Origin of the sequence: Vibrio sp. 1F263 (assembly GCF_041439035.1) — a bacterium.
In the GTDB taxonomy this organism is placed as follows: domain Bacteria; phylum Pseudomonadota; class Gammaproteobacteria; order Enterobacterales; family Vibrionaceae; genus Vibrio; species Vibrio tasmaniensis_A.
The window spans coordinates 1-57671 of sequence record NZ_JBGONI010000016.1 but is presented as its reverse complement, the minus strand read 5'-3'; the positions used below and the strand labels follow the sequence as shown (position 1 = coordinate 57671).

The following is a 57671-nucleotide window of genomic DNA, read 5'->3' as shown; positions in this document are numbered from 1 at the left end:
CCCAAGCGCACTACTCTACTGTGCCATCGCTTGTCTTATCGGCAATTTCATCGCAAATCTTATACCGGGGAAAGCAACCAACGAATATGCCAACGAGGCAATATTCAATCAAATCTTAGAAGCCGTGAAGAAAGAAAAATCTGCCGCGGTCGCCATTTTCAAACAAACGACCGAAACCAACATCAACAACATTGCTGCAATGATGAGCGGCCAATCCTCGAATGGCGAGGCCAACACGCCAAGCCAAGCAACCCAAACCCCACCAGCTCCCAAACCAAAAAGCGTTGCAGATATGATGCGCGAAGAACTCAACATTAAAGGGTAGATACAATGGAAAAATTCACATTCACCTTCGAAAAGAAAACCATCGAATTGTTCTATGAATCAGGGATCGTTAAATCAGACTCAATTCAAACATCAGAGAGCACGAGTATCGTCAATAACGAATTGGTCACCAACACCTCGACGAGTGGCGAACTGTTCATTATGAATTTCAACAATGAAGTCGTTAGCATCCCCGTAAATACCGACAATAACATTGGCATTGGAAGCATCGCTTCAATCATTTACGTATCACCAGATAGCGGTAAAACATTACGACCATTCTGCATATACGATCATGAACGCGACGTGGTAAGAGTGTTCGATAAAGACGGACACATGAAGCACTACCGCACGATGATTGGACAAACAGGCTTCTCAAGCTTAATTTGGTCAAAACTTACAACAGTACTAAACTACGCTCTTACCATCATAATCGGCGGACTCTTAACAACAGTGTTAGGTTTAGCCGTAGGAGGAGGACCAGGCGCCATCTTGGGTGTACTGGCCGCATTCCCTATCCTCTACCTAGTAGGAAAATTCGTGGTGGCACCAATATTTAAACGAATCCCAGGCTCATCACTCAAACTGCTCATGTTTTCGGATGGCTTAGAAAAGGAAATCCGCAAAGGCCTGTTCGAGATAAACCAGAAAGCCAAAAAGGTTAGAGCTGCGCTAGCTTAAACCATTTACGATATAGCCTATGAGCTCTCCGAATTGGAGAGTTTTTTGATCTAATACCCTACCGATTTATATCGGAAACACCATCAAACCCAACCCGATAGGTAAATCACCCATATGGGCGTTTGCACCTTACCTGCATTTTTAGGCGTTACCCTGGGTTAAAAGTCGATCTCAGGCTATCAGATTCGATGGTGGATGTTGTTGAGGGTGGCTTTGATATCGCGATTCGTATCTCGGAGCTGAAAGACTCGACACTGATTGCCCGAAAACTTGCGACAGACAAACGTATTGTGTGTGCATCGCCTGATTCCTTAATCAAATATGGTAAGCCAGCTACACCTCGAGATCTTAATGATCATCAGTGTATTAGCTTAATTGGTTTAGAAAACTGGACCTTCAATACTGAAAGCGGGCCTAAGACGATTAAGGCATCTGGGTCGTTCAGGGCAGATAACGGAGAAGCACTGCGTGACGCAGCTTCAGGTGGTATGGGTATCACGGTGACGTCGAATTGGTGCGCCTATGAGCAACTGAAAAGCGGTCAGCTGGTTCAAATATTAGAAGATTACCCATTAACCTCAGAACCTGCGATTTGGGCTGTGTACCCAAGCACAAGGTTACTTGCGCCAAAGGTGAGAGTCTTCATTGACTACTTCTCTGAGTATTATGGCAACCCGCCGTATTGGGAACAAACGTAGAGACAAACGTTGTACGAAAAAGCCCTACGTGACTAAGTTATGCGTTCGTCACGTAGGGCTTTTTCTTGGAATCAGAAAATCACTTGAGCATAGCTGTCATTAAGAAAGCGTTGCTTTGATGATCTCTTCAATTTTAGCGACAACTTGCTGTGATTTATCACCGTATATCGCATCTGGGTGTGGGTTCGCAAACGTGTTGTTGTCGTTATCAAAGTATTGACCACCTGCTTGTGCGAACTCATCAGACAATGATGCGCGAACTAGAATATCAGAACCGATGCTTAGGTCGCCGCCTGCAATGCCGTAAGCGTCTTTCACCATTTTACTGCCTAGTAACGAAGCTGGGTTGACCGCAACCACCATTGGCCCTGTAGAACCTAACTCTTTTGCCATTTCACGAGTCCACATAGTGATCGCAAGCTTGCTTTGTGCGTAAGCGTCACCATCAGACATTGGCTTCTTGCCTTCTAGCGCTTCGATGTTCACTGCTGCTTGCGCCGCTGAAGATAGGTTAACCACTCGGCTAGATGCACCGAGTACAGGTAGCAGACGTTTAGTCAGACGGTATGGTGAAATGGTATTCACAACAAAACGAACATCTAAACCGTCTTTAGTGATTGGGTTCGGGGTGTTGAACACACCTGCGTTGTTAATCAGTACATCAATCTTATCGTGCTCAGCAATTATTTCGTCCGCCAACGCATCCACATCAGCCAGAACAGACAAGTCTGCCACGTAACTTTGAATTTTCGCTTCAGCAGAGATAGCCACAAGTTGCTGCTCTACGTTTTTGAGTTTGCTTGGGTTACGTCCATGCAATAAAACGTGGTGACCTTGTTGAACAAGTACTTTTGCCGTTTCGAAGCCGATACCATCGGTAGAGCCTGTGATCAGAATAACTTTTTGCATGGAATAGATTCCTTATTAAAGCGCTGACATAGTGAGCGTTTTTAAATGTGTCGTTTCGTTGAGATAAAGAATAGCAACCTTTTATGAAGTTGATAATCGACCGGATTAATAAAACACTATTTAGTTTTTGTTGAAAATGGGGGAGTGAACAAAGCCTCAGTCCGTGCGAAGGAGACGATCAATCGAGAGATTTATCTGATCGAGTTCTTAGGCCGGAATAGCAGGCAATAAAAAAGCTTAGCGCGGGGGACGCTAAGCTTCATTGTTAAGTATGTTCTTGAACCATGTTTAGGCTGGTGAGGTTAGCCTACCTGAGAAAAGCTCACTACCTTGCTTTGTAGCTTCTCTTTCAGGTAATCCGTCACCGCTTGCTGCTCGGATTCGCTCATGTACAGGCCAAGTTTGGTTCTGCGCCACAAGATGTCTTCGTCAGTCATCGCCATCTCTTCATTGATCAAGTAATCGATTTCAACTTGATAAACGCCATACGCCTTGCTTGAGAACTGGATGCCAAGGTCAGCTTCGCTATTTGCGCCTTCCAGTAGCTTCCAAGTGTAAGTACCGAATTGAGTCACGTAGCGAAGCAATAGCGCGTCAGATGCCCAAGGGTATTTAGTGTGGATCATCTTCGCAAGCTGCTCTCTGCTGCAACTAAAGTTACCGCCTGGAAGCGTGTCGTTCGCTGTCCATGGTGCGCCCATGTTGGTTAGGTGTGGCTCAAGCTTCTTAAGTGCCGCTTCGCCGAGCTTACGATAAGTGGTCAACTTGCCACCGAAGATCGAAAGCAGTGGTGCTTGATCGAGCTCTGCGTCCAATTCCAATGTGTAGTCTCGAGTGATCGCTTGTGGTGAATCTGATTCGTCGTCACAAAGCGGTCTTACGCCACTGTATGTCCAAACCACGTCTTCACGGCCAAGCTGTTTAACAAAGTGCTGGTTAACGATATCAATCAAGTAATCCACTTCGACATCATCAATTGCGACGTTACGCGGGTCGCCTTTGTATTCAAGGTCGGTGGTACCGATGATCGAGAACTTATCTAGGTAAGGGATCATGAACACAATACGATTGTCTTTGTTTTGCAGAATGTACGCTTGTGGTTCGTCATGAATGCGTGGCACAACAATGTGCGAGCCTTTGATCAGACGAATATTACGAGGCGAAGCCTGCTCTAATCCATCATCAAAGAATTGCTTAACCCAAGGACCGGCTGCGTTAACCAGCGCTTTCGCTTTACGTTCAAAACGTTGGTTTGTCATCACATCAAGGATCGTCACATGCCAAATACCACCTTCACGGTGCGCTTTTTCAACACGGCAGTAGTTACGTACTTCTGCGTTGTTCTCTTTTGCTGCCAACACGTTAAGCAATACCATACGCGCATCATCAACCCAGCAATCTGAGTATTCGAAGCCCGTCTTCATTTCTGGTTTCAGTAGGCCTGATTTCGCTAGGTTGACTGTCTTACTTCCCGGAAGAGTGGTGCGCTTACCCAAGTTATCGTAAAGGAATAGGCCACAGCGGATCATCCAAGCCGGGCGTAAAAATGGTCGATGAGGTAAACGGAAACGCATTGGTTGAGCAACATGAGGCGCTTTTCTTAACAAGACTTCACGTTCCGCGAGTGCTTCCGAAACCAAACGAAATTCGTAATGTTCAAGATAGCGTAGGCCACCGTGGATAAGCTTTGAGCTGGCAGAAGACGTTGCGGATGCGAAATCATTTGCTTCGTATAAGCCAACGTTTAGACCACGACCTGATGCGTCTGCCGCGATGCCTGCACCGTTGATGCCGCCGCCAATCACGATCAAGTCTAAAGTGGAAGATGTACTGTTGTTTGAATTATTTTGTTGAGCACTCATGGTTTTGACCTCTTTCTGAGCGAACGAGCATTTTAGAACATAATTGAATCCTATATGAACTTTCGTTTGCGGTCATTTATTATTTTCGTTTATGCGCGTTTTATGTGATTTGGGCATAAAAAAACCTCTGCTTATGAAAGCAGAGGTTCAAATAAGACTAATTCGAGCATAGAAGCGACAGTGACAGCGAGCAAGTTTTACTTTATTAACTTTTCTATAAAGAATCGTGAATCATTTAAGAAAGTGGCGTCACTGAGCTCTTATGTTTAGTTATTCGCTCATAGGACGAGCGGTATCGATCACTTCTAATGGTATTGCGGAATCTTTAAGGATGTTGAGAATCTCTTCTGGTGGCTGCTTATTAGTAAACACCATGTGGGCTTGAGAGATATTACCGAGCTTAACCATCGCGTTACGGCCAAACTTAGTGTGGTCGACGGCTAAGAAGATGCTGCGACTGTTTTCGATGATGGCTTGTTTTACACGAACTTCGTGGTAATCAAAGTCGAGCAGTGAGCCATCAAAGTCGATGCCGCTGATACCTAAGATGCCGAAATCGAGGCGGAACTGCTTTACAAAATCGAGTGTCGCTTCGCCAACAATACCGCCATCACGGTTTCGTACTTCGCCACCGGCCAAGATAACCTTGATCTCTGGGTTAGGCAGAAGGATGCTGGCAACATTGATGTTGTTGGTGACGACTCTTAGTTGTTTGTGGTTTTTGTTGAGGGCGCGTGCTACCGATTCTGGCGTGGTACCGATATCAACGAATAGGGTTGCACCATCTGGGATGTGCTTAACTAGTTCGTCGGCGATCACGTCTTTTTCGTTGAAGTTAAGCGCTTTACGCGTGTTATACGAGGTATTTTCCGAGCTTAAAGGAATGGTTGCACCACCATGATAGCGACGAATTTTGTTGCTATCGGCAAGTTCATTGAGGTCTCGTCTGATGGTTTGTGGGCTGACATCGAACTTTTCAACGAGCTCTTCGGTACTCACATATCCTTGTGTTTTTACCAGATCTACAATCTGCTGGTGTCTTGGTATCTGCTTCACTTAACTTACCACTCCCTGCGCGCAAAGGGCTCTAGCGCGTCAAAATCGAAAATATAAACTCACGCTATTGTGCTCGAATTGATGAAAAGAGAGAAGTAATGATGGTAAGGAATCATGTCTAAACCGCAAAAACGCTGCGCAAAACGCGGAATTTGAGCCTGAAACGCAAAAAAGAGCACAAAATAGTGCTCTTTTTAGTTTCGTTTGCTGAGGTTCGAACAATCTAGTCGATTAGATTACTCGAGTTCCTAGAGCAGCGGCTAATGATTAACGATTAGCTGAGTACTTCAGTATCACTCGTTGTCATCGTCATCGTGTAGCTCAGACCAAACCTGTGCACACTTGATAGCACGTTTCCAACCTTTGTAACGGCGGTTACGCTTCTCTTCGTCGTGGTGCGGCATGAAGGTGCGGTCAAGAACGGCTTTGTCTTGAAGCTCATCAATACTGTCCCAGAAACCAACCGCTAGGCCAGCAAGGTAAGCGGCACCCAGAGCGGTTACTTCCGTTACTTCAGGGCGGTGAACTTCAGTATCCAGCACGTCTGATTGGAATTGCATTAGGAAGTTATTCGCTACTGCGCCGCCATCAACACGTAGTTTCGCTAGCTTGATGCCTGAGTCAGCTTGCATCGCGTCTAGTACGTCACGCGTTTGGTAAGCAATACCTTCCAACGTTGCACGGATGATGTGGTTAGAGTTAACACCACGAGTCAGGCCAACAATCGTACCGCGAGCGTAAGCATCCCAGTATGGTGCGCCTAAACCAGTAAACGCAGGGACTACGTAAACGCCGTTTGAAGAATCCACTTTCGTTGCGAAGTACTCAGAGTCTTCTGCGCCAGCCAATAGCTTCATTTCATCACGTAGCCATTGGATTGATGCGCCACCCATGAATACTGCACCTTCAAGTGCGTATGCAGGTTCGCCTTTAGGGCCACATGCTAGCGTTGTTAGTAGACCATTCTTCGATGTTACTTTCTCTTGGCCTGTGTTCATTAGAAGGAAACAACCCGTGCCGTAAGTATTCTTAGCTTGGCCTGCTTCTACACACATTTGACCGTAAAGTGCAGCTTGTTGGTCACCTGCAATACCCGCGATTGGGATACGAGTACCGCCTTTACCACCAAGGTTCGTTTGACCGTAAACCTCAGAAGAGCGCTTCACTTCAGGCATCATGATTGCGGGAATGCCCATTTCATCAAGTAGCTTCTGATCCCAGCATAGGTCGTTGATGTTGAACAACATAGTACGTGACGCGTTGGTGTAATCCGTAACGTGTACACGTCCTTGAGTCATTTTCCAAACCAACCAAGTATCAACGGTACCGAACAGTAATTTGCCAGCTTCAGCGTCTTCGCGAGCGCCTTCAACGTTGTCTAGAATCCATTTTACTTTGGTACCTGAGAAATACGGGTCAAGGACTAAGCCTGTATTGTCACGTACGTAGTCTTCTAGTCCACGAGCTTTTAGGTCTTCACAGATGTCTGCAGTACGGCGACACTGCCATACGATTGCGTTATAAACAGGCTTGCCTGTCTCTTTGTTCCAAACAATGGTGGTTTCACGTTGGTTCGTGATACCAATGCCCGCTAGCTCATCGCTGCGGATGCCTGCTTTAGCAAGAGCTTCAACCAATGTAGAGCTTTGAGTCGCCCAGATTTCCATTGGATCATGCTCAACCCAACCCGCTTTCGGGTAAATCTGAGTGAATTCTCGTTGAGAAGAACTAACGATGTTTGCATCGTGGTCGAGGATTACAGCGCGAGAACTTGTGGTGCCTTGGTCTAGGGCAACAATGTATTTTTGCTCGGTCATGGTAAGAATCCTTTTTCTTTCGTTATTTATATTTTAGTAAATGTAAGGTCGCTTAGGGATTAAGCTTGAGCTTGTTCAGCTTCTTCTTCTGTTTCACATTGGTTTGGAATTGTGCAGCCTTGGCCTTCTACTGGTAGGTAAGCACCGATAACACGTGGGTACAACCAACCACCAAAACACGCACCAGCAATTGGAGCAAGAATTGGAACGATGAAGTAAGGAATATCACGTGCACCGCTTAGTGCGAAATCCCAACCTGCAAAGTAAGCGAACAGTTTTGGTCCGAAGTCACGAGCAGGGTTCATTGCAAAGCCCGTCAGTGGACCTAAAGAACCACCGATAACCGCGATAAGAATACCGATCAGTAGAGGGTTCATTGCACCGCGAGATGCGCCGTTGTTCTCATCACCTAACGCTAAAATGGCAAACATCAACACTGCAGTAATCACGAATTCCACAGCAAAAGCGCCGAAGAAAGAAAGTGAAGCATGTGGGTAAGTCGAGAAGATACCAGCAGTTGATAGTGCGTCTTGGCTGCTACGAACAAAGTTATGTGCGATTTCGTAGTCAGTAAATAGGTTGCTGTACAGGCTGTAAACCAATGCTGCAGAGCAGAAAGCGCCAAGCAGTTGCGAAATGATGTAAGGCACCACTTTCGCTTTATCAAAACCATGGAACATGGCCAGTGCAATCGTTACGGCTGGGTTGATGTGTGCGCCTGAAACGCCGGCAGTACAGTAAATTGCAATCGCAACACCGAAGCCCCAGATGATGCTGATTTCCCATTGTCCGAATGTCGCACCAGTTAATACCAGAGCGGCCACACAGCCAACGCCGAAGAATATGAGTAATCCTGTACCGATAAATTCAGCCAAGCATTGCCCAAATAAAGAAGGGTGTTTGTTTGTTGTCATGTTCGAGTCCTTTTTAGTTTTGCTTATCTAGCACGTGTATTGTGCATATATTTGCGAACTCGAAAATAAACGAACATCAAAATTGAGCGTTTGAGCATCAAATTGTTAATTAAAGTCACTTGAAATGTTAATCCGAACACTTTTGCTCGAAAAAGATACTCGCATGAACGTCATTGCTCGAATGGATGTGTTTCGTGGTCGCTCAAACTACCTGTATGTAAATGAATGCACAACTGGTACGAGGAGTTTGTGTTTGGATTTGTGATGCTACTTCGTGAGTGGCGGATTATTAGACGTAGCTTGATGATATTTAACACACTTTACCTTGTGTACTGAACAGAATGTTCTAAATGTGATGTGGTACTGTGCTTTGTTTTATTATTGTTACTTTTGTTATTGAAATTGCCATCATACTTGAGAACAATCGTCTTCTTTGTGCGGGGGATAAGATGCGAATATTGGTAGTTGAAGATGATCGCTTGATCAGTGAAGCAATAGAACAGCACTTTATCGACCTAGGTCATGGTGTTGATTGTGCCTACGATGGGGCTGTCGCGTTCGCCATGATCAGCCACACCGATTTTGATTTAGTGATTCTCGATCTAAACCTACCCAATAAATCGGGTGAGCAGATCATCAAACGTATTCGCCAATCGTCTGATACCCCTGTTCTCATTCTTACCGCGCGCAGTGAAGTGTTTGACCGAATTCAGCTTTTGGATCTAGGCGCTGATGATTATCTCACTAAGCCTTTTGACTTTGGTGAGTTGGAAGCCCGCTGTCGCGCGATCGTTCGACGTCGTCAAGGCAGCGATCAGAACACAGTGACGTTTGGTGACATTGAGTTCGACAGTGCCGGGTGCATTGTGAAAGTGAAGGGCGAGGTCATTGAGCTTAAGCAGCGTGAATATCGCTTATTAGAAATCTTCCTGAACCACCTCAACCGTGTGATGAGCAAAGAAGAGATCATCGATCACTTATATAACTTCGACAATCCACCCAACACGAATGCGATTGAAACCTACGTTGGTCGTTTGAGGAAGGCGCTAGCCAATAGCAATGTCGAGATCAAAACCCTGCGTGGCCTTGGTTACGTGCTCAATAAAGTCGAAGACTGAGCTTAGGAGTTTTAGGTGACGGCACTAACCCAATCTGTCCGCTTTCGTTTTCGAACAAAATCGCTGAGATTTCAATTATTGTTCTCTGCGACCTGTCTGTTGTGCCTGATTAGTTTGCTGACTTTGGTTGCGGTAAAGCGCTATGCCTATCAAACCACTCAGATGTTTTACGATCGCCAGTTGAATAACGCCGCCCTGCAGATCATAGAGCAGGTTCGTTTTAATGGTTTAACATTCAGTGTCGACATCCCCACCGCGGCCTTCAAATCGCTGGCTGATTCCCCTAGAGATAAGGTTTTCTATCTGGTTGCTAGTTCTCCGAATTCATCGGAGTCGGGTTACATCACGGGTTATAAAGAATTGCTTGATGATCAATTAGTGCGTGACCAAATCGAGCAATATCAGATAAAACTCGAACCAGAGGCAGCTTATTTTTACTTAACCTTTAAAGATGAATGGGTGCGTTTGTCTTTGGTCAGTCGCATCATGAATACCCGTGAAGGGCCTCAGAATATCTACGTGCTAGTCGGGCAAACCACACAAGCGAGGCAAGTATGGGAGAAGCAGCTCTCGGACCACGCGGTTAAGCTACTGCTCGCGGTGATGCTAAGTGCACTATTGGTCATCTTTGTGTTGATTGTAAAGGTGCTCAAGCCGGTCAATGAGATCAACAATAAGATGGAAAGGCGTTCCAATCTCGACTTGACCCCTATTAATCTCGATGCGCCGGAAGAGGTCGAGCATTTGGTCGACACCATCAATGTGTTTATGTCTCAACTCGATAAGAACTTAACCAACCTTAAGAATTTTACCGGCGAAGCAGCGCATCAATTAAAGACGCCAATCGCTGGCATTAAAGCTCAAATCGAACTGGCCAAAAGCAAAGCCAATGACAGCCACACACTCGATTACTTAGATAAAGTCACTGGCGCGTGTGAAGTGCTTGAGCGTACGGTAGAGCAGCTGTTGAACCACGCGACGATTCGCCATCGCTACCAAAGTATTGAGCCCACAGAGATTGATTTTAACGAGTTGGTGAAGCAAACCAGCCGTGGTTTAGCGATGAATGCATTGAGCAAAGACATCGAACTGAGCTACATCGAATCACTCAAGTTTCATATCCGAGGCGACAGCTTCGCCTTAACTCAGATGCTGACTAATCTCATCGAAAATGCCATCAAGTATTCACCGAAAGGCAGCACGATCGAAGTTGAGTTGGTGCAACAAGGAAGTAAAGCTGTGCTGTACGTTCGTGATTTTGGGCCGGGTATTGATGAGCAAGATAAACCCCACGTTTTCGAGATGTTTTATCGTAGCCCAAATGCACTAAGCCAAGGCACAGGTTTAGGGATGAGTATTGCTTTGGATGTTGCCCAAAAATCTAATGCGATTCTGAGCTTAGAAGACACGAACCCAAATGAAGCGGATAACGGTGGCCTTACGGTGAAAATCCAGTTCCCCCATACTTATTGGTGGGAGGTTTTATGATCAAGTTCGTTCTAACTTGGGTAACAGGACTGAGCTCGGCTGTGTTGTTAGCAAGCGCTTTGTTTGTTACGGGTGCCACCGCATTAGCCAATCAAGCTACTGGTCAACAAGACCCTGTCCATCAAAAACCTGCTCATCAAAACTCTGTCCACCAAGACAATAGCAACCAAGGTGATAGCAACGAAGATGTGCTGGTAATCTATGGGGCGGCTTACTTGTCAGAAATGAAGCCACTGCTCGATGACTTTCAACGTCGAAATCCAGATATTACGGTTCGCTATCAAGCGATGAGCAGCAATGTATTAGATGCTCATATTCGAGACCAAAAGCCGGATCAACCCGACATCACCATCAGTTCTGTGATGGATTTACAATTGCGACTTGTTAATGATGGTTACGCATTACCTTACCAAATCAATGTGCCGGGCTACGGCTCTCAATCGGGCATTGTCCCGCACTGGAGTCAATGGCGAAATGAGCTGTTTGGCTTTAGTTATGAACCTGCTGTGATTGTGTTTAATGAAGCTTTTCTTGAAGGAAAAGAAGTCCCGCTTAGTCGTGTTGAGTTGCTGAGTTTTATTCGTCAGCATAGTGATGAATTGATGGGGAAGATAGGGCTGTTTGATATTCGTGATGTGGGTATCGGTTATTTACTTTGGTCCTTTGAACGGGCACAAACCAGTAACTACGGGCAGTTTTTAGAGCTGTTTAATCTTCATCACGCGCGCACCTTTGATAGCTCCGCCTCGATGCTCAAGGCGTTGACCAATGGTGATATCTCGATTGCCTACAACATCATGGGCTCGTATGCGAACTCGTGGGAATCGAAGTACAAGGATGTGGTGATTGTGGCTGCCAACGACTACACACCTGTGGTCATTCGAACTGCATTTATTAATAAAACCACGCCTAGGCTAGAACAAGCTCAAGCCTTTATTGATTACTTATTTTCCTATTCAGGGCAGAAGCTGATGGCAAAAGAAACCAATATGCCTCCGGTGCGTATCGATATAAAAAGTGCTAAATCGGCAGCGGTTTTACGTGAGCAGTTTGCCAATCAACTCAAGCCCCTTCCGTTAGATGTCAGCCTGTTGATCTTCTCGGATCAAAGCAAAAAATCCTTAGTGATAACCGAATGGGAGAGCGCTCTTAAAAGCTACGATTAGTTTAGTTGGTAGTCAATTCGATTGCTTTGCAGTAACCCGATCTTGGCTTGGTCATTCAACCGAAATACCGCCGAGTCAGCTACATGACAGTTTCGTTTTTTACTCTTGAAGTCCAAAAATGAGCATGGAATTGCTCTTTCACTTCAAGAGTAAGAGGTTGAAAACGGTCATGAACGAGAATATTTCCTGCATGTTGATCCGCGGTGGCACATCGAAAGGTGCGTACTTTTTAGCGAGTGATTTGCCTGAAAGCGAGCAAGAGAGAGATGATCTGCTGGTGCGTATTATGGGTTCAGGCGAAGGCCAACAAATCAATGGCATCGGCGGCGGCACGTCACTGACGAGCAAGGTCGCAATTGTGTCTAAATCGGAACAAGAAGGGACAGATTTAGATTATCTCTTTGCTCAGGTCGCGGTCGATAAGAAAGAAGTCGATACCAAACCTTCGTGCGGCAATATTCTCTCAGGCATCGTGGCGTTCGCCAGTGAAAATAATTTGGTTAAGTTAAGCAGCCCTTCCACTATGTTGCGTGTCAGAAACATCAACACCAATACTATTATCGAAGTTTCCGCCGAAAGCCCAAATGGCCATTTACGTTATGATGGTGATGTGCGTGTGGACGGTGTTCCTGGAACTGGCTCCCCTGTTTTGCTCAATTTCTTAGATGTTGGAGGCTCGAAAACGGGCAAGCTATTCCCAACAGGCAACGTGCGTGATCAAGTCGAAGGCGTTGAAGTTTCTTGCTTGGATGCCGCTGTGCCTATGGTGCACATTAATGCCAAAGACTTTGGCTTAGCAGGTAACGAGACCAAGCAACAACTCGATGATAATGCCGAGTTACTTGAGCGCATCGAATCTATCCGTTTATCGGCAGGCCGATTAATGGGTATGGGCGATGTGACAGGAAGCGTGGTGCCTAAAGTGTCTTTGTTATCACCACCAACCCAAGACGGACACATTACCTCTCGCTACTTTGTTCCTCAAAACTGTCATGCTAGCCATGCTGTGACGGGCGGGATCTGTGTTGCGGCGGCTTGTATGATTCCGGGTACCGTTGCCCATGAAGTATGCCAAGGCATTAACTCTGAAACCGTGATCATTGAGCACCCAAGTGGTCAAATCCAAGTGAATATCAAAGTGGAACCGGGTGAGCTTGAGCCCGCTGTGCGTCAAGCGGCTCTGGTTCGAACCGCTCGCCCACTGTTTAAAGGTCAGGTTTACCCGACGTTTTAATCTCAAGCTGCTTTAATGCGTATTCATAATCGCTGGCCATTGGGCTGGCGATTTTTTTTTCATTCTCACATTCACACCCACACTCATATTTTTTGTTCGTTCTAATATCTTCCCCGAACCCTAGTAAAACCTCGAGGTTTACTGCACCAATTCGGCGCGCGGTGCTCTGTTTTTGTGCCTTAAAGGGCGATCTTTGTAACACTTTTGTTATTAAAGTGCAGCGTGTCAGTTGGATGACAGGTTCGGTGACTAATTTGTCAGAAACCACAAAAAACGGTCCAGCTGCAGGTAACACGCAGTAAAAAGGATATTAGGAGGCACGATGCTGAACGTACAACTACCCGAAAATACACAATCTTCTACTAAGGTTTCGTTATTCTCGAACGGCTCTTTTCTTATGACTCAAAAATTGTCTAAGTTAAAAGTTTGCCAATCACTCTTGGTCACGCTACTTGGTGTCGGGGCATTATCTCATCACGCACAAGCCGAAGAGGTTTCGTTTAAAGGTGAGCGTGTCGAGTTTGTGATGCCTTACAAAGAGGGTGGCGGTACCGATACATGGGGGCGTTTCTATGCACCTTACTTGTCTCAATCGTTACCGGGCAATCCAGTAGTGGTGGTGAAAAATATCCCGGGTGGCGGCTCAACAAAAGGCGCTAACCAATTTGCTCGCCGTGCGAAAGACAACGGCCTCAACATCTTTGCAAGCTCGGCATCAACCCAATATCCCTATCTTCTTCAAGATCGCCGAGTTCGTTACGACTACAACGATTGGAGCGTGATTCTCGCATCCCCAACTGGCGGCGTTGTGTATGTTTCGCCTAAAACGGGCATCGAGAACGTACAAGATCTTTTCGATAAGAAAGACCAAATCAAGTTTCAATACGCAAGCCAAGGTGCGACCTCAATTGACTTGGTACCACTGCTAGCCATGGATCTACTTGGTTTGGAGGTACAAGCGATTTTCGGCATGCAAGGGCGTGGTGCGGGTCGACTGGCATTCGAGCGCGGCGAAGTGAATATCGATTCTCAAACCAGCTCATCTTACATCGACAAAGTGACACCGTTAGTCAATGAAGGTAAAGCGATTCCTTTGTTTAGCTTCGGTGTATTGGGTGAAGACGGCAAGCTAAAGCGTGACCCTAACTTCCCAGAGCTTCCTCACTTCGCTGAGGTCTACCAAATGTTCCACCCGGAAGAGGCTGAAACCCAAGGATACGCAGTTTGGCGCTCATTCTTCATGGCCGGGTTTGCCGCTCAGAAGATGATTTTTGTGCCTAAGTCGACACCAGAAGAGATAGTTGCAGCATGGCGCGCATCGGCTTCTGAATTAGTCTCTCAACCTGATTTTCAACAACGCGCCGTCGAAGTATTGGGCGATTACCCTCAGCTGACTGGCGAACAAGCACAACTCGCACTTAAAGCGGCTATGTCGCTTGATGAAAGTAACCTTGAATGGGTCAGAAATTGGCTGACGACAAACTACAACACTCGTTTCTAAACAGGCTATCCAGAAGCCCAAGAAAATATGAGTCTTAACAACGCTCAGTATTAACTGGCGGTGAGACCGCGACGCAAGATCGTGGCTCACGCCTTTTCATCTCACTTTCTCCGTCGCAACGTAGCTAACGAGTTATTCGATTAAATCGTTAACTCAGTGAGTGCTTCACTCCCATTGTATCGCCGCTGTACGGGTAACACCGTAGGGCTTTGTGCATCAAGGGCTAAGGAAAGCAGTGGTCACGAAAGCGAAAGTGAGTCTCATGATAGAAAGGATTCAACGATGTTTAACGAACTCTTTGCTGCACTGGAAACCATATTAAGCGTTCAGCACATCACCTTTATGTTAGGTGGTGTATTGCTGGGTCTCGCGATTGGTATCTTTCCGGGGCTTGGCGGTATTGCAGGCTTATCATTACTGCTACCGTTCTTGTATGGCATGGACCCAATTTCAGCCTTGGCGATGCTTATCGGCTTGGTTGCGGTTATTCCCACTTCCGATACATTCACTTCCGTATTAATGGGGATCCCGGGCTCAAGTGGCTCACAAGCAACCGTGCTTGATGGCTTCCCAATGGCGAAGAAAGGCGAGGCGGCTCGTGCGCTTTCTGCCGCGTTTACTTCATCGCTTTTCGGTGGTTTGTTCGGTGCGGTGATACTGACAGGGTTTGTGTTGATCGCTCGACCAGTGATCCTCGCTTTTGGTTCTGGTGAGTTGTTCATGCTGACCTTATTAGGTTTGAGCATGGTCGGTGCGTTGGCAGGTAAGAGCTTGGTAAAAGGTTTGTCGGCGTGTGGCATGGGTGTATTGCTTGGCAGTGTCGGTAGTGCCCCAGCAACTGGCGAATATCGAATGACCTTTGACAACTTCTACCTAATGGATGGCATTCCTCTGGTAGTCGTTGGCTTAGGTATTTTTGCGCTTCCTGAGATTATCGATCTGCTTCGTCAAAATAAGCCAATCGCCAATGCTAGTAAACTTGGCAAGGGTTGGTCTGCGGGCGTTCGTGACTTCTTGGAAAACAAATGGCTCGCAGTGCGTTGTAGTGTAATCGGCTGTATTGTTGGTGCACTTCCCGGCCTTGGTGGCAGTGTAGTGGACTGGATCGCTTATGGTCATGCGGTGCAAACGACTAAGAAAGATCCTGAATTCGGCAAGGGCGATGTGCGTGGTGTTATTGCACCTGAATCATCAAATAATGCGAAAGAGGGCGGTGGCTTAGTACCGACTTTGCTATTTGGAATTCCGGGTTCGGGCAGCATGGCAGTATTCCTTGGCGGTATGGTGTTGGTGGGTTTAGAACCGGGTCCTGCGATGGTGAGTACTGACCTCGATATTACTTACACCATCGTGTGGTCTTTGGCACTTGCGAATGTGTTTGGTGCGGGCGCTTGTATGCTGATTTCACCTTGGGTAGCCAGGCTGACCACGGTTCGTTACACCTTGCTTGCCCCATTCATGGTAATGGTGATTTGTTTTGCTGCATTCCAAGCAACACGCGACCTTGGCGACTTAGTGACCCTATTAAGTATCGGTACGCTGGGTGTGCTGATGAAGCGTTTCGACTGGCCTCGACCTGCGTTCTTGATTGGTTTTGTATTGGCGAACGGTATGGAGACCTACCTATACCAAGCGGTTCAGTTTGATGGTGCTGCATTCTTACTACGCCCAGGTGTGATGATTATTGGTGCGCTGACTGTCTTCTCTCTGTTCTTCATGTGGCGTCAAAGCGCGAAGAAGAACAAGCAAAGCGAAGCACAAGACGCTTCGATTGAAACTGCTCTACCTTCAGTAAGAATCAGTAACCGCAAGCCTCAGGTTATCTTCGCTGTCTTGGTCAACATCGCGTTTATGTACGGCATTTACGATGGCTACCAACAGAGCTTCTTAGGTGGTGTGTTCACCATCATCATCGCCAGCATTATGTGGGTGTTGTCTGCGGTGGTGCTATTCCAACTGCTGACCAAGCCAGAAGGCGATGCTGTCTACTTCGATAACGAGTATGAGCAAGGTTACGCCTTTGATACCAACAGCATCAGCATGATGCATTACCTGTACTGGCTCGGTGCGCTGCTCCTTGGTTGTTACTTTGTCGGCTACGTGATTTCTATTAGCGCGTTCTTCTGCCTGTTCTTGATGAGTAAAGCAGGGTTGAGCTTGATACGTTCCGCATCGGTAACGGTTGCTGCGACAGGGTTCTTACTGGGTCTAACTCACCTAATGGTTTTGGATTTACCGATTGGCTTGTTGCAAGAGGCGGTTGATCTGCCTTGGCCGATTGGATAATGGAAGGAAAGTAATTATGACGATTCGAACTATTATTATGCCTTTTGCTTCTACGGCAAACTCCGCTGAAAGGTTAGAAGGTGCATTGAGTGTTGCTCGGTATTTTGGTGCGCACTTGGATGTATTGCACGCCCAAATTAGCCCGCAACAGTTAATGCCAGAAGAGCGCCAATTGCTACCAAGTAAATGGCTTAGCCGTATTGATCAATTGGTGAATAACTACGTTGCAGAAGATATGAACCAGTCTGAGCTTGAGTTCACCACCTTGTGCGACAAGCTCGAAGTGCCACTGTGCGACAGTGATAACTTAGTGATGAACGACGCCAATAAACACGTGAGTGCCCAATGGCATAATCTAACGGGTTATCGAGCGGATGTGGTGTCTGAACGCGGTAAGGTGTCTGATCTCATCATCATTCCTAAACCACTGAATGGCAAAAGTAGCGTCAGTTTTGATGTGGCAATTGAACATGGAAGTCGCCCAATCTTATTGATGCCCCGTGAGCAGAAAATCTTTAATCCAGAGTGCATCATGATTGCTTGGAACGGTGATGATCCGGGTGCAAGAGCCGTCAAAGCTGCGATGCCACTGCTGCGAAAAGCGAAGCATATCGTAGTGGTGACGAGTGAGCGCTCACTCAATAAAAAGCCTAACCAACAAGACTTAAAACGCTACTTAGGGCTGCACAATATCGAGGTTGAGTGTATCTCGTTCAAAGAGGGCAGAATTAAAACGCCTCAAGCGATCCTTGCTCACGCTGAACAATTTCATGCGGACTTGATTGTGGCTGGCGCATTGGCTCATAAGAAGATGCATCAACAGATGCTGGGTGGTGTAACCAGAAGGCTCCTTAGTAAAACTGACGTGCCCTTGTTCATGGTGAGCTAATAGGTCGGTGAGTGATTTGTTCCCACGCGTCACTCACTGATTCATTGAAATTTAATTGCTGTCATGTCAGGTGCATGACAGCTTAGATTGCTAGAGTAAACTCATGGGCTAGCTGATATGTGACCCGTCCGTCTATGTTTATGTGGTCATCGTATTTTTTCTCCTTTTACGATGACCTATTACCAGTTAGCCCCTTTTTATTTCAATGGATGCAGCTCTAAACCAGAGCTGCAACTTTTCCTCTCGCAACCAATTGAGCTCGGATTGAGTCATACGCCCAGTTGAATGTAATCGCGTACAGCACGAAGAAGATAACAATTCCGATATCCATTACTAGTACTGTCCAGAAATCGAGTTGAAGTACCCACATCAGTAGCGGGAACGTCACCAGCATCAAACCCAGTTCGAAACCTAAGCCGTGCAGAATACGTGTTTTCTTGGTTCGTTTGCTGCGGTCAGCACCGTAAATCTTGTCGTAACCGTAGTTGTAGACGTAGTTCCACGTCATCGCTATCAGCGACAAAGATAACGCCAAGCCTGCCATTTTTACTGCTCCGCCACCGACAATGTAAGTTGCCGCCACGGCCATCAAAATCAAAGCTGCTAATTCAAATAGCACCATGTGTAACATGCGTTCTTTATGTGACATCTTTTTACTCTCTTTCTGTTTTCTAGCCTCTATGGGCCAATGACTTGCCTAGATAATATCTATTTAAGTGATAATATAAAGATAGTTAGCATCACATATGGTGATAGTAAGTGTTGGGAGATACCAAATGTACAACATTGAACAGCTGAAAATGTTTGTGTATGCCGTTGAATTAGGGTCATTTTCTGCCAGTGCTCGTCATTTGGGTAAGGTTCAGTCGGCGGTGAGCCAAGGCATCAGTAATCTTGAAATCGATTTTAATGTTGAGCTTTTTGATCGTTCGACTCGAAAGCCTTCACTAACCAAAGCGGGCGAGCAGTTATTTAAACAGGTGAAAGCGATCGTGCTTCAGGTTGAAGATCTGAATGTGACGGTTAGTGCGATGGGCAGCGGTGAAGAGGGGCTCATCAAAATTGCATTAGATGATTCACTATTGGTCCCGAACCTATCTAAGATCCTTAGTGGATTCAGTAAACAGTTCCCTGCAACGGAAGTCGAACTGGTTGCGTGTACCACAACAGAGGTCAATCCGTTGATTATCGAAGAGAGAGCCGACATTGGATTGATGTTTACCAATTTGGCTTTTGATGTAGGCTCTGAGCCATGCTTTATCGGCCACCTACCATTTATTGCTGTGTGTCATCCAAGTCATGCGCTCGCAAAAACAGGTGTGGCGAAACTCTCTGATTTACTCCCGCATCGTCAGTTAATGTTGAGGGGAGACAAAGGCAAGGTGATGGATCAGTTTCCGCTGATTGCCGGAAAGGTATGGTGGTCAAACAGCTTTATTGTGATCAAAGAGATGGTACTTGGCAGCGATATTGGCTGGGCATACTTACCCAAGCACCTTGTCGAAGAGGAGCTGAATAAGCAGCGTTTAGTGGAGATTAATGTCTCATTCGATCACAAAACATGGTCGCCGCCCGTTGATCTTGTTCTGTCTAAAACACGTTCTAAAGGCCCTGCGTTACTTTGGCTTGAACAAGCTTTGAAAGGCTTATTAGACGAAACGTAAACTGGACGAGACTTAAATTGGATTAAACTGAATAAAGAAAAGGCTCACCGTTTAACGTGTGAGCCTTTCTGTTCAAAGTGATACTGCTTTTTGTTAGTTCTAGTTCTAGGTGTAGACGTAGATGCTATACGCTAGGTTTAACCGTCTGACCGTTGTAGTACTTGTCTTTCATCTTAAGCGCCACGTTCACAAGGTAAATCAACACAGGTACTTCAATCAGTGGACCGATAACACCTGCAAACGCTTGGTCTGAGTTGATACCGAATACTGAGATAGCAACAGCAATCGCTAGCTCGAAGTTGTTACCTGTCGCTGTGAATGCAATTGATGCGTTCTTGTCGTATTCAATACCCATCTTCTTACCAATGAAGAAGCTGATGAAGAACATTGCTGTGAAGTAGATAGTCAGTGGAACAGCAATCAACAATACGTCCATTGGCAGTTCAACAATCATCTCGCCTTTTAGGCTGAACATCAGAACGATAGTCGCCAGTAGTGCAATCAGTGTGATTGGAGAGATACGTGGAATAAACACATCGTTGTACCACTGCTCGCCTTTCATCGACACAAGGATCTTACGGCTTAGGAAGCCCGCTAAGAATGGGATACCTAGGTAAATAAGTACACTGTGTGCAATGTCGATCATCGAGATATCAACTAACATGCCTTCGTAACCAAATACTGGCGGAAGAACGCTGATGAATAGCCACGCCATAAAGCTGTAGCTCACCACTTGGAACGCACTGTTTAGAGCAACTAATGCCGCACCGTATTCTTTGTTACCGCCGCCGATGTCGTTCCAAACCAGAACCATCGCCACACAGCGAGCAAGACCAATCAGAATCACGCCGACCATGTAACCTGGGTGGTCGCCTAAGAATGTTAGCGCCAACACAAACATCAGAATTGGGCCGACAAACCAGTTCATGATCAAAGATAGTTTTATCGCTTTCTTATCTTTTACCACGGTGCCTAGCAGGTTGTAGTTAACCTTAGCCAGAGGTGGGTACATCATTAAGATAAGGCCAATTGCCAGTGGAATGTTGGTTGTGCCAACAGACATTGATTCGTTCCACTGTTCGATTTGTGGGAACAAGGTGCCAAGCAGTACACCAATGCCCATGGCGATGAAGATCCACAGCGTTAAGTAGCGATCGAGAAAACCTAATTTTGGTTTCATTATATTATCTCTTTAGTTGGTATCGTTAATCGTCGAAAAACGATATTTAAAGGCAAAAAATACGCTTAGTTTATTGTGTTCGACAAACTAAGCGTGGTTAATCTATTTTAAAATAATGTCGATAAGCGATTCAAATTGCTGAATATTATCTCGATTAATGCGGTAGCACATCTTCGGTGGTATCGATTCAGCAGTGATGAAACCAGAGGTTTTCAAGATTCTTAGGTGCTCTGATACTGTCGATTGCGCCAAACCTAATTCACTAACCAAGTCACTGTTCAAACAGCCGCCCGATTTTTCTAGCGTTGAAAGGATACTCAATATACGAACTCTTGCCGGGTGAGCGAGCGCTTTGGCCAGAGCTGCCATTTGCGTTTCAGCTTCGGTATCACCATGTCCGATTGGTAGAGCACAGCCACCAGTTGTAGGGCAAGTTTCGTTCATATTGATGTTTCGCTTTCCATAATCGTTAAAAGACGATTAATGGTAGGCCTATTTCTTTTATTGGTCAATGCGAAATTTATAAGTCGGCTTAAATTGGCATCTCAGAACAATGGTTTTAGTTAAGCTTGATATTCGATTTTTATCTGTTTTTACCTTCTTATTGCGCATAAACAAGATCTTAGATTTAAACAGAGAAATCGACCGAAAAGCATTGCATTCACTGGCTACTCTAGCGATATAATCGAAGGCAGAACCGTTACACAAGATAACGAAAAATCATAATTTACACTTTAATCTTTACTTATAGGTAAGCCCTGAAATGCCACAACAGAACATCAAATTTATCGCTGCTGATATGGACGGCACTCTTCTTAATGAACACGGAAAGTTAGACCCAGAATTCTTCAATCTTTATGAGCGACTAGAAGCTCAAGACATCATTTTTGCTGCGGCATCGGGTCGTCAGTATTACAGCCTGATGGAAACATTTTCTCCGCTAAAAGATCGCATGATGTTCGTTGCTGAAAACGGCACATTGGTAATGCACAAAGGCCAAGAGCTTTACAGCTGCTTGCTTGATACCGATGCCATCAAAGAGATCATCAAAGAAGCTCGTGCTATTGAAGGCGCGCATGTGGTGCTATGTGGTAAGAAATCGGCATACATTGAAACCAAAGATGAGCGTGCTTTAGCGGAGATCTCTAAGTACTACCATCGCCGTGAGCAAGTAGAAGACTTACTGGCGGTAGAAGACGATTTCATCAAGGTGGCTATCTGTCACTTCGACGGTTCACAAGAGAAAGTGAACCCAACTATTGATGCCAAATTCGGTGAGAACTACCAAGTGGTTGTCAGTGCAAAAATTTGGTTGGATGTGATGAACGCTGAGGCATCAAAAGGCGCGGCGATTAAGCACCTACAAAACACACTCGGCTTCACTTACGAACAGACCATGAGTTTTGGTGACTACCTGAATGACTTGGAAATGCTAAAAGAGAGCTACCACTCTTACGCGATGGAAAACGCACATCCTAAGCTGAAAGAGATTGCTCGTTTTGGCGCGCCAAGTAACGTTGATGCAGGTGTATTCCAAGTGCTTGAGAAGCTGCTAGCGTAATGCGGTTAAGCTCAATCCGATTTTTATCAAAGCCAACTCGGTAATAGGAGTTGGCTTTTTTGTTGGCTACTGGTTCATCGAGTTAAATTTGAACGAGTGTTCAGCATGTTGTAGTCTAATCAGAAATATGGGTATTCAGTTTGAGTTGAATACGCCTTAGCAACGATATTTGGAATGACGATGAACAAGAAACTTCAACTCGATATTATTTCTGACGTAATGTGCCCTTGGTGCGTGGTCGGTTACAAAAACTTAGAGCAAGCCGTTGCGGAACTTGGTTTAGAAGACCAGATTGAACTTGAATGGCAGCCGTTTGAGTTGAATCCAGATATGCCGCAAGAGGGCGAAAACCTGCGTGACCATATCATGAGAAAATACGGTTCTAGTGCAGAAGAGAGCCAAAGCTCCCGTGAACAGCTTGCGGCTCGTGGCAAAGCGGTTGGTTTCGATTTCAATTTCTATGACAGCATGAGAATGGTTAATTCACGTCACCTGCATGTGCTGCTCGATTTCGCGTTGGCGCATGGCAAACAGACTGAGTTAAAGCTACGCTTCTTTACTGCTCATTTTTCAGAGCAGAAAAATCTTGCTGATCTTGAGGTTATCGCGCAAGAACTTGAAGCAGTTGGCTTAGACTCAATGAAGGCACTGAAGCGCCTAAAGAACATCGATAACTTGAAGCAAATTGAAGCGCAAGAGTTTGAATGGCAACGCATGGGAATCTCAGCGGTTCCTACCGTGGTATTCAACCGCAAGAGTGCGGTCACTGGTGCGCAGACGGTCGAAACGTACAAGCAAATTCTTCAAGAACTTATTGCTGAATCATAAGCCGATTATTGGTATCAATTAGAGTCTGAATTACATGGAATCATTGTCACTCGCTCAAGCGCAAAAAATTGTACTGCTTTCGCAAAAATTGCCACCTAAAAAGCAACGCAATGGAGGAACTTTGGCGAACACGCTGTCTGCGATTGAAAACCTTGGGTATGTTCAAATTGATACCATCTCTGTGATTCAGCGAGCTCACCACCATACGCTGTGGAATCGTAATCAAGACTACCAGCTTGATCATCTCGACAAGCTGCTAGAGCGTCGAGAAGTGTTTGAATATTGGTCGCATGCCGCCGCGTATTTACCCATGCGTGACTTTCGATTCAGCCTACATCGCAAGAATGGCTTTGCGACCGGTAAGCTTAAGCATTGGTATAAAAAGGATGATGCATTGATGGCGCATGTTCTCAAACGCATTGAGAGCGAAGGGCCATTAATGGCGAAAGACTTTGAAGGGGATAGACCAAACCCCGGCGGATGGGGCGGTAAACCTGCCAAACAGGCACTAGAGACTTTGTTTATGCAAGGTGACTTAATGGTGCCGAGCCGAGTGAACTTCCATAAGGTGTATGACCTAACCGAGCGAGTTTTGCCGAGTGGCATTGATACCTCAGAACCAACGGAACAAGAGTACATCGAGCATCTAATTACGCGTTATTTAGAAGCTAATGGTGTGGGAATAGCGTCGGAAATGAGCTATCTACTCAAGAACACAAAACCTCTGATTCAGACAACACTCCAGCAGATGCTTGAAGATAAGCAGTTGATGAAAGTAGATATTCAAGGCTCTGATTACTATGTTCTGCCAGGTGCTTTTGATCTGCTGAATCAACCTCTTTCCAGAACCAAGCTTAAGATACTGTCTCCGTTTGATAACCTGTTGATTCAACGAAAGCGAATGCAATCACTGTTTAATTTTGATTATCTTCTTGAGTGCTATGTGCCAGAAGCCAAGCGTCAGTTTGGTTATTTTAGCTTACCGATTCTATGGCAAGGTGAGCTGGTGGCACGAATGGATTGCAAGGTCGACAGGAAGAGTGGTTTGCTCAATATCCGTAACTTGGTTGTGGAAGAGCGAATTAAAAACCATGAGTCGTTGGTTCATGCTTTATGCGATGAACTAAAACACTTCATGGTGTTCAACCAATGTGATGAGATGATCGTCCATAACACCACGCCTTCTGATCTTGGCAAGCGCTTGATGAGCCATTGGCAAACAGTCTAGTGGTTTTGTTGTTTAAAAAACTCTTCGTTACTTAGAAGCCTCTTTGCTAATTCGTCAGCGCTTAGTTAACCAGAAAGAGTAGCTAACAAAAATTCGACAAAGGTTCGGTTCTTCAACGACAGTTGCTTGGTTTTGTAGAGCAAGTGAATCGGCTTAGGGAAAGGTGCCATGCCGGGCAAGATCTCCAATAGCATTCCACGCTCAATTTCTTCGGCAACTAAGATAGTCGGCTGTAACAATACGCCTACGCCTTGAAGGGCAGCATATCGCAACACATCACCATTATTCGACATCAAGCGCACACGCTCTTTATTCGGTGTGGTGTGAGGGGCTTGGCTGCTGTAACTGAATCCAAGCGATGGGTGCTGCGCCAAGTCTTCTAGTACTCTGATTTCAGCATGTTGGTTTAGGTAAGCGGGCGCGGCGCAATAACACATCTCATAATCCCCTAAATACCTTGCGACCAAGCTTGAATCGGACAGGTCGCCAATTCGCACAATCAGGTCAATGTCGGATGAATAAGGATCGACAAGGTCGTTGTTCAGCACGAGTTCGACATTAATCGTTGGGTGATGCGCGAGGAACTTAGCCACAATCGGGGCAAGCACCTTGTTCCCGTAGGTAACCGGGCAGTTTATCTTTACCGTCCCTTGTGGTTGGTTTTCCAAGGTTTGAATTAGGTTTTCAGCATTGCTGATGTCTTCGAGAATTCGTTTACATTCTCGATAATAAAGCTGACCTGAATCGGTTAAAGACTGCCTACGCGTGGTGCGATGAATCAGTTGAGAGTTAAGGCTCGTTTCAAGGTGGTGGACATGTTTACTGATCATGGTCGCCGACAAGTTGAAGTGGTTTGCGGCACTGCGAAAGCTGCCTTGTTCCACCACGTAGACGAAGACTTTCATACTGGTTAACTTATCCATTAAACACTCTTGGTTGATAAACAATAAACAAAACGTGAGTTTATCAATTATTAGGGGTTAATTATATTAATGGCAAACCGATAATTAACTAAAATAAGAGCGTGAAATGCCTCAAATGAATGAAACCATCTTTGTCACTGCCGAACTGAAGATCAAAACCAACATAGAGCGAGCTGCTGCGATCGAAGCCATCGAACAGTTTTGTTTAGACATGCAAAGCGAGCCAGGCTGCCTACAAGCGATTGCAACCTATGATCAAAGCCAAAGCGATCGTGTGATCTTGTTTGAACAATACGCAAACCGCGAGGCGATCAATCAGCACTTTGTGATGCCTCATACCAAAGCGTTTATTGAGCGTGACATTACCGATTTGGTTCAAGCGTTCGAGACGCAACTTGAATCAGTTGAAACAAAAAAGCAGGAGAGCTAAGCCATGAAATGGGGAATCCTAGGAACCAGCTTTATCTCAGGCGTAATGGCGGATGCGATTAAAGGTGATGCTCAAAGCGAGCTGTATGCCGTCGCTGGACGCACAGAGAAAACACTCAATGAGTTTGCGTCGCAGTACCAGCCAACATTGACCTTCAACAGCTATGAAGCTTTGATTGAAGATGAGTCAGTCGACATTATCTATATTGCCCTACCAAACCACGTTCACCACGAATACATGATTAAAGCCGCTCAAAAAGGCAAAGCGATCTTGTGTGAGAAGTCTCTGTCGGTTGATATGGAAAAAACCGAGCAAGCTTTGCAAGCGGTGAAAGAAGCGGACGTATTCTTTGCAGAAGGTTTGATGTATCTAAACCATACACTTATCGCCAAGCTTCATCAGGAACTAGCAACTGGTGAGATTGGTGAAGTGCGCTCAATCCAAGGCTCCTACGTTGCTGCGATTGATCAGTTCGTAAACCCTGCAAGTAAAGGCGCGTTGTACAACCTGGGTTGTTATCCAATGTCGCTGATTCATTCTGTTGCGCAGCAGCAGTTCGGTGAGGGTGTGTTTGATGATATGCAGATCTCAGCAATTGGTCGACGAGGCGAAGATGGCAATATCTGTGAATCTTCGGCGATGATGCGTTTCAATGACCGCTTTACCGCGCAAATCCACACCGCGGAAGATCACGGCTTAAAGCATGGCTTCACGATTCTAGGCAGCAAAGGCTGTATTACGCTAGATACTAATCCATGGTTACCGACTACAGAAAACACGTTTACGGTAGAGATCTATGAGACGTCGACACGTGAAGTGAAAGTTGAAGCGCAAGGTGACGGCTTCGATTATCAAGTGCGCAATATCCGCCAAGCGGTTGAGCAAGGTGACACACAACTTGCTGCGCCAATGGCAACCCACCAAGACTCTCGCGTGATCATGAAGTTACTGACTGATTGGGAACAAGCGGCGAGCTAACATCTTCGTAAATTCTATATTCGCCTCTTGTTCGATTGCCTCGTAAGCTATCAAGCATGAGGCGTTTTCCTATATCTTCCAGTCGACTCTCCTAATAAATACTTTGCATTTGAAACAGCCACAGTGTCCAATGTCGGTTAAGACAACATTGACCGAAAAACCTTATTTTTTAAGGTGTTAAATAGGATGCTTACTTCATGCGTAAATCAGATAAGAAGATCGAAAATCAAATCAGAGACGTGTTAACGGACGTTTGTGAAGACACGTTAAAAGGCTTCGATGGTTTTCTGTGGGTGACTCATACGGTCAATTTCTCTTCATTCCCGCAAAGTTTGAAAATCGTCTGCGTATTCGATACCAATCAGGATAGAACGAACTTTTTAGAGGGGGGGGGGCAGCAGAGTGCCTCTCGGGCTATCCAACAAGCGTTCAATCAAGTTGGGATTCAACTGAAGAATATCGATAAGCATGTTAGCTACGATACACAAGAAAATTGCGACCGCGACCATCAAGGGAAGTGGTTCAATAGACTTTAAGAAGCTTTCGTAAGAGTCTTTATTGGTTCGTTAACGAAAGAACGAAAGCCTACGCGAGGTAGGCTTTGTTACTGAATTTTATTTGTTATTTAATTGCGGTGCAGAAGCTAACGTTTGAATGCTGAGTTTGTGGATCGTAGCTGTGGTAAAGCTCAAAGCAAGGGCGGTCTTCGGTTTCTATGCCGGACTCTATGACCTTACTCATCAGGTCGTCCCACGCTTTAGCGTATTGGCTTAGCTCGGTGATGGTTTGGCGCATCACTGCATATTGTCCGCCGGGAAAATCTTTTAATTCTATTCCATTTGGCACTTCAGTGTCGTCTGAAACCATCAAGCAGATGTCGGTACGGCATTTATCGTTCGGCGTGATTTCTGGATTGTCATGATAGATAAAGATGCAGCTGTTACCTGCTAATCCTTTCATTTCAGCCCACTGATAAAGACGACCGCTTGGTTCTTCATAACCCTGTCCATAGGGGCCTGTCACTCGTACATACGCTAGTTTTGACGGTTCGAATTGTTGCGTTTTCATTGTCCTACTCCATGTTGTTGGTTCGGAGTCAGTATATGAATTGCCTGCGGTTGCTGCGTTTCCATTCTTGCGCAACGTGTGTCCAATCTTGCTATTTCGCGTCAACTCAGAAAACGCTTGGTAATCTTCACAATCACGAAATGCCGTAGGAGTTACTCCAAAGTGCTGTTTGAATGCTTTGGCCAAGCTTTGCGAGGACGAGAAACCATATTCCAGAGCGATATTCAGGACAGGTTGCTTGGATTTGAAAAGATCATCAGCTGCGGATTCAAGCCTCAGTCGCCTGATGAAATCAGCAAGCGTCTCGCCTTGAACGGCTTTAAAAGTGCGATGAAAATGGTAGGGTGGAAAGTTGGCTAACGCCGCGACTTCGATTAGGTTGAGTGGCTCGTTAAAGTGTTTCTCTAAATAGCGGACAACGGGAATCAGCCGCTTATGATAGTCAACGTACATTACTTTATTTACCACTCTCTGTTGTCATCGTTCTTGTTTAGATCACCGAGACTAGCTTATCTAAGTTGAGTTTCAATAGAGGAGCCTTGAAACTGAGATTAGATGCGTTAATCCAATCATCTCGTTATGTTTCTCTATCTACTAACGCGATTATTTAACCTCAAAATTAGGTCGTGTTTGTATTGAAGCCGTCATTTCCCCCTTAAGCTGGCGGTAGTTTCAGATTGTCTTCATTCGGGTATTCGATGGCACACTTAAATGCTCGTCGAACCGGGTGGCTTAATGCTTGAACTATGAACTTTTCTAGACGATACTTTTTTCGTACATTGCTCCCTAATTTGACACGTAATATGTTGATTTTGAATGAGGTATTTTGATTGGCAATAGTATCGATTAGGAAATTTGAATCATGAAAACCTACATTTCTGTGCTGCTCGCACTTATACCGTCATATTTAATTACCGGCTATTCTTTTGCTGTTGGTACAGCGGTTGTGCTGCCAGGGCAACATGAAGCTGGTGTTGATCTTTCGGGCTCCCCATTGTCTGCGAATGCCGTCATAGATTGGGAAATTGCGAACAGTGACCTCGTATTTGGCTCTTATGCAGATAAAACCGACAATAAGCGAGCTACGACAATTGGGTATATGTATAACCAAAAATTGGAGCTCAATTCTGGTTGGTTGGAGAACGACCTTCGTAATAACGCAGAGTTGCATGGCGTTAATTTTGAAAACTTCTTTCTCCATTTTTCTGAAGATACAGTGCTCGCAGAAGTCGATAACACCCACGGTGAAAATACTCTCTTAAGTGGAAAGCCTATGATCTTGGGCTATACAGCCAGTGAAGACCATGCTGGCTTTTGGCTGTATCAAGAGCCTCCGTGGGATGCTGATGTGTTTGAGAATTTCGAACTGGGCGGGGCTTTGTATGTCTATCATGCTGAACAGTTCGAACGTCTGACCTTTAAGTTCTCACAGTTTGCTGTCAGCGGCGAATTCTGGATTGAATACCCAACAGCTATTGACTCTCACGGAAGGGTTTCACAGTGGGAAAGGCTCGATGTAAAGAAAGACCAAACGCTCAATATGACCAGAAACCAATCGGTGATTTGGAACCTTCCGGGTAACTGGGTAAGAGCCACAAATCATGATGGCAGTGGGGTGAGTTATGGTGGCGGCCAGTATTTTGGTTCAACCTTTTTGAGAGAGGGTGGCCGTTTATACGTTGTGAGAGTTCGTTGGCAAAGTGAGAACGCAGACGACAGGCCGCGGTTAAAAGAAGTAAAACTCAAAAACAGCTTTCCAACCGTTAAGTTAACCGACGCTCCGACCACAACTCCGGATGGCAATGCTATCAGCCAATGGCGAAAAATTCGTGGCTTTGACGTGTCTGCAGACCTGAATGGCGATAACTACTTGTCGCCAAGCGAGTATCGAAATCGAACCAATAAGAATGCGACAGCGCGTTTTCGTTGGGAATCAAGAGTGGTGCCATTTGGTCGAATGTGGAGCACGAATTCATCTTGGTCGTTAACGAACGTCGCAAACGCGGATTATTTATCGGCCATTCATCGCTACTACAAGCAAAGCTGGGCAATCCAAGGTTTGAATGGTGCATACAACGACGACACAAATAAACTCATTGGCTCGAACCAGTTCTATGTCCATTCTGGCGGACATGTTCAAGAGTTAGGAGCTGTTGCGGGTTCAAATCAAGCGGATGCTCTCTACACGCAACAATTTTCAGCGTTTCTCAAAAATCTATCTGCTTTAGAAAGTGATGCGTCTATTGGGTTGAACATTGGTACGGCGAACTTGCTGGGTCGAAATGGGCAGTCTCATCTTAGCGAAGCCGGGTCTTTGTATCTGAGAGAGCATTACATTTTTCCGTCTACTGGATTTAGTGGTTACTCGGGGATCTCTAAATTCTGGGATAATTCTGCGCTCGCCTACAATGGAAAAGGAGTAATTTTTCAGGCGACAACGCGTTACGGGCGAGTCCAGTATCTAGGAAATAGTGAAGAGAATTGGAAGAAAGACCAATACTCGACCCTAGCGATTTACCACCTCAATCGACATGCTCAACACAGCTATTTTAATCAGTGGAACAATAGTTACGTCTATGGGAGTGATAACACGACTGCAGACATTTTCTGGCAAAGTGGTGTCCCTAAAAATATCGCTTATCAACCAAGTTCGTTATTAGCCGTTGATTTGGGAGAGCCGAGTCATCAGGTCCTACAGGGATTTGAGCCAATTCCTTTGATGCTATCGACAACGACACCTCAACCCGCAGACTACACCATCGTTGGTGATTCCTCAATGAAAGAAATGGTTCATGTTGATCTACCCTATGGCATGACTCACGTGCTACCGACGTTCACGTACTTTATGTATCAATCTAAAAATCAGGTGGCCGCGGGTGGCCCTGAAGATATGGTGTTAGCGAGAGAGTTCAGCAATGGTCGAGTGTTGTACCGCACGGATTTCCACGGTAAGAATTCGAGCTTTTATGAGGCAGAGAAGCTGATGATTGTATTGGACGTGCCGATGAAGCCTGTCGATGAAAACGGCAACATCGGAGAGTATGTGACTGAAATTCATATTGGCGGTTATGAAGGGCTGTTCTTGCTTTATTAGAGCCAATAGAATGAGAATAAGCTGTCAAAACGAATATTCTATTGGAACTCATCTCTATGAAAATTGTTATTGCACCAGACTCGTTTAAAGAATCTTTATCGGCTGTATCGGTGGCGGCGTGTATTGAAAAGGGCTTTCGTGAAATCTTCCCTGACGCTGACTACGTGACCTTACCTTTGGCTGATGGCGGTGAAGGTACGGTAGATGTATTACTGCAAGGCTTAGCAGGGCAAAAGCGAACACATCAAGTTGAAGGGCCGTTGGGCGCATTGGTTAATGCTGAATGGGCGATGTTAGAACCATCGGAGTATAACCAGAACAAAACGGCATTGATTGAAATAGCTGCAGCATCGGGCTTGGATTTATTGAAACCAGAGCAGCGTGATCCTTTGGTTGCTTCTTCATTTGGCACAGGGCAATTGATTTTGGAAGCGATAGAGCAGGGTGCTCAAACCATCATTCTTGGATTGGGTGGCAGTGCGACCAATGATGGTGGCGCGGGTATCGTTCAAGCTCTAGGTGGGCGCTTGTTAGATAGCAAAGTGCAAGATGATGATGGACAAGAGCTTAACCGAGGTGGTGCTGCACTTGCAGAACTCGCATCAATAGATCTTACCGGCTTAGATTCGCGCTGTGCAGATGTCGAATTGATTGTGGCGTGCGATGTTGATAATCCATTGTGTGGTGATAACGGTGCCAGCCATATATTCGGCCCACAAAAAGGGGCGACGCCTGAACAAGTCTTACTGCTTGATAAGGCGCTAGCGAATTTTGCTCAAATCGCTGAATCGCAAGGTTGTGTTGGTGATGAACCCGCTCACAGCCGCACGGGGTATGGCGCGGCTGGTGGCACACCGATGGGACTTGGTCTGCTATTTAATATGCAGATTAAACCGGGGATTGAGATGGTGCTTGATGTTCTTCAAGCCGATGAAGTACTGAAAGGTGCTGACCTTGTGATTACTGGCGAAGGGCAAATGGACAACCAAACGCTACAGGGAAAAACACCTTATGGCATTGCTAAACGTGCGAGCTTACAAGGTATTCCCACCATAGGAATTGCAGGATCTTTAGGTACTGAAGTCGAAGCTTTATATGGTGAAATGAGCAGCTTGTTTGGAACGGTACGTTCTCCTCAACCACTCAATCAGGTACTGAAAGAGGCTGAAATGAATCTAACCAGAACGGCAAGAAATATAGCAGCGACGCTCAAGTTAGGAAGAAAGATACTGAGCTAATCAGTGTGTCACATCGTGGTTTTTAAGTTGGCCGATTAATAGGTTTTATAGATTATAACGATAAATACAAACGATTATATTTTATGCCATTAGAGGTCTATTCTATATCCATAGTATTTTAGGGGCTTTTGAAAGGGAGCCAGTATAAATATCAAGGTGCACTTACTATTGCTGCGCCTTTGGACCTTAAGGAATAGATCATGAGTAAAAAACTAACTACAGCTGCGGGTTGTCCTGTTGCTCATAACCAGAATGTTCAAACTGCGGGTAAGCGCGGTCCTCAACTTCTTCAAGATGTTTGGTTTTTAGAAAAGATGGCGCATTTTGACCGCGAAGTCATTCCAGAGCGTCGTATGCACGCGAAAGGTTCAGGCGCTTACGGTACATTTACTGTTACGCATGACATTACCAAATACACCAAGGCAAAACTGTTTTCTGAAATAGGCAAAAAGACCGACCTGTTTGCACGTTTTACTACGGTTGCCGGTGAGCGCGGTGCTGCCGATGCTGAGCGTGATATCCGCGGCTTTGCATTGAAGTTTTATACCGAAGAAGGTAACTGGGATATGGTGGGTAACAACACCCCAGTATTCTTTCTTCGTGATCCTCTTAAGTTCCCAGACTTAAACCACGCGGTTAAGCGTGACCCGCGCACCAACATGCGCAGTGCGAAAAACAACTGGGATTTCTGGACCTCTCTACCTGAAGCGCTTCACCAAATCACCATCGTAATGAGTGACCGTGGTATTCCTGCGACTTACCGTCATATGCATGGTTTTGGTAGCCATACATTCAGCTTTATTAATGCAGACAACGAACGTTTCTGGGTTAAGTTCCACTTCAAATCTCAGCAAGGTATTAAGAACTTGTCTGATGCAGAAGCGGCACAAGTGATCGGCGATGACCGCGAAAGTCATCAACGTGATCTGCTAGACAGCATTGATAATCAAGACTTCCCTAAATGGACACTGAAAGTTCAAGTGATGCCAGAAGCGGACGCAGCGAAAGTGCCATACAACCCGTTCGATCTGACTAAGATCTGGCCACACGCAGATTACCCATTAATTGAGGTGGGTGAGTTTGAATTGAACCGTAACCCACAAAACTTCTTCGCTGAAGTTGAGCAGTCTGCATTCAACCCGGCAAACGTGGTTCCGGGTATCAGCTTCTCACCAGACAAGATGTTACAAGGCCGTCTGTTTGCTTACGGTGATGCACAGCGCTACCGTTTGGGTGTTAACCATCAGCATATCCCAGTAAACGCACCTCGTTGCCCTGTCCACAGCTACCACCGTGATGGTGCGATGCGTGTTGATGGTAACTTTGGTAGCACACTTGGCTATGAGCCAAACAACGAAGGCCAATGGGCAGAGCAGCCAGACTTTGCAGAGCCAGCATTGAACCTAGATGGTGCTGCAGCGCATTGGGATCACCGCGAAGATGAAGATTACTTCTCGCAACCGGGTGACTTGTTCCGCCTGATGACGCCAGAGAAACAAGCGATTCTGTTTGATAACACTGCTCGTAACCTAGGCGGCGTGCCTAAAGAGATTCAGCTGCATCACTTAAGACACTGTTACAAAGCCGACCCTGCTTACGGAGAAGGCATTGGTAAGCTACTTGAAATCGATGTAAGCGAATTTAAGTCGTAATCAATAAGTTTGATTAGTTAAATGAAAGGCCGTTGAGTGAATCACTCAACGGCCTTTTTTGATCATGCTGTGTATTAGGTGAGTCATGTAAGTCGTACCAATTACTTGAAAATTAGCACCATTTCTATTGATAGTTTTTGCCTATCAAATTAATAAACTCATCCCATTATATTTAGTTAGGGTAACGGATTATCCTACGGCTATCAGTTTATAAAGTAGAAGAGTTTGAGATGAGTAAGAGCGCATTAATCGTTGAAGGTGGGGCAATGAGAGGCATCTTCGCAGCAGGAGTATTGGACGCTTTTATGCAAGACGATTTCCGTCCTTATGATTTTGCTATTGGCGTATCTGCGGGTGTGTCGAATTTGGTTGGTTACTTATCTCAAGCTCCGAAGCGTAGCTACAACGTGATTACTACCATGGCGACGGATAAAACGTTCTTCAATCCTGCTCGCTTTGCTAAAGGTGGCAATTTGGTCGACGTTAAGTGGTTGTGGGATGAATCTAACCATCGTTATCCACTGGATTGTGGTGAGCTGTTCTCAAGTGTTCCTTTAATTGCTGCTGTAACTAACGTCGATACTGGCAGTGCAGACTACTATCACATCAAGCCAGAAAACCTTTCTAACGTGGTTGAAGCAACAACAGCTCTACCTATCGCTTACCGTGAAACACCGTGCTTCTCTGGTGGTTGCTATACCGATGGTGGTGTAGCCGACTCTATTCCGGTTCGCGAAGCCTATCGTCGTGGTGCACGAGACATTACGGTGATTCTTTCTCACCCATTAAGCTACCGAATGAAGCCGCAGAAGTATCAGTGGATGCTGAAAAAGCTGCTAAAGAAATTCCCGAATATTGCAGAGTCGATGGCGGTGCGTGCCGAAAACTATAACCAGTCTTTGGAGTTCATTCGTAACCCTCCAAAAGATGCGACCATCAAGGTGATTGCGCCACCAGAAGCGTTTGCAGTGAAGCGTTTGACAATGGATCAAACGGTCTTGAATGCAGGTTATGAGATGGGTGTGAAAGCAGGGGAAGAGCACCTTGCCATTAGAAACGGTGTCTATGGCTTAGATACCGAAGATTGTCATTTCTGCGTTTAGAACTGTTTTTGAATGCGGGATAAACGAGAAGCCACGCTGTTCACTTAGGACTAGCGTGGCTTTCTATTTCTAGATTGAGTCTATTACTAACTCAGTCTGCTATTAACTCAAGTTGTTGTTAAACCAGTTCGTTGCCGCTGGTGTTACCTGTAAAAAAGGCATCAACACTATTTAGCGTCGTATTGGCAATGTTGAACAGAGCATCTTTGGTTAAGAAAGCTTGGTGACCTGTGAACAACACGTTGTGACAAGCTGATAGGCGACGGAATACGTCATCGACAATCACATCGTTAGATTTGTCTTGGAAGAACAACTCTTTCTCATTGTCGTAAACATCAAGACCAAGCGCGCCGATTTTGCTTTGTTTGAGTGCTTCAATTGCAGCAGTTGAATCCAGCAGTTCACCACGACTGGTGTTGACGATCATCACGCCATCTTTCATTTTGCCAAATGCCGTTGCATCCAACAGGTGGTAGTTCTCTTTACTCATTGGGCAATGCAAAGAAATCACGTCAGATTCTTGGTAAAGCTCGTCGAGTTCTACGTATTTAGCACCCAGTTCTTTTGCCAAAGGATTTGGGTACGGGTCGTAGCACAAGATATTCATGCCTAAACCTTTCAGAATACGCATCGTCGCTAAGCCAATCTTTCCTGAACCAATCACACCAACGGTTTTACCGTGGAAGTTAAAGCCTACCAAGCCTTCAAGAGAGAAGTTCGCATCACGAGTACGTTGGTATGCCTTGTGTAGTTTACGATTCAAACACATCATCATGCCGACTGTGTGCTCTGCTACTGATTCTGGAGAATAAGCCGGAACGCGAACCACTTGCAGACCAAACTCTTTGGCTGCGTCTAGGTCGACTTTATCAAAGCCCGCACAGCGCATCGCGATCAGCTTGGTGCCGCCTTTAGCAAGAATCTCTAACACGTCTCGCGATAGGTCATCGTTTACAAACGCACAAACCACTTCGTTGTCGTGCGCCATTTTTGCTGTTGTTGTAGTGAGTCGAAAATCGTGAAAATGGAACTCGGCGTTGAGTTCGCCTTTTGCCAGTTCAAATGATTTTTCGTCGTATGATTTTGAGCTAAAAAAAGCAATGTTGAGCATGGCTTCCTCTCTTACCTAAAATATAAATAACCCACTGATTCATTCTTTGAAACGGGATTAAAACTAATAACTCTGTTCAGTGTGCTAGAGTTTTTTTGTCTTGTCTATCACCATTAGTCACTGTAATTACTATGGTTATTTGGTCTGTTGTCTTCACTTATTGAACATTAAAAATCACAGTACGAGGCAGCTTGCTTATAAGTTCATCAATATTGAATGGATCTTACTTTCGGGTGTTGAACATCTTCTTAGTCTCTTTCTCAGACCAGAAGTTAATGTTGAATTGTGCGTCGTCGCTCAGCTCTACTCGATGCCAATATTGAGGTGGACTTGTGGCAAATTGCCCTGCTTGGATCGTGATAACACTTTCTGGTTCTGTCGCGTCGGCATCGGCAAAACCATAGAAGGTGACGGTGCCTTTCATTACGCAGATCTGCCCGAATACACCTTCTGCGGTGTTGTGGTGATTAAGCAATGCAGCCGGTATGTTGTCTTTGGTGAAAAATGGCGTTGAACGTTGAATTTTCCAGTGTGACGGAATACGTAAATGACTCATATAAAACCTCTTGTCTGTATTTTGAATACAAGCTTTAGCTTTGATTGAATTGGTGACCGTGATTACCAGTAGTTTTCACTGCTGAATTGGCCGGGCTTTCGGCGTAAGTGCTTCTCGAAACCTAAGTTGGTTAGTGCTTCACTTGTGTCGCGAACCATTTGCGGATTGCCACAAAGGTAGAAAAAACTGCGGGTTTGATTGAAAGTGACAGACGTGGTTTGCTCAAGGTCGCCTCCAAGTAACAAGCTTGGGATTCGTCCGCGCAAAGTTCCGGTGACTGATTCTCTAGAAATAATTGGCACATATTGTAGTTTCCCCTGAAAGTGTTCAACGAGTTGATTGATTCGATCTTGATACGTGAGGTCTTGCTCTGTTCTTACGGCATGAACCAGTACAAGGTTTTTGAACGAGGTGATTTTTTCAGATTCAGAGCCGTTTTGCTGTTGTATCTGCATGCTTTCGAGCATTGAGATAAAAGGCCCAACGGCGGTTCCGGTTGAAAGCATCCATAGATCCTCGGCGATCTCTGGAATCTCATTTAGCGTCATAAAGCCGCTTGGGTCTTTGCCTACAAATATGTCATCGCCTACCTTCAACTCATGAAGTTGAGGTGAAAGCTGCCCGTTCTGATCCTTAATAATCAAAAATTCCAGATGTTGATGACCTTGTTCGTGCTCTGGCGCATTCACCATGGAATAAGCACGTCTGACAAGCTCCTCCTCGTTGTTAAGCAAGCCAAGTTTCGTGAACTGTCCCGCTTGATAGGGCGAGATTGGCGCACTGACTTGCAGTGAGAACAGCTGATCTGTCCATTGTGTTTTATGTAAGACTTTGCCAGTTACCAAACCATGAGGAATATCTGTCATATCATCACCTTTACTTAGAGAAGTTATCTCATTAAGGATACTCAACTATTTACACTTTGGAGTTGCATGTACCATGCCATTAGTGAGAATGCTTATCAATACTGGTTGTTCGGTAAAAATTAACTTGAATGATGTCAAATAGACTTTGTACTGCTGTGTCTAAATGACATCTTTGTTGTTTTTTGATGTGATTCCTTGTGATTAAGAACAATGAGTTGCCCTATGGGCACAGACCAAAATTAGTTCCGTGGTTTGACCCTTAATGTATTCACCAATAACTAAAGAGAATATTTTATAGATGAGTATAATGGCGGCTTTCGATCTCAATATAGCCGTGTTTTATGCTTGATAATCTTCGTATGGCCTTGAACGTATTGTTCGTGACTATCAATACCGCAATGACTGCGTTTACCGTGAGCTTCTTTGGCCTCATCAAACTGATTCTTCCAATCTCTATTGTTCAAAAGTCATGTACTCGTTTAGCGAATTTCACATTTTGGTGTTGGGCTTCGCTCAATCTTTGGATGTTGAATGTGAATAACGATATCGAGTGGCAAGTTGAGGGCGGGGAAGACATCTCGACTAAGCAATGGTACTTGATGATGTCGAATCACCTCAGTTGGGCGGATATCGTGATCTTGTCTTCGATCTTGAAAGACAAGATGCCAATGACTAAGTTCTTCCTTAAGCATGAATTGCTGTACGTTCCTTTTGTTGGTTTGGCTTGTTGGGGCTTGGATATGCCTTTCATGAGACGTCACTCACGTGAGTTTTTGATTCGTAACCCTGAGCGTCGCAATGATGACTTTGATGCAATTAATAAGGCATGTACTAAGTTCAAATGGGCACCGACAACCTTGGTAAATTTTGTGGAAGGAACTCGTGCAAACCACGAGAAACTGGCAACAGCGAAAACACCTTATCGATATCTACTTAAACCGAAAACAGGTGGTGTGGCGTTTGCTCTGTCTGCTATGGGCCCAATTTTGGATGGTATTGTAGATGTCACTCTGGCTTATCCAGAAAATCAGGCTTCTCCATTTGAAGACATGCTGAAGGGTAAAATGACCAAGGTGGTGGTGCGTATTAAACTGCACCCAATGGATGAGAACGTGAACGGTAATTATTTTGAAGATAAAGCGTTTAAACGTCGTTTCCACAGTTGGTTGAATAGTACGTGGAAAGAGAAAGACGACTATCTCGATACGGTTTATGCTCTTGATACGGTTGATACGGTTGATACGGTTGATACGGTTGATACGGTTGATACGGTTGATACGCCCTGTGAGGTTGAAACGACTGATGAACCTGATGTGGCTTATAAGAAACAATAACAGTAAGCTCATACCAAATCGATAGCATCAAAAAAGCCGATAGTTCATTGAACTGTCGGCTTTTTTATTGATTGGGCTTTGTCTACTCAAACAGTGCAGTCAGTGCTCACTATGTTTTAAAGCGCTAAAACAAGGATGGTCAAAGAGTGAAGAAGTTAAATCGCTTGATAAGCCTCAATGATGTGCTTAACCTGACTGGTTTTGCCTTGCTTCTCTTGTCCTTGATGGATGCGCAAGTAGTGCTGCAATGTTTTGGCTTTGTATTGCTGTGATACTTGCTTCTGTTGTTCACAGTTCGGAGTCCAGATCTTGTCGCCGACGCTTGATATCTCAGTTACCGTTCGGTTATTGCCGTTTTCATCTAGATTTTTGTCGCTTTCACCTTGGTTATTACTGACCAATAAAATCTCGTAGTAACGACGGTTCTCTTCAATTAACACTTCATCAATTAGGCCGAAATTGAGCGCCTTTAAATGATTTCTTAGCTCGAACTGCTGATGAACCGGGCAAAGCAAAAAATCGATCGCTTTGTCTGGATGCTTACAATGAATATCGTCGACGAGCTTTTGTGTTAGATCGCCTCCCACACCCGCAATAATGACTAGATGTCTGCCAGTGTGCTTTTCCAATGGAATCGCTGCGACATCCAAGCAGTAGACTTGCCATTGGCTGGTAATCGCTTGTTGGTCTGAATTATCTTGGGGAAAGTAACGCGATAGCTTGCCTTCCAGCTCATTCATCAGAGTAGGGACAATATCGACAAAATGAATCTGCGGTGCTTTGTGGTCAGATAATAGTTGAACACCCAAGAAGCCGTGATCACAACAACAGTCCCAAATATGTTGGTAGTCATTGCTGACAAGGGAGTGGAGAGTTTGCAGTCGGTTACTTAGCTTCATAAGGCTCGTATCGTAAAAAAAGGGTATTGTTGTATCGAACGCGCATTGTAATGACTTTCCATAAAAACAAAAGCACCTAGGGGATTAATCCTAGGTGCTTTTTCGTTATCGGTATCGTACCAATCGGTGTGATACGAGCGTGTTAGCTAATGTCTACGACGCTTTGGCTACGCCTCTAATGTGACCTTCTACTCGATTCTTTCCAAGTTGTAGTGCGATAAGCTTTGCTTGTTCCGCAAGGGCTAAAGCAGAGTCTGTTTCGCCGTCTATTTGCGAAAACCCGACGCTGATACTGAGTGACAATGTGATATCCGGAGTGACTATGGTTTTCTCGGCGATGCTGAGTCGACATTGTTCCAATTGGTGCTTGGCATCCTTCGCATCATTCGCTTTGAATAAAACGGCGAACTCCTTGTCCCCAACTCGAGCAAGGCAAAGCCCTTTTGGCTTAGGAAAGTAAGAACGCATCGCTTCTGCGGCAAGCTTTATCATCTTGTCGCCAATCGCTTCACCGTAAGCTCGATTTACGTGGTCAAAGTTATCGATATCGAGCAGAGCTACATAGGTATCGGGTTCGCATGCGTAGTTGTCGATCGCGATGTTAAAACTACTTTTGTTGTCTAACTGAGTCATGAGATCTTTACTGCTCAATTGATGGTGGAGCAGTAAGTTAGACAACGAGACTTCCGTGTAATCTTTGATCATACGTAAAATACTTTGGCTGATCGGCAAGAGCGCATTGACGTAAATCACCGCGATTAGCTGGTTACGAGAGTGCAAAGGGATACAGTAGTGGCGTTGGAGTATTTTGAGTTTACGTGCCAATGGGTCCGCGTATTTACTGCTTCGATAAGCCATGCTCTCGGGAGCAAATCGCTCAGCAAGGGCTTTGTCAGAATGTACCGTTGATTTGTTTCCATGATAATCGATAGTACTGAATGAATGGCTCTCTGCCTGATAAAGGCAGAATTGAATGCCTTTTTGATAGGTAAAGCTATTGAATATGGCTTTTAACTCTCGTTTAAAGCTGGCGAGATCATCAACTTTATTCAGTTGAGATAACGACATGTTCAAGCGGTGAGCTAGGTAGTGTGCGCCAATCCATAATAGAAGCAGTGACCCGAGTACCACGCCAGTTAGCGTAAATTGGTGTGAGCTGGTGAGTATGTCGTGACGATCAGTGCCCGAGACGAATACCCAGTTTAAGCTGTTGTCAGCATCAAATACCGTTATTTTGAAATTATCTTGATAGTAGTATTCGTGTTGGCCGACGGTCTCACCTTGAGAGAGTTGGTGGCTGATGCCTGCATGATAGCTGATGGATTTGGAGCCAATGCGTTTCGGATCAGGATGGAAAACCAGTCGTTCGGTTGCTCTATCAACCACAAATACATAGCCACGGTCTAATGTCTTTAAGTCTCTCAGGCCTTGTGTGGTATGCAAAAGGTCAAACTCAATCCATATTTCTTTGTTCAACTTTTCCGTCGTGTGTTTGATCGCGAAAACCCAACGACCATCGGGTTTTTGATAGATAGAAGAGATGTAAAAACCTTCTACAACACTATCTATTGGATTCCACTGGATGGCATTGATCTGCTCATTAGAAAGAGGCAGGCCACGAGTTGAAATATATTGTTGGGATTGAGGCTGGTATTGAACAATATCGGAGAAGTTAGGTGTTCTCTTAAGAATATTGTCACTGATGTCCCTGAATTTTTGTTCACCGGCTGGGCCTGATGTAGATAAGCTTAAACTGGTTTCCAAAAAATAGAGTTTGCCGAATGTGGCTTCGATGTTGGAATTGATGATGGAACTTGCGATACGAATATTTGATAGTGATTGTTCTTTTGCCGTCGTTTCTACTTTTTCAAGTTGAGCTGCAGCAAGATAGAGCATCCCTCCAGTTAATAAAATAATGTATGGTTTAAAAAGCCGAATTAATGTTTTAGGTAAAGCCATGATATCCAAAGACGTTATAGATTCATTTTTATAGTACGGCCATACTAAACAGTTTTCGCAATCACATCAATGCAAAATGTTCCATATAAAAAATTGAGTTTGTGACGTTCAGCTAATAAAAAAGCCAGTCATAAACATAACTGGCTTCTATGGCTTCGCGCGTTCTATTAAGCTGGTTTGGCTTTTAACCTAAACCGAATCTGTCTTGTTTGGCGAATAGTGCAAAATTGCCATTGAAATGGGAGATAACAGCATTTCACCTTCGGCATGACCCGGTTTCACGTTTCGCAAGTTGGTATCACAGATGGTTACCCAGTCTTGCTGACGGTCACTCGGTAAAGAAAATCGAGCAGGAGCGTTGGTTTGGTTGATCAGATAAATCAACTCGTCGCCATCTTTGCCGATGCCTAAATGCAAGGCTACGGAGCTTAAACGGTTCCAATCATCATGTTCCATGATTGTGCCATCAACACGGCTCCAGAATATACGGTTAGAGTTACGTTTATCGCCACTGAACGCTTTGATAAACGGCACCATGTATTGCTGACGTGCGGAGATCATCTCAGACAACCAAGCCTTGAAGTAAGTCTTACGCTCGGAATCTTCCCAGTTGAGCCAGCTGGTGACCCCGTCTTGGCAGTACGCGTTGTTGTTACCCTTTTGAGTATGAGATAACACATCGGCCGTCAAAATATGTGGAATACCGAATGCAAATAACAGGCTAGCCATGAAGTTACGCTTTTGCTTTTCGCGTGTTGCGATAACCAAAAGGTTTTCTGTGTTGCCTTCAACACCATAGTTTTCAGAGCGATTATCACCGTGTCCATCGCGGTTGCTCTCACCATTTTCTTCATTGTGCTTATGTTTATAAGAAACAAGATCTTGCATGGTGAAACCATCATGATAAGTGATGTAGTTGACGGTTAATTTGTACGGCCAGTGTGCGGCACTGTAGATGTCACGAGAGCCCATTAAGCGAGTCGCAAACTCTTTCAAGTAGCCTTGGTCGCCACGCCAGAAGCTACGAGTGATATCTCGCAGTTTGTCGTTACACTCATTCCACCCCAACGGAAAATTGCCAACTTGGTAGCCATTTGGCCCGATGTCCCATGGTTCTGCAATTAACTTGGTTTCTTTCAATACCGGATCTTGGGCGACGGCTTTGAAGAAAGCTGCCTCAGGATTGTAGTTATCACCTTCCCGCCCCAGTGTTGCTGCCAAATCAAAACGGAAGCCGTCGACTTGGAACTCACTAACCCAGTAGCGCAGTGTATCCATGACTAAGTTCAGTGCTGGTTGGTGGGTGAGGTCGACCGTATTGCCACAACCGGTGAAGTTCGCGTAATGACAGCCATGCTTAATGTAGTAGCGGCTATCCAGTGCTTTTAGGTTGAAGGTTGTACCACCTTCACCGCCTTCTGCAGTGTGGTTGTAGACGACATCGAGAATGACTTCGATACCGTTGCGGTGCAGTTCTCGAATCGCGGTTTTGAGTTCACTAACGGCGTCTTTCTCTGCGTAGCGTGGGTCTGGCACCATAAACAAATATGGATTGTAACCCCAGTAATTCACTTTCCCCATATCCAATAGGTGGGGTTCATGCATACATGCAGCAATGGGTAAAAGTTGTAGAGAATTGATGTTTTGCTGTTTATAGAATGCAAGCATTTCGGGACTAACTAACCCCAAATAACGGCCTTTTGTATTGGTCGCGACTTCTGGGTGAAGTTGAGATAGGCCTTTAACATGGGTTTCGAAAAGAACGGTCTCTTCGCGGCTAATACGCGGCTTTTCGACATCTTGCCAATCGAACGTGTCATCAACTACGAGACACTTCGCCATCGAAAAGCTTTTTTCATTGGTATATGGCGTTGCGTAATCGAGCGGTTCGCTTATTGCTTTAGCGTAAGGGTCAGAAAGTAAGATCGGGCCATTATCAGTTTCAGCAATGAAACCGTATTTTTGCCCGGCTTTAATACCATCAACAAATACATATCTGATATCAGCGTATTCATTTTCCAATTTATAAGTGGTGAACTCATCGTTCTCGTCAAAAAGAGCGAGAGAAAGGGATTTACAGTCAGGGGAATAAATTGAGAAGTTACAGCCAGTGTTACCTAGCGTTGCGCCTAGTGGATAAGGGCGAGCGAGCGTTCTAGTCATTGCTTGATTTCTTGTTCGTTTATCAACATCAGTGAACTATTAGTAAAAGGCTTTGTCCCATTAAGGTCAAGCAACTTCATAGAATAAATTTTGTTGAAAAATAATTCATCGATGAAGTTCAAATTATATATTTGAAGTAGATCTCACTTATGCTGAATAATTAGATCTGTGTGCTGTCTACTCCTCCTAGATTAAGTGATCCAACCCTTTAAAATACCATTCTGTATAAACTCTACTCCCTTCTCATCCCCCTTAATTTAGTTCGGGGTGGAGGAAGTCAAACTTGTCATCCCCTCTTAATATTGGCTCCGTTGAAACGAATCAGGGGAAACCCTAAACCTCTCTATCTTACGCCCACCATTACTGCCTTTGGTTGTCGCAAGAGAGCAAAAATATAAAACCTAAAATAAATCGTCCTTAATGGAGTTAAGAATGAAAAAAGTAAGTTTGATTGCTGCTGCAGTGGCTTCTGCACTTGTCGCTGGTTCAGCGTTCGCAGAAAATGACGTTGCACTTGATGTAACAAGTGGTGACTCTTCAATGGAAGTAGAGGTGAAAAACCCTACTGACGTTATCACTGACGGCTGGGAAGTTCACGGTTACATGTCTTCTAACGTTCGTGTTGTCGACGGTAAAACAGTAGACACTGAATTCGGTAAGCCAGATTACAAAACAGCGGGTACTCACGGTAAGAGTACTAACCAAGTTGAATTTGTAATTAAGAAGCACTCTGAGTACCAAAATGGTGTGTGGGCCGACTACGTTCTTCGTACTGAATATGGTAACGGTAACTCATACGCTTATTCTTCTGAAGGCGGACAAAAGAAGAATGATGATTCTCAGTTCGAAGTAAAAGAAGCTTTTGTTGAGCTCGGCGGCATTTTAGGTGAAGACACTTCTATTTGGGGTGGTCAACGTTACCTAAACCGTGCAGCTGGCCTTTTATCTGGTGAGTTTTGGAAACAATCATCTGGTATTGGTGCAGGTATTCAAACTAAGCTTGCAGGACATACTGCTGGTATCGCTTATGTGATGGCTGATCCTGATGCAGGTTCTGCAGATTCTTACGCGATTGACTGTAAACAAGATGATGGCACTACATCGACAGATCCTAGTAAATGTAAAGTCAAGAAAGATGGTGCAAAAGAAAGACAGACACTCTCTTCTATTGACTTGTACTACTACGGCGTGGATGCGGGTATCGGCAGCCTAGACTTTGACTTTAAATATGGTCAGCAAAACATCAATGGCGGTGAGAACGAAGACGGTATCGGTGCAGCTGTAACGCTTAATACAAGTTACTATGGCCTAGACGGTTGGACTCAAAACGTAATTGCTTACGGCTCTGGCGTAATGAAAAACCGTGGTGTTAACTTCGGTGGTTGGTCTGGTGGCGGTGATAAAGAAGAATCACTATTCTTGACTTCTTACGGTGTGCTTAACATCTCTGAAAAATGGCAATTAGGTACGGAAGCAGTGTACTTTACAGCTCTTGACCAATTGTTTGGTGCTGACGGTTTGACTCGTTACATGGTTGCTGCTCGTCCTTCTTACAAACTGAACGACAACATTCGCTTAGAAGCTACGGCTTCTTATGCACATGAAGAAGGTGATGAAGGTTACTGGAATCGCACTGGTGATGCTGTAGAGAGCGATATTCTTAACCTAGAAATTGCAACTGCATTTACAGCGAACTCTGACTACTTCGGTCGTCCACAAGTTAAGCCTTACATTAGCTACATTAAAGCTGATGATGAAGCAAGTGCTAAACAAATTGGTATCGATAACGGTAAAGACGAATTTGTATTCGGTGTACACACTGAAATTTGGTTCTAAACCGTTTAAAGTATAAGGCAGCCATTGGCTGCCTTTTTCCGTTTCCCCCCAACAACAACCAATAGTGAGAGAGATTACAATGACAAATAAAAGCTCTATGTTAGCCGTGGTACTAGGTGCCTTGCTAAGCGGTTGTGCTTCCGATGCTCAGGTTCAAACTAAACTCGATGCACCCACTAATGCAGAAGTATGCTGCAGCGATTTTTCGCAGTACCCATACGCACAATTGAATGATAATGAAGATTTAAAGTTTGATATCGACTTGGGATCACCTGTCGGTACATTTACAACAGGTAATAGCCACTTTGCAGCGTTCAAGTTCAGCGAGCGCTCAGGGGAGATGGTCGTTAAGCTATCGAGCTTGATGATCGATGATTCAGTTTTTGCTCCAGAAGCCATGCTTCTAGATGAAAACTTTAAGCCAGTGCAAACATTGAAGTTTGAAGACTTTAAGGTTCAGGCATCCGACGCTTTTACTCGCACGAGTTACATTGAGCGCTTGCGTATTGATGCGAGTAAGACACCTTATATTGTTATCTACACGCCTGCTGATGAACTTGGCAATAAGGTGAAAGTTGATCACCCAGCAAAGGTGAGAGCAAAAGAATTTGGTGAGGTGATGCCTATGGTCACCGATCCGGTATACACCAATCAATTAGGTGGTCGTTTAGAGTTAGAAATTAAAACTTTAAAACTTCGCCCTTACCGTGCAAAACCTGCCGTAGCGCCGGTCGTTGCTGTCCCTGCCGCTATGGCAGCGACTGCAACAGCTGTTGTACCGAAGAAAGCAGACACGCAGATACGTGTGCAGCAAGAGACAAAAGACTTCTATTTGTCTGCTATACAAAATGCGGTGAAGTCAGGTGATATACCGAAAGCTTTAGGTTTGTTAGATGAAGCGAAGGCGCTTAATGTTGAAGGTGCACAAGAAGCTTTTGTGCGAGCCGTCAACGCAAAATAGCTTGTTAGCTTGTTAGCTTATTAGTTAGCTTAATAACTTAATAGATTAGTAGGCTTAATGGCTTAGCAGTCCAGTATCTTAGTCGCTTAGATAGAGATAAAGATAGAGATAGAAATAAAGATAGAACGCTCCTTTAAAGGGGCGTTTTTTATATCTGAATTTATAGACACTTCAAATTTAGAGGTCGTTATGCAATCTGAATTGATTATTATCGATGAGTTCTTTATTCCACAGTTGAATCGAACTCGAACGCTCCGCATTTACCTTCCTGCGGGGTATCACCAAGCAGAGCACGCTTATCCTGTCTTATACATGCATGATGGACAGAATGTCTTTGAGAAGTCTACAGCGACGTATGGGATGTGTTGGGATGCACAAACGACACTCGATGAGATGCAAAGGCTCGGTAAGTTATCAGGGGTAATTGTTGTCGCCATCGACAGCAGTCATGAGCTTAATGGCATGGAGCGTTACAATGAGTATTCGCCTTGGCGCGCTAACCAAGAGATAAAAGAGTTGGGTGTTGGTGATGAGCTACTTAAATTTGGTGGTGAAGGGGACGAGTACATGGCGTTTATCTGTCATACATTGAAGCCTTATATAGACCAAACATACAGAACAAAGCCGAACCGAGAGTTTACGTACCTTGCTGGCAGTTCAATGGGCGGGCTAATTAGCTTATATGGTGGCTCACTGTATCAGAATACCTTTGGCGTGCTTGGGGTTTTCTCTCCGGCATTTTGGTTCAATAAATCCTCATACTTCGAGTATATGAAAGAGTTTAGCTTTCTGTCTCCAACGAAAATATATATGGATATGGGAACGAATGAAGCTCGTGAAGAGGCAAACGTAGATTTTGCTGACGTTTATCTGAGTGGTTCAAGGGCAATGAACACGTTACTCACTCAAAAGCCGAACGTGACGCTGTTTTATCAAGAAGGGCAAGGTCATCAACACAATGAACTGGCTTGGTCGTTGCGATTCCCGGATTTTATCGACTTTATTTTTAGACAATAAAAGAAGGCCTAACTCCGTTTTGTCTTCGTAATCGGTGTATTAGGCCTGCTTTTTTATCGCTTTATAGCCGTATCACTTTATACGTCTATAAAGCGATAGGCTTAGTATCAGCAAAGCTAGTCCTTGGCTGCTGACAATTTTTGCTTATTGCGCTTGTTCAACAAGTAGTCCTTGCTCATCAAGCTGTTGTGTTGCCTTGCAAAGTCGGGCTTGGCAAATTGTAAATCGCGTAAGATGGCGTTATTTGGCTTTGGTTGAATCTCAAACTGCGCTTGTTTGTCGTTGACCGTGACCTGTTGTTGGTGACTGTCGATCATGATCTCCAACGATTGTGTTAATGGTGTCGAGATTACGGCAACAGACTCATGGTTTATGTCTAGCGTAAGCACCAACGTGATTTCGGGACTTACCGTATCTTCTAGATTTGACTGAATCTTGTAATGAGAAATCCCATTTTTGGATTCAAATGACAGTCGTAGCTGGTTTCCTTGACCAAAAGGCAACGAAGCCACTAATTCGCTCCAACAACTTGGGAAGTTTGGTGTTATGTGTATCTGATTGTCCAATAAGCGTGGGCAGTATCCCAAATAGTCCTGTTGCGCGTTACGAGCGTATTCTGAAACGGACCAGGCTTGAGCAAACGTCCCTGATTCTACAAGGTCGCAGTCACTTTCTTGGAAAGCATCCAAATTTTCACTCATTGTCCCTCTACAGCCTTGTGTAAGGATCTGTTTTGCCAAGTTTTGGGATAGTTGGTAACTGAGATCTTGCTGCTTAAACTTGTTGAGCGCCGTAATGGTAAAGCCCGCATTCCACCCCCAGATCGTCCCGTTGTGATAAGCCGCGTCTTTGTGGTACATGGCTTGATTGTCGTGATAAGGATGAAAATCGACATGCTCTTGTTGCAACGAGCAGATGCCCCATGGGAACAATAGCGTTTCTACCGCGTTCTTGACGATGTATTGTTCTCTTTCATTTTGATTAAGCTGGCTTTTCTGAGGAATTGAAATCGTCATCAACTGATTCGGACGCACGCTATAATCAGGCACATCACCTTGCGATAAATGGTCGGCTAGGCGATGGTTTGTATCATCCCAAAACTTGGTGGCGAAACTCTCTTTCACTTTTCCAGCTTGGATTGTCCAGCTCTTTTCTGATTCAGAGTCGCCCACCAGAATAGCGAGTTGAATCGCGCAGTTTAAGCTTTCAAACCACAAAGCTTGGATGTCATTGGCTTTAGGCCCGCGAGGAGACCAAGGTGTCATCCCATCAATTTTTGCATCCATCCACGTATCAGGGTGGCGATGTGCCATCAGACTATCTTTATTCAAATAATCTTCATTCAAGCTATCTTCATTCAAGTAGTGTTTTTCGACACCCGTGATGAAATGCTTGAGAGTAGGGTAAATGGCCTTAGCGAACGCCACATCGCCAGAGTAGTTGATGTACTCAAGGGCTTCACGAATCATCCAAGGAGTACCATCGGTGGTGTTATAAATGATGTTCGTTTTACTCGTCACTCGATTCGGGATTCGTCCGTAATTTGTGGAATCTTCGTCGAGCATCTGCATGGACGCAAAGTTTTCAATGATCTCTTTTGCTTCACTAAACAGCCCATTAACCAAGCTTGTGCCCGACAAAGCGATAAAGGTGTCACGGCCCCAACAGTCCTTGAACCAAGGCAATCCAGCCCATATGCCCGTGCCGAACTCATGACTCACAAAGGTTCGGCTTGCAAGGCGCGACCACATGACAGCTTGGTTGTATTCAAGGTCGTTGGTCCACAAATAATTATTGGTTAAGAACTCATAAATCCGCTGTTGGTGAAGAACGTGTTCGTTATTTTTGAATGCTTGATTAACCAATGAGCTAGCGGCTTCAAGAGTTTCAGCAAAGCCGAGATAGACGACGAGTTCAGTTTGTTTATCTGACGTCGTGAGCATGAGTTTTGTATTGCTCTCTGAGAGCTGAACTAGATCGCGAAGTTCAGGGTGAGCGTCTAGCGAGATCTCTCGTGCATGTACTGCATGATTGCTTGCGATGGCGACAAATCTTGGGCAGCCGTCTGGACAAACTTGGGGGCTGAGTTCTATGACGATATTTGAGTCTGAGGTATGAACTTGAGAGTGCGTTGTCGGTATGTTGAGTTCTGGAATTAGGCTCAAAGTTCTCGGTTTGTTGGACGAAACCGTGAGCGATACGAGTCTAGAACCTTGAATCAAGTTCAGTGACTCTCGGCTATGATCATAATGATGTTCAATACCATAAGGCGTCAGGCTGGCACGCTTAGCCTCTAACTTGTTATTGAGCTTGCCGTCGATATAGCTGGCGAAGGTTCCCAGTATCCAACCTTGGTGGTGACGATATTTACCACCGTTTACATAGCTATAGGTTGCTCCATGATAGTAACCATCGACATTATCCCCAAACACAAACGGGAATGACCGTGTCTCTGAGATGGTGAGCTTTTGGAATAGTTGGTCATGTGACATTGCAAATTCAGGGTGTTGCCAGTGAGGCAGCATCTCATCTGTCTCAACCTCTATCAGACGTGTGTTAACAGGCTCTCGTTGAGGTGTTGATTGGTCATTGTATTCCCCTTTGGTTACGGTGACCGTTGGCGTCGAAGAGCTGAATTGCACCTTCAAGGAGTATTGACCAGCGACAGCAGGAGAGAGCAGTAGGTCATTGCCAATGCCTTGTGTATTGATAAGCGGCATTGCTTGTTCCAATTCACAGAGAGTGGCTACACTTTCATGCCCTGAAAGTGTCCATTGCTTGGTGCCATCTGAATCCGAAATTTTGAAGCGGTAAAGGTCGGTAGATAAACATAGGTTTGCTCGATAGGAGCCGTCTTGCTCTTTGAACAATGGGGTGTCTAACCCCCAACCATTGAATGTACCTTTTAGGTAAAGAGTAGGGATTTGCATAGCGACTTGATTTCCAAAACAAAAAAGGCACAGCATGCGCTGTGCCAAAGGACAATAGGATATTAATATGAAGAAAGCTTATTTGGTAATTTGTTTCGCTGCTGTGTCTAGCGCTTCTCTAACGGTTTGCTTACCCTGCATTGCGTTATCGATAGCCGCACCTTCAGCGAACCAGTAAGCCGTCATTTGCGGAATGTTTGGCATGATTTCGCCGTTTTCAGCATTCGTCATGGTTGATTTGATGCGATCATCGCTCTCAAGAATTTTTTGGAATGATTTTAGTGTCACCGCGCCAAGAGGCTTGTCATCATTCATGGTTTTCAGAGCGTCGTCTTGGAATAGGTAGTTTTCTAAGAACTCGACAGCAAGATCAGTATTTGGACTCGCAGCATTGATACCCGCACTTAGGATCCCAACAAATGGGTTACCTTTACCGCCATTTAATGTCGGCAGTTCAGCAACGCCATAATTAACACCAAGCTTGTCTAAGTTACCCCAAGACCAAGGGCCATTAATGGTCATCGCCACATTGCCATTGGTGAACTCTGCTTCTGCGACTGAGTAATCCATATTCGGGTTAACTACCCCTTGGTTTACCATGTCAACTAAGAATTGAAGGCCGCGAACACCCGCTGCATTGTTAACACCTGTGCTTTTAGCGTCATAGCCTGTTGCTGTTTTTTCAAACGCGAAGGCACCACCAGCAGAGATCATCGGCCATGTGAAGTACGCATTTTTCACATCCCACATGATGGCTTTTTTGTTTTGCTTAGCCATCTCTTTCTGAATGTCAGCAAGCTCTTCCCATGTTTTTGGTGGGTTTGGAAGTAGGTCTTTGTTGTAGATTAGAGAAGGTGCTTCGATTGCTAGAGGGTAGCCCACAACTTTACCATTGACTGTCACCGCATCCCAACTGAAGTCGACAAGCTTTTCTTTGAATTCTTTACTTGGGTTAAGTTCGTGAAGTAGGCCTGATTCTGCGTAGCCACCAAAACGGTCGTGTGCCCAGAAAATGATGTCAGGGCCGCCACCTGTTGCTGCGTGTTGTTGGAATTTAGCTTCCAGTGAATCTGGGTACTGAACGTTAATTTTCACTCCGGTATCTTCTTCGAATTGTTTACCAATTTCAGCAAGACCGGCATAACTTTTATCGCCATTGATCCAGATAGTGATTTCACCTTCTTCCATAGCAAAAGCCGGTGCATTGAAAAGAGCAGCAAGGGTACAAATAGACAGTGTTTTCAATAGAGGTTTCATAATTTCATTCCATATTCAGAAGGTTATCCATAACGATAATCACTTCTATCAGTTCTTATTATCTGAGAGTGATTTTAGCGATTTCCTCTCTTCTTGAGAAATAGGTAAACAGGCAAGAGATATAGTAAAAATCTATATCATTATGGTGAGCCTAGTATTTTGGTGGCAGCGAGCAGCTTTTGTGATGTTGAACGTGAAAAGAAATGTGAAGGCGGGCTCAAACTATTTTTGGGTGATGAAAGCCATCCAAAACTAAGCGCTAGGTTGCTTAGGTTAAGATGTGAAATGTTGGAGAGAATCGATGGCTTTGGGCAATAAAAAAGGCAAGGAGAACCTTGCCTTTGGTGTGTTGAATTTAACGTATGATTACAGTTTTACAGCAAATGATTCATACGGTGCCAGTTCAAGCTTGGCTGACAACTCAGTGACCGTTTGATAGTTATTGATCAGACAATCAAGCGTCTGAGTTTGGTATTGTTCAGGCATATCCAGTGTCAGGTTGTCGTTTGAGAAGTTACAAACTATAAACAGCTTTTCACCATCCAACTCACGTACGTAGGCGAAAACCTTGTCGTGTTCTTCAAAAACAGGAATGAATGAACCGTAGACAATCGCTGGGTGAGCTTTTCGTAACTCTATCAATGTCTTGTAGTGATAAAATATGGAACTTGGATCAGCCAACGCACTTTCGACGTTGATCTCTGGGTAGTTTGGATTCAGCTCAATCCAAGGTGTTCCGCCAGAGAAGCCTGCATTAGGTTGGTTGTTCCAGTGCATGGGTGTTCTAGCGTTGTCACGGCTGTTCTCGTGAATGGCGTCCATCATGTGTTCATGAGTGACACCCGATTCCGTTTTTACTTTATAGAAATTGTGCGTTTCAATATCTTTATATTGGTCTAGATTGTCAAAAGCGACATTGGTCATGCCAATCTCTTCACCTTGATAAATGTAAGGTGTGCCTTTTAAGAAGTGCAAACACGTCGCCAGCATTTTTGCTGACTCAACTCGGAAATGTTTGTCATCACCGTATTTTGAAACCAAACGTGGCAAATCGTGGTTGTTCCAAAAAAGGGAATTCCAGCCACCATCGGCCAGCTCAAGCTGCCACTTGGTCAGCACATTTTTGAACTCTCGAAGATCAAGCGGAATAGGGTTCCATTTGTCACCGTTTTCCCATGTCAGGGTAATGTGCTCGAATTGGAATACCATAGAAAGTTCATTTCTATCTTGTCCACTGTATAGCTTGGCTATTTCTGGTGTTGCGCCCCAAGTTTCTCCTACGGTTAACAAATCCTTGTTACCAAAGGTCGCCTGATTCATTTGTTGTAATAGCTTGTGCAGCCTTGGTCCGTTACCAGTGATTCCTTTATCGATCTCTTTACCAATAAGATCAATCACATCTAAGCGGAAGCCGCCGATGCCAAGGTCAATCCACCAGTTCATCATAGTATGAACCTCTTCTTGAACCTTCAGGTTTTCCCAGTTCAAATCGGGCTGACGTTTCGAGAATAGATGGAAGTAATATTGTTGTGTGAGTTCATCCCACTGCCAAGCGCTTCCGCCAAAGATAGAACCTTGGTCATCTGGTGCACTGCCATCTGGTTTTGCATCGCGCCAAATGTAATAGTCTCGATACGGATTGTCTTTTGAAGAGCGTGCTTGCTCGAACCAACGGTGCTCATCTGACGTATGATTTACCACTAAATCCATAACAATCTTAATGTCACGTTTCTTCGCTTCATCCATCAGGCGTTTCATCTCTTCCATCGTGCCAAACTCTTCAGCTATCGCTTGGTAGTCGGAGATGTCGTAGCCGTTATCGTCCATTGGAGATTGATAAACAGGAGAGAGCCAAATGACATTAATGCCCAGTTCTTTAAGGTAATCGAGTTTGCTGATGATTCCATTTAGGTCACCGATACCGTCATTATTCGAGTCTAAAAAGCTACGCGGGTAAATTTGGTAGACCACTGCGTCATGCCACCATTTCTGTTCCATCTCAATGTCCACTTAATAAGTTAATTGACCTTACTATAGTGATTTCATCTTACACTGGGAAATAGCATTACTAATGCTCTCTATAGAAAAATCCTATATCATGAGCTCTATCCGCTGCGCACTGTGTTCAGTGGTTTAATTTGTTGAATTTCTAACCTCGCATTTTGTGATCGAATGCAAACTAAGAGAATCCTATGAACAAGCTATACCGATACTTTCTGATGGTTGCGCATACTGGCAGTATTAAAGGTGCCGCGGAAAAGCTGAATATTAGCCAGCCCTCCTTGACCGCTGCGATCAAAAAATTAGAGAGTGATGTTGGTGTGGCTATTTTTACTCGTAAGTCAAAAGGCGTAGAGCTTACCGAGTACGGGTTGTTGTTTCGGGAGTTTGCACAAGAACAGCAAGAAAAGCATCTGTCTTTGATGCACCGCTTTACCGACATGCAGCAGCGCCAATCCGGTAAATTGAAGCTCGGCACTGGGGAAGCTTGGTGGGAACAATTTGTTTGCAAGGCAGTTGAGGAATACAAGCAACAAGAACGAATGGGCTCGCTACATTTAGAGTTCGGTAACAACTTGTCTTTGATGCACCACTTGGTTCAAGGCGATATCGACTTGTTTGTTGGCCATGAAATCTATGGGCTGCATGAGCGATGCAAAGTAACGTTTTACCCACTCTTTCAAGACAAAGAAGCGGTGTTTGTTCGAGCTAAACATCCATTGTTAACGAAGAAACACTTAGACCCGAGTTTGTTAAGACGTGAGATGTTGGCGTTTCCAATACTCCAAGTGACCCCCGATCACTCTAGACATAACTCTGTACTGTCTGACCACGTAAATTCACAGCCTGGCGGGCGTGATTCTGAGGAGGTTGGGCGAGATGTCTATGACGTTGACTCTCTTTTTGCGAGCTTAGATATGTTAAGAATGTCTGATGCTGTCATGCCATACAGTCATAAAATGTGCGATTGGATGAAAGACAAAGGCTTCGAAACCTTATTGATTGATGACTCTAAGCTAGGAAACGTTGGCCTCTACGCGAAACAGGGAGCGGAAGACCTCAAGATCAAGACGTTCATTGAGATCTTACAAAAAGCCAACTTTGATTAAGCTAGAAGCCAGAAAATGCGGAGAAAGTAGGGACGCGCTGTGGCGTTAAGGCGATTAGTATCATCGAGAGCTGATCAGGGCGGCTAATCTATCGATTCTGAACGTTGTAAGCCGCACTAGCCATTTGCCTACCCTTTGGTATGGTGACCTGTTTTCTTCGCAAACTTTTGCATAGCCTCAGCAAAGGTTGTTGCCCCACCTTTAGCTTGAACCTGTACCACCTTATACCCCAATTTTTCTAGTGCTTGGCGCTCTACTAAAACAGCGTCATCGTCTTGCTGGCTGCCCTGTGCTGGCTGATGAAGGTAACACCCTTCTAATTGACCATCTTCAACTAGTTGGTGGTGTTTCAGTGCATTGATATTAAAATTCATAATCAGTCTTTTCGTGTAAATGGGGAATACCTGTGGCAAAGCCCGCAAGTATCGATAATTCGATTGTTTGTACCATAAGGCATTTTAACCATAAAAAGCGAATGGCAAAACAGTAAACCAGTGGAATGTAATCGGGAGCGGTTTACATCAGAAAGGGGATGAGGTAGCTGAGATCGTGCTGGCACGTTTTTGGACAGAAGTGTTTCAGGAATTTTACTAAATTAGCGATTCATTGATTATCTCAGGTATAAGTCACCTTAAAAGGCAAAAAGCAATAGGCGCTCCCATTAATCATTAAACCGACCTTGCAATTGATTCTTAGTGAATGGCTATTTGGAGAAGACCGCCAAGCAAACGGTTTTTTGTTCTCTCAAATCGTGGTGTGAATATACCTCCCTCGACAAACGTAGTTTTCTAAAAGAGCACTATTTGAAAATTAACATGTGTAGAAAGGGAAACTGTCACGACAGCACCGTTGCCGAGGTTTTCTTCTAGCACTCAAGAAAGAGTAAAGCGTATGGTCGATAAAACTAGTGATGCAGTACTCTGTACAAAATATCAATTGCATATCAAGGTATTAAAGGTAGATAATTTGTAGAATAACTTACCTATTCGACTGTTATATTTGAGGATAATTAGCTGACTTCTTACTAAAAATTAGCTATGAAATTTCTTCACAAAGCCGATATTTGCACTAAAAGCAATTTAAAAAAAAGAAGGCATCAAAAATGAATAATGAAAACTTACCAGCAAAAAACAACCACATAAATCTAACAGATATGGGAAACCTTGACTTGTCAACTTTGGATGAGTCACAGAGAGCACACATCGTTTCAAAGTTCGCAGAATCAAAGGTTGAACTCACAAAAAAAGCTCAACAGATGAACATTGACTTAGGGGCTACGCGAACTAATTTAGGCGATCTGACATCTACAGTTCGTGATGCCACTACAGATGGAACTTCAGTTACAATCACTCATAGTCAAACTACATCACTCGGACGTACAGAGGTTGTAATGGGTAATACAGAGCGAGCTGCGAAAGGAAAAATGTCTCGTACAGGAGCAGGTGAAGGCAGTGGTGGTATGATGGGTATTGTCGCAATGCTTTGTGTAGCAGGCGTTATCATCGCTATGATTATGGGTGGATAAAGTGAAACTATTTATTCATGCCGAAACAGATATTGCAAATGAGATTGAACCAAAGCTGAAATTTCTCGACCATGCAGATAAAGATAAAATTCTAGGTCTTTGTAAAACAACTAGACAAACCATGCGAAATCATCTGCTTAGTGGTTTTTGTCACTTCAATTCTTCTAGCACGGTGGTGTGTAATGGTAAAACTATTACTCTTCGCGGTTCGGTGAATAGACTGCCTTTATTGAAGAGGTTATTTGGTGGCTAGACGTAACTACAAATACAAGCGGAACACTTATCAAAGTTCCCAAGCTATGCGCCATATTGAGGAAGCAAAAGTACTAACCAAGCAGCTAGGGGGCACTGACCAAGACGTAAAAGCTTGGTTCTTTAATCTGACAGGGATTACATTCGAAAACATCATGCAAGAATATAAACAGTTGCATGGTATAAAAGCTTACGATTATGCAATCCAAACAATTCCCAGTTGGAGATCAGGACAAAGAAAAATGAGTGGTATGGTTGCTGAACGGTTGTTCAACCTGATTCCAAAGCATATGCCTCTTGAGGATAAATTCAAGCTAGTTGATTCACTCTGGAAATTCACAACTATTAGTAACAAAATGCTCATACGAGCCAATAAAAGCACCGAAATTAATGAACTTGTCGCTTTACTGCAAAATGAGGTAAATCGCATTGAGACAGACTGGGAAATCCCAGACAATTTATCAAATCGTTTTGTATGGTTGGCAGGCGATGACTCGACAACATACCAGAAGCTACTTAGTCATATCGTAGATCAAGAACGCCAATTGATTGCCGCTATGCTGCCATATCAAGTAACAGAACTCTTGAGCCACTATCATAATGAATGGTCTGAAACTTCAAATTACTTTTCGCATACGGTTGAAGTTGGAAAACACAGCGTCGAAGTGCGCATTACAGATCAAGCTAATGGATTAACTGTAGGTCAGTGGTATGCCCATGTAAAACCATACACTTCAACTAAAGGATCGGGCTGTCTAGGAATGTTTGCTCTGATGCTGATAATTCCAACGGCTATTATCACTACATTACTTTGAGTAAACCAAACTTAGCTAGAGAAGATTCTTGCACTATAAAACTATCCCCCGAATTTTATCTCTTGTTCATTATGTATCCGAGAGTTGTTACCAGCAATAACTCTCGGATACTTGAGCAACATCAGGTCTTTCTTTGTAAGCGTGCCATGAACACCGCATTCTAATCCTTCAGCACGAAGAATAAGATCAA

Annotated in this window: 48 protein-coding genes and 1 pseudogene (1 of these 49 running past the window's edge); 29 read left to right on the top strand and 20 right to left on the bottom strand. The window is 44.6% G+C overall.

The genetic code is table 11. The annotated features are described in order from the left end of the window. The 3 genes and pseudogenes from ACED25_RS12160 to ACED25_RS12150 all read left to right on the top strand — a co-directional run. Window positions 1–325: the 3' end of a hypothetical protein gene (locus tag ACED25_RS12160; protein ID WP_371695371.1), read on the top strand. 479 nt of this gene lie to the left of the window's left edge; only the last 325 of its 804 coding nucleotides appear in the window; the start codon falls outside the window, past its left edge; its stop codon occupies window positions 323–325. A 5-nt stretch (window positions 326–330) separates the two neighbouring features. Next, window positions 331–1005, top strand: a complete 675-nt coding sequence (locus ACED25_RS12155; RefSeq protein ID WP_371695370.1) for a hypothetical protein — start codon at window positions 331–333, stop codon at window positions 1003–1005. A gap of 113 nt (window positions 1006–1118) precedes the next feature. Next, a pseudogene (locus tag ACED25_RS12150) lies at window positions 1119–1703 on the top strand (substrate binding domain-containing protein); the annotation flags it as partial. A gap of 99 nt (window positions 1704–1802) precedes the next feature. Here the strand turns inward: ACED25_RS12150 and ACED25_RS12145 are convergent. The 5 genes from ACED25_RS12145 to ACED25_RS12125 form a co-directional block, all read right to left on the bottom strand. After that, entirely contained in the window at window positions 1803–2612 is an 810-nt protein-coding gene (locus tag ACED25_RS12145; RefSeq protein WP_371695369.1) for an SDR family NAD(P)-dependent oxidoreductase, read from the bottom strand. Window positions 2613–2914: 302 nt separating this feature from the next. Next, window positions 2915–4474 (bottom strand): glycerol-3-phosphate dehydrogenase, encoded by a 1560-nt coding sequence (gene glpD / locus ACED25_RS12140; RefSeq protein WP_059017645.1) that lies wholly within the window; start codon window positions 4472–4474, stop codon window positions 2915–2917. A gap of 270 nt (window positions 4475–4744) precedes the next feature. After that, window positions 4745–5530, bottom strand: a complete 786-nt coding sequence (locus ACED25_RS12135; protein ID WP_017096306.1) for a DeoR/GlpR family transcriptional regulator — start codon at window positions 5528–5530, stop codon at window positions 4745–4747. Window positions 5531–5823: 293 nt separating this feature from the next. Next, complete coding sequence (gene glpK, locus ACED25_RS12130; RefSeq protein ID WP_004732235.1) at window positions 5824–7347, bottom strand: glycerol kinase GlpK; 1524 nt, start codon at window positions 7345–7347, stop codon at window positions 5824–5826. 59 nt (window positions 7348–7406) lie between these two features. Then, window positions 7407–8261 carry an MIP/aquaporin family protein gene (locus ACED25_RS12125; protein WP_004732234.1) on the bottom strand — a complete coding sequence of 285 codons (855 nt, stop codon included), beginning with the start codon at window positions 8259–8261 and terminating at the stop codon, window positions 7407–7409. Window positions 8262–8710: 449 nt separating this feature from the next. On the opposite strand from ACED25_RS12125, the gene ACED25_RS12120 reads away from it, so the two are divergent. The 7 genes from ACED25_RS12120 to ACED25_RS12090 all read left to right on the top strand — a co-directional run bounded on the left by ACED25_RS12120 (window position 8711) and on the right by ACED25_RS12090 (window position 17943). Next, on the top strand, window positions 8711–9379 hold the full coding sequence (locus ACED25_RS12120; RefSeq protein WP_371695368.1) for a response regulator transcription factor: 669 nt from the start codon (window positions 8711–8713) through the stop codon (window positions 9377–9379). A 15-nt stretch (window positions 9380–9394) separates the two neighbouring features. Further along, window positions 9395–10867, top strand: a complete 1473-nt coding sequence (locus ACED25_RS12115; RefSeq protein ID WP_371695366.1) for a sensor histidine kinase — start codon at window positions 9395–9397, stop codon at window positions 10865–10867. Continuing rightward, window positions 10864–12033: an ABC transporter substrate-binding protein gene (locus tag ACED25_RS12110; RefSeq protein ID WP_371695365.1), complete on the top strand. Its 1170-nt coding sequence runs from the start codon at window positions 10864–10866 to the stop codon at window positions 12031–12033. The genes ACED25_RS12115 and ACED25_RS12110 overlap by 4 nt, the downstream gene beginning before the upstream one ends. Before the next feature lie 169 nt (window positions 12034–12202). Then, window positions 12203–13267 carry a 4-oxalomesaconate tautomerase gene (locus tag ACED25_RS12105; RefSeq protein WP_371695364.1) on the top strand — a complete coding sequence of 355 codons (1065 nt, stop codon included), beginning with the start codon at window positions 12203–12205 and terminating at the stop codon, window positions 13265–13267. Window positions 13268–13589: 322 nt separating this feature from the next. Then, window positions 13590–14768 (top strand): Bug family tripartite tricarboxylate transporter substrate binding protein, encoded by a 1179-nt coding sequence (locus ACED25_RS12100; protein WP_371695362.1) that lies wholly within the window; start codon window positions 13590–13592, stop codon window positions 14766–14768. 282 nt (window positions 14769–15050) lie between these two features. Further along, complete coding sequence (locus ACED25_RS12095; protein ID WP_371695360.1) at window positions 15051–17054, top strand: tripartite tricarboxylate transporter permease; 2004 nt, start codon at window positions 15051–15053, stop codon at window positions 17052–17054. Between the two features lie 16 nt (window positions 17055–17070). Then, on the top strand, window positions 17071–17943 hold the full coding sequence (locus ACED25_RS12090) for a universal stress protein (RefSeq protein ID WP_371695359.1): 873 nt from the start codon (window positions 17071–17073) through the stop codon (window positions 17941–17943). Window positions 17944–18160: 217 nt separating this feature from the next. On the opposite strand, the gene ACED25_RS12085 is transcribed toward ACED25_RS12090, so the two are convergent. After that, window positions 18161–18592: a PACE efflux transporter gene (locus tag ACED25_RS12085; protein ID WP_371695358.1), complete on the bottom strand. Its 432-nt coding sequence runs from the start codon at window positions 18590–18592 to the stop codon at window positions 18161–18163. A 127-nt stretch (window positions 18593–18719) separates the two neighbouring features. Between ACED25_RS12085 and ACED25_RS12080 the strand changes: the two genes are divergently transcribed. Next, on the top strand, window positions 18720–19607 hold the full coding sequence (locus ACED25_RS12080; RefSeq protein WP_371695357.1) for a LysR family transcriptional regulator: 888 nt from the start codon (window positions 18720–18722) through the stop codon (window positions 19605–19607). Between the two features lie 124 nt (window positions 19608–19731). Here the strand turns inward: ACED25_RS12080 and arsB are convergent, their stop codons facing one another. Next, a complete protein-coding gene (arsB, locus tag ACED25_RS12075; RefSeq protein WP_017081764.1) occupies window positions 19732–20787 on the bottom strand; it encodes an ACR3 family arsenite efflux transporter in 1056 nt (351 codons plus the stop codon). Window positions 20788–20889: 102 nt separating this feature from the next. Then, complete coding sequence (locus ACED25_RS12070) at window positions 20890–21231, bottom strand: ArsR/SmtB family transcription factor (RefSeq protein ID WP_371695356.1); 342 nt, start codon at window positions 21229–21231, stop codon at window positions 20890–20892. Between the two features lie 319 nt (window positions 21232–21550). Here ACED25_RS12070 and ACED25_RS12065 point away from each other — a divergent pair, with 319 nt between their 5' ends. The 3 genes from ACED25_RS12065 (at window position 21551) to ACED25_RS12055 (ending at window position 24404) form a co-directional block, all read left to right on the top strand. Then, the gene (locus tag ACED25_RS12065; RefSeq protein ID WP_065111545.1) at window positions 21551–22348 is read left to right on the top strand and encodes a Cof-type HAD-IIB family hydrolase; all 798 of its coding nucleotides are present in this window, start codon (window positions 21551–21553) and stop codon (window positions 22346–22348) included. A 180-nt stretch (window positions 22349–22528) separates the two neighbouring features. After that, window positions 22529–23176, top strand: coding sequence for a DsbA family oxidoreductase (locus tag ACED25_RS12060; RefSeq protein WP_371695355.1), 648 nt, complete (start codon window positions 22529–22531; stop codon window positions 23174–23176). 34 nt (window positions 23177–23210) lie between these two features. After that, complete coding sequence (locus tag ACED25_RS12055; protein ID WP_371695353.1) at window positions 23211–24404, top strand: winged helix-turn-helix domain-containing protein; 1194 nt, start codon at window positions 23211–23213, stop codon at window positions 24402–24404. Window positions 24405–24469: 65 nt separating this feature from the next. On the opposite strand, the gene ACED25_RS12050 is transcribed toward ACED25_RS12055, so the two are convergent. After that, window positions 24470–25327, bottom strand: coding sequence for a LysR family transcriptional regulator (locus ACED25_RS12050; RefSeq protein WP_371695352.1), 858 nt, complete (start codon window positions 25325–25327; stop codon window positions 24470–24472). Window positions 25328–25433: 106 nt separating this feature from the next. Between ACED25_RS12050 and ACED25_RS12045 the strand changes: the two genes are divergently transcribed. From ACED25_RS12045 to ACED25_RS12035, 3 genes are all read left to right on the top strand, one after another. Beyond that, complete coding sequence (locus ACED25_RS12045) at window positions 25434–25757, top strand: putative quinol monooxygenase (RefSeq protein WP_371695351.1); 324 nt, start codon at window positions 25434–25436, stop codon at window positions 25755–25757. Between the two features lie 3 nt (window positions 25758–25760). Continuing rightward, window positions 25761–26735 carry a Gfo/Idh/MocA family protein gene (locus tag ACED25_RS12040; protein ID WP_371695350.1) on the top strand — a complete coding sequence of 325 codons (975 nt, stop codon included), beginning with the start codon at window positions 25761–25763 and terminating at the stop codon, window positions 26733–26735. 197 nt (window positions 26736–26932) lie between these two features. Further along, a complete protein-coding gene (locus ACED25_RS12035) occupies window positions 26933–27271 on the top strand; it encodes a hypothetical protein (RefSeq protein ID WP_017102298.1) in 339 nt (112 codons plus the stop codon). A gap of 85 nt (window positions 27272–27356) precedes the next feature. Here ACED25_RS12035 and ACED25_RS12030 read toward each other — a convergent pair whose 3' ends face one another. Further along, window positions 27357–28256 (bottom strand): GyrI-like domain-containing protein, encoded by a 900-nt coding sequence (locus ACED25_RS12030; RefSeq protein WP_371695349.1) that lies wholly within the window; start codon window positions 28254–28256, stop codon window positions 27357–27359. A gap of 409 nt (window positions 28257–28665) precedes the next feature. On the opposite strand from ACED25_RS12030, the gene ACED25_RS12025 reads away from it, so the two are divergent. The 4 genes from ACED25_RS12025 to ACED25_RS12010 all read left to right on the top strand — a co-directional run bounded on the left by ACED25_RS12025 (window position 28666) and on the right by ACED25_RS12010 (window position 34890). Further along, a complete protein-coding gene (locus ACED25_RS12025) occupies window positions 28666–30897 on the top strand; it encodes a hypothetical protein (RefSeq protein WP_371695348.1) in 2232 nt (743 codons plus the stop codon). Between the two features lie 56 nt (window positions 30898–30953). Further along, window positions 30954–32135 carry a glycerate kinase gene (locus ACED25_RS12020; RefSeq protein WP_371695347.1) on the top strand — a complete coding sequence of 394 codons (1182 nt, stop codon included), beginning with the start codon at window positions 30954–30956 and terminating at the stop codon, window positions 32133–32135. A 200-nt stretch (window positions 32136–32335) separates the two neighbouring features. After that, window positions 32336–33787, top strand: coding sequence for a catalase (locus tag ACED25_RS12015; protein WP_371695346.1), 1452 nt, complete (start codon window positions 32336–32338; stop codon window positions 33785–33787). A gap of 230 nt (window positions 33788–34017) precedes the next feature. Further along, on the top strand, window positions 34018–34890 hold the full coding sequence (locus ACED25_RS12010) for a patatin family protein (protein ID WP_102258293.1): 873 nt from the start codon (window positions 34018–34020) through the stop codon (window positions 34888–34890). 118 nt (window positions 34891–35008) lie between these two features. Here the strand turns inward: ACED25_RS12010 and ACED25_RS12005 are convergent, their stop codons facing one another. From ACED25_RS12005 to ACED25_RS11995, 3 genes are all read right to left on the bottom strand, one after another. Then, window positions 35009–36001: a 2-hydroxyacid dehydrogenase gene (locus tag ACED25_RS12005; RefSeq protein ID WP_102548842.1), complete on the bottom strand. Its 993-nt coding sequence runs from the start codon at window positions 35999–36001 to the stop codon at window positions 35009–35011. 223 nt (window positions 36002–36224) lie between these two features. Next, on the bottom strand, window positions 36225–36557 hold the full coding sequence (locus ACED25_RS12000; RefSeq protein ID WP_012600152.1) for a DUF1971 domain-containing protein: 333 nt from the start codon (window positions 36555–36557) through the stop codon (window positions 36225–36227). Window positions 36558–36619: 62 nt separating this feature from the next. After that, on the bottom strand, window positions 36620–37423 hold the full coding sequence (locus tag ACED25_RS11995) for a ferredoxin--NADP reductase (RefSeq protein ID WP_102249451.1): 804 nt from the start codon (window positions 37421–37423) through the stop codon (window positions 36620–36622). Between the two features lie 341 nt (window positions 37424–37764). Between ACED25_RS11995 and ACED25_RS11990 the strand changes: the two genes are divergently transcribed. Then, window positions 37765–38757: an acyltransferase gene (locus ACED25_RS11990; protein ID WP_371695345.1), complete on the top strand. Its 993-nt coding sequence runs from the start codon at window positions 37765–37767 to the stop codon at window positions 38755–38757. Window positions 38758–38912: 155 nt separating this feature from the next. Here ACED25_RS11990 and ACED25_RS11985 read toward each other — a convergent pair whose 3' ends face one another. The 3 genes from ACED25_RS11985 to glgX form a co-directional block, all read right to left on the bottom strand. Next, a complete protein-coding gene (locus ACED25_RS11985) occupies window positions 38913–39656 on the bottom strand; it encodes a tRNA (adenine(22)-N(1))-methyltransferase TrmK (protein WP_371695344.1) in 744 nt (247 codons plus the stop codon). 153 nt (window positions 39657–39809) lie between these two features. After that, a complete protein-coding gene (locus ACED25_RS11980; protein ID WP_371695385.1) occupies window positions 39810–41552 on the bottom strand; it encodes a diguanylate cyclase domain-containing protein in 1743 nt (580 codons plus the stop codon). 252 nt (window positions 41553–41804) lie between these two features. After that, window positions 41805–43778 (bottom strand): glycogen debranching protein GlgX, encoded by a 1974-nt coding sequence (gene glgX / locus ACED25_RS11975; RefSeq protein ID WP_371695343.1) that lies wholly within the window; start codon window positions 43776–43778, stop codon window positions 41805–41807. A gap of 432 nt (window positions 43779–44210) precedes the next feature. Between glgX and ACED25_RS11970 the strand changes: the two genes are divergently transcribed. From ACED25_RS11970 to ACED25_RS11960, 3 genes are all read left to right on the top strand, one after another. After that, a complete protein-coding gene (locus ACED25_RS11970; RefSeq protein ID WP_012600159.1) occupies window positions 44211–45614 on the top strand; it encodes a carbohydrate porin in 1404 nt (467 codons plus the stop codon). A gap of 79 nt (window positions 45615–45693) precedes the next feature. Next, the gene (locus tag ACED25_RS11965) at window positions 45694–46575 is read left to right on the top strand and encodes a MalM family protein (protein WP_371695341.1); all 882 of its coding nucleotides are present in this window, start codon (window positions 45694–45696) and stop codon (window positions 46573–46575) included. 189 nt (window positions 46576–46764) lie between these two features. Beyond that, window positions 46765–47592, top strand: a complete 828-nt coding sequence (locus tag ACED25_RS11960; protein ID WP_371695340.1) for an alpha/beta hydrolase — start codon at window positions 46765–46767, stop codon at window positions 47590–47592. 116 nt (window positions 47593–47708) lie between these two features. Here ACED25_RS11960 and ACED25_RS11955 read toward each other — a convergent pair whose 3' ends face one another. From ACED25_RS11955 to ACED25_RS11945, 3 genes are all read right to left on the bottom strand, one after another. Then, a complete protein-coding gene (locus ACED25_RS11955; protein ID WP_371695339.1) occupies window positions 47709–50570 on the bottom strand; it encodes an amylo-alpha-1,6-glucosidase in 2862 nt (953 codons plus the stop codon). A 30-nt stretch (window positions 50571–50600) separates the two neighbouring features. After that, on the bottom strand, window positions 50601–51779 hold the full coding sequence (malE, locus tag ACED25_RS11950; RefSeq protein ID WP_009845865.1) for a maltose/maltodextrin ABC transporter substrate-binding protein MalE: 1179 nt from the start codon (window positions 51777–51779) through the stop codon (window positions 50601–50603). A 366-nt stretch (window positions 51780–52145) separates the two neighbouring features. After that, window positions 52146–53777 carry an alpha-glucosidase gene (locus ACED25_RS11945; RefSeq protein WP_371695338.1) on the bottom strand — a complete coding sequence of 544 codons (1632 nt, stop codon included), beginning with the start codon at window positions 53775–53777 and terminating at the stop codon, window positions 52146–52148. A 194-nt stretch (window positions 53778–53971) separates the two neighbouring features. Here ACED25_RS11945 and ACED25_RS11940 point away from each other — a divergent pair, with 194 nt between their 5' ends. Next, on the top strand, window positions 53972–54889 hold the full coding sequence (locus ACED25_RS11940; protein WP_371695337.1) for a LysR family transcriptional regulator: 918 nt from the start codon (window positions 53972–53974) through the stop codon (window positions 54887–54889). A gap of 128 nt (window positions 54890–55017) precedes the next feature. On the opposite strand, the gene ACED25_RS11935 is transcribed toward ACED25_RS11940, so the two are convergent. Beyond that, a complete protein-coding gene (locus tag ACED25_RS11935; protein ID WP_371695336.1) occupies window positions 55018–55263 on the bottom strand; it encodes a hypothetical protein in 246 nt (81 codons plus the stop codon). Between the two features lie 728 nt (window positions 55264–55991). On the opposite strand from ACED25_RS11935, the gene ACED25_RS11930 reads away from it, so the two are divergent. Genes ACED25_RS11930 through ACED25_RS11920 form a run of 3 tightly spaced genes read left to right on the top strand, consistent with a single transcriptional unit; the run spans window position 55992 to window position 57481 of the window. Continuing rightward, window positions 55992–56414 (top strand): hypothetical protein, encoded by a 423-nt coding sequence (locus ACED25_RS11930; protein ID WP_371695335.1) that lies wholly within the window; start codon window positions 55992–55994, stop codon window positions 56412–56414. Between the two features lies 1 nt (window position 56415). After that, window positions 56416–56667 carry a hypothetical protein gene (locus ACED25_RS11925; protein ID WP_241810868.1) on the top strand — a complete coding sequence of 84 codons (252 nt, stop codon included), beginning with the start codon at window positions 56416–56418 and terminating at the stop codon, window positions 56665–56667. Further along, a complete protein-coding gene (locus tag ACED25_RS11920; RefSeq protein ID WP_371695334.1) occupies window positions 56660–57481 on the top strand; it encodes a hypothetical protein in 822 nt (273 codons plus the stop codon). The genes ACED25_RS11925 and ACED25_RS11920 overlap by 8 nt, the downstream gene beginning before the upstream one ends. Window positions 57482–57671: the final 190 nt, after the last annotated feature.

Excerpts from the sequence above, each read along its gene's own strand:
- ACED25_RS11985 (WP_371695344.1), bottom strand. The coding sequence starts at position 39,656 with ATGAAGCTAAGTAACCGACTGCAAACTCTCCACTCCCTTGTCAGCAAT.
- ACED25_RS11995 (WP_102249451.1), bottom strand. The coding sequence starts at position 37,423 with ATGACAGATATTCCTCATGGTTTGGTAACTGGCAAAGTCTTACATAAA.
- ACED25_RS12155 (WP_371695370.1), top strand. The coding sequence starts at position 331 with ATGGAAAAATTCACATTCACCTTCGAAAAGAAAACCATCGAATTGTTC.
- ACED25_RS11940 (WP_371695337.1), top strand. The coding sequence starts at position 53,972 with ATGAACAAGCTATACCGATACTTTCTGATGGTTGCGCATACTGGCAGT.
- ACED25_RS12060 (WP_371695355.1), top strand. The coding sequence starts at position 22,529 with ATGAACAAGAAACTTCAACTCGATATTATTTCTGACGTAATGTGCCCT.
- ACED25_RS12010 (WP_102258293.1), top strand. The coding sequence starts at position 34,018 with ATGAGTAAGAGCGCATTAATCGTTGAAGGTGGGGCAATGAGAGGCATC.
- ACED25_RS11990 (WP_371695345.1), top strand. The coding sequence starts at position 37,765 with ATGCTTGATAATCTTCGTATGGCCTTGAACGTATTGTTCGTGACTATC.
- glpK (WP_004732235.1), bottom strand. The coding sequence starts at position 7,347 with ATGACCGAGCAAAAATACATTGTTGCCCTAGACCAAGGCACCACAAGT.
- ACED25_RS12085 (WP_371695358.1), bottom strand. The coding sequence starts at position 18,592 with ATGTCACATAAAGAACGCATGTTACACATGGTGCTATTTGAATTAGCA.
- ACED25_RS12065 (WP_065111545.1), top strand. The coding sequence starts at position 21,551 with ATGCCACAACAGAACATCAAATTTATCGCTGCTGATATGGACGGCACT.
- ACED25_RS12100 (WP_371695362.1), top strand. The coding sequence starts at position 13,590 with ATGCTGAACGTACAACTACCCGAAAATACACAATCTTCTACTAAGGTT.
- glgX (WP_371695343.1), bottom strand. The coding sequence starts at position 43,778 with ATGACTAGAACGCTCGCTCGCCCTTATCCACTAGGCGCAACGCTAGGT.
- ACED25_RS12045 (WP_371695351.1), top strand. The coding sequence starts at position 25,434 with ATGCCTCAAATGAATGAAACCATCTTTGTCACTGCCGAACTGAAGATC.
- ACED25_RS11980 (WP_371695385.1), bottom strand. The coding sequence starts at position 41,552 with ATGCTCTATCTTGCTGCAGCTCAACTTGAAAAAGTAGAAACGACGGCA.
- ACED25_RS12070 (WP_371695356.1), bottom strand. The coding sequence starts at position 21,231 with ATGAACGAAACTTGCCCTACAACTGGTGGCTGTGCTCTACCAATCGGA.
- ACED25_RS12080 (WP_371695357.1), top strand. The coding sequence starts at position 18,720 with ATGTACAACATTGAACAGCTGAAAATGTTTGTGTATGCCGTTGAATTA.
- ACED25_RS12020 (WP_371695347.1), top strand. The coding sequence starts at position 30,954 with ATGAAAATTGTTATTGCACCAGACTCGTTTAAAGAATCTTTATCGGCT.
- ACED25_RS12005 (WP_102548842.1), bottom strand. The coding sequence starts at position 36,001 with ATGCTCAACATTGCTTTTTTTAGCTCAAAATCATACGACGAAAAATCA.
- ACED25_RS12030 (WP_371695349.1), bottom strand. The coding sequence starts at position 28,256 with ATGTACGTTGACTATCATAAGCGGCTGATTCCCGTTGTCCGCTATTTA.
- ACED25_RS12145 (WP_371695369.1), bottom strand. The coding sequence starts at position 2,612 with ATGCAAAAAGTTATTCTGATCACAGGCTCTACCGATGGTATCGGCTTC.
- ACED25_RS11970 (WP_012600159.1), top strand. The coding sequence starts at position 44,211 with ATGAAAAAAGTAAGTTTGATTGCTGCTGCAGTGGCTTCTGCACTTGTC.
- ACED25_RS12040 (WP_371695350.1), top strand. The coding sequence starts at position 25,761 with ATGAAATGGGGAATCCTAGGAACCAGCTTTATCTCAGGCGTAATGGCG.
- ACED25_RS12015 (WP_371695346.1), top strand. The coding sequence starts at position 32,336 with ATGAGTAAAAAACTAACTACAGCTGCGGGTTGTCCTGTTGCTCATAAC.
- ACED25_RS11960 (WP_371695340.1), top strand. The coding sequence starts at position 46,765 with ATGCAATCTGAATTGATTATTATCGATGAGTTCTTTATTCCACAGTTG.
- ACED25_RS11935 (WP_371695336.1), bottom strand. The coding sequence starts at position 55,263 with ATGAATTTTAATATCAATGCACTGAAACACCACCAACTAGTTGAAGAT.
- ACED25_RS12105 (WP_371695364.1), top strand. The coding sequence starts at position 12,203 with ATGAACGAGAATATTTCCTGCATGTTGATCCGCGGTGGCACATCGAAA.
- ACED25_RS12095 (WP_371695360.1), top strand. The coding sequence starts at position 15,051 with ATGTTTAACGAACTCTTTGCTGCACTGGAAACCATATTAAGCGTTCAG.
- ACED25_RS12025 (WP_371695348.1), top strand. The coding sequence starts at position 28,666 with ATGAAAACCTACATTTCTGTGCTGCTCGCACTTATACCGTCATATTTA.
- ACED25_RS12035 (WP_017102298.1), top strand. The coding sequence starts at position 26,933 with ATGCGTAAATCAGATAAGAAGATCGAAAATCAAATCAGAGACGTGTTA.
- glpD (WP_059017645.1), bottom strand. The coding sequence starts at position 4,474 with ATGAGTGCTCAACAAAATAATTCAAACAACAGTACATCTTCCACTTTA.
- ACED25_RS11945 (WP_371695338.1), bottom strand. The coding sequence starts at position 53,777 with ATGGAACAGAAATGGTGGCATGACGCAGTGGTCTACCAAATTTACCCG.
- ACED25_RS12120 (WP_371695368.1), top strand. The coding sequence starts at position 8,711 with ATGCGAATATTGGTAGTTGAAGATGATCGCTTGATCAGTGAAGCAATA.
- ACED25_RS11930 (WP_371695335.1), top strand. The coding sequence starts at position 55,992 with ATGAATAATGAAAACTTACCAGCAAAAAACAACCACATAAATCTAACA.
- ACED25_RS12110 (WP_371695365.1), top strand. The coding sequence starts at position 10,864 with ATGATCAAGTTCGTTCTAACTTGGGTAACAGGACTGAGCTCGGCTGTG.
- malE (WP_009845865.1), bottom strand. The coding sequence starts at position 51,779 with ATGAAACCTCTATTGAAAACACTGTCTATTTGTACCCTTGCTGCTCTT.
- ACED25_RS12050 (WP_371695352.1), bottom strand. The coding sequence starts at position 25,327 with ATGGATAAGTTAACCAGTATGAAAGTCTTCGTCTACGTGGTGGAACAA.
- ACED25_RS12125 (WP_004732234.1), bottom strand. The coding sequence starts at position 8,261 with ATGACAACAAACAAACACCCTTCTTTATTTGGGCAATGCTTGGCTGAA.
- ACED25_RS12090 (WP_371695359.1), top strand. The coding sequence starts at position 17,071 with ATGACGATTCGAACTATTATTATGCCTTTTGCTTCTACGGCAAACTCC.
- arsB (WP_017081764.1), bottom strand. The coding sequence starts at position 20,787 with ATGAAACCAAAATTAGGTTTTCTCGATCGCTACTTAACGCTGTGGATC.
- ACED25_RS11965 (WP_371695341.1), top strand. The coding sequence starts at position 45,694 with ATGACAAATAAAAGCTCTATGTTAGCCGTGGTACTAGGTGCCTTGCTA.
- ACED25_RS12055 (WP_371695353.1), top strand. The coding sequence starts at position 23,211 with ATGGAATCATTGTCACTCGCTCAAGCGCAAAAAATTGTACTGCTTTCG.
- ACED25_RS12000 (WP_012600152.1), bottom strand. The coding sequence starts at position 36,557 with ATGAGTCATTTACGTATTCCGTCACACTGGAAAATTCAACGTTCAACG.